The sequence below is a fragment of the Mesorhizobium sp. 113-3-3 genome, from assembly GCF_016756495.1.
GTDB lineage: Bacteria > Pseudomonadota > Alphaproteobacteria > Rhizobiales > Rhizobiaceae > Mesorhizobium.
The window spans coordinates 230,339-286,253 of the sequence record NZ_AP023244.1 but is presented as its reverse complement, the minus strand read 5'-3'; the positions used below and the strand labels follow the sequence as shown (position 1 = coordinate 286,253).

Sequence of the window (55,915 nt, the reverse complement as noted above, 5' to 3'; positions counted from 1 at the left end):
TTGCCCGTCGCCCCCGGCTCATGACGCGAGTTCCCCGGAGGTCACGTCGAGACCAAGGTTGCCCCCCGCCGCATCGACGATCTCCTGGCTATCTGCGAGGTGATCGAGATAGATGTAGGTGCTCTCGATTCTGCTATGCCCCATCAATCTTTGGAGCTTCAGCAGAGGATCACCAATCATTCGACGATAGGCGGAGCCGAGATGCCGCGATCGCTCGCTGACCACCCAGGCGACCTGCTCACGCAGAAGCAGCGTCAGCATGTGGACGGCAAAGCTGTGTCGCAGCATGTGAGGGGTCACGTGCATATCCGTGAAGCCGAGGCGACGGCATCTCTCGCTGGCGCGTCCGAACACGGCCTCCCACGACGCCATCGGCATCGGCTCCCCGTCTTCTGTCAGCCAGAGCGCCAGCGGCACGCCCGTCTCGGCGTCGACAAGGCGCGTCCGCTCCGACGGCGTCAACTGATCGACGCTTATCTTCAAGGCGCGGTCGCCATCGCTCAGGTGAAGGGCACGGTGCTCGCATGCGACAACCGGGATCGGGCTACGCTGGCGGATGCGACCCCTCCGCCGAACTCGCCCAAGCGCGTTGTGCCGTTCGATCCGGACGTAGTCGTGCAACTGCCCGATCAGACGGATCGGCATGCGGATGTCCCGACCGCGCGAGCCCTTTGCGGTCGCAGCCGCCAGTCGGAAGGGCAGCGATCGAGCAGTGGTGTCCAGGTGCACGTTCAGTTCCGGCAGTTCGCTCAGCAGCAAGCTTGAGGCTTCCTGCAACCGCAGGGCGGTCGTGATCAGCAGTTCCGCGAACAGCGCATTGCGCTCTCCATTGCGGCCTCGCCATGTCGGGTCTTCCCTGCCATCCGGAAGCCTGCCGCGCAGCCCGACATCGCGGAATGCCAGATAGCGCGGCATGTCGAGGAAGCGCATGTCGCCATTGCGGGCTCCGCTTTCCTTGGCGCAGTTCACCGCCATGGCGATGACCGCACCTGACGCTGATGCGCGGGACCAGAGCTGCCGATAGGTGAACGGAGCGGCGGCAATGATCTTCTCATCGACTGCCCACCGATAAAGCTTATCGAGCGCCGCGATCATCCGGTTCCAGGATGAGGCCGATATCCGGAACGGCGGTTCGGACATGCGCCGGGCGTCGTGGAATGCGGCGATATCATCGCGATCGGCTGACCAGAGAGACTTGCCATTCCGCCGCTCTTCGAGGAAGCGCATCCAGACGACGACGTCCCGCGCATAGGCGCGAAGGCTGTTCATCGAGCGCACGCCCATGATCGGGCACGATCGGAGGAAACGGTTGAGGTGGTGATCGTAGGCGCCGTCGCTTCCCGGAATGAACGGCATGCCCTCAATGAGGCCGACGTTGTCCGCGGCCGCTATCTCGTCTGAGGACAACTCGTATGTCGTGCCGTGGACCGTCACGGAGCGGTGCACGGCGCAAAGATCGGTAAAGAATACCTGCGGCAAAGGACCTCCCAACGGCGCCGAAGTTTTTGCCGGGGACGGGCTCGAGCCCGCCCCCGGCAAAAACTTCGCACCGGCATCACTCGACGATTCTATCTGTCTGACTGTCAGCGATACTAAGCGCCAACCCTGACGTCTGTAAGACAGGTACACAGAGTCTGGATAACGGGAGAATTTTCGACCACGAACTGGTCGAGGCCGTGCAGAAGATCGCCGGCAACGGGACCGGGGACACACGCTGGAAAACGCCCGGCGTGCTCGATTGGTCGACGGGAATCTACAATCCCAATGTCGACATCTCGAAAGATACGACGACGCTTTATGCATCCGATCGTGATGTCTTTCTCTTTCTGGTCGACGATCTCAATCCGATTGAGGCCGGAAAGCTTCCGAACGGTGAACCTGATCTCTTCTTCCACGGCTTCTACTGTTGGAACTCGGAAGTCGGCGCCAGGACACTTGGAATCGCAGGCTTTTATCTTCGTGCAGTGTGCCAGAATCGCAACCTCTGGGTGCGCCGTGTCGGCGCGATCAATTGAGTGAAGGAGACTTCTCAGGAAACCATCACCACGAGCGCGACATCTTCTTCACCGGCGCGTTCCCGCTCTCCGCTTATGCCGAGGCCGCGTGTGAGACCGGCAGCATCACCACAGCCATCCGTATCCTTTCCAATGCCGCGCAGGCTGGACGCGGGGAGGGGGTCTGATGCGTTTCCGTCCCTGGCCGAAACCCGAACCCTATCGGGACACGTCGCGCAAACGCGCCGCCTTCAAGCGCAAGCAGCGCCTAGAGCGCGAGGCATTGCCGCTCTTCGCCGAGATGATCGCGGCCCGACAGCACAGCGTCGAGGAAGAAATGACCCGCCGGCACGTCTGGTGGGAACAGCGCGAACACGAGCAGCGCGCCCAGCGCGCCGCCCGTTGGCGCGAAGCCCGTGCCCGGCTCGTTGCGCTCTCCGATCCGCTCCGTCGGACGATACGCAACGTCTGGCGGAGTTGCCCCTATCCGGCTGATCCCACCTATCTGCTCGATCTGCTTCATCAGATCGCGGTCGGCGGTGTCGATCCCATCGGCCGCCCTGGGTCTTCGACGGCAAGCGCCCGTCACGCCTGATCCGTCCAGCTTCGACGAAGCCTTCCGCGAGATCGGCCATCGAAAAATCGGCTGCGGCCCGAAGACTACGCCGGCCGACGAGTTCCTGTTCTGCGGCAATCTCGGTTCAGGCATCCTCTTCCTACGCACGCGCATCAGGCTCAACGATCCGCATGAGAGCTACCATACCTCCTCCAGCCACCGGCTTCGCGATTCCCATGTCGGGCGAGCCGGTCGCTGGATCGATCTCGAGGTGTGCGGCGACTGCCCGGATGTCGAACTCGAGCTGATCCGCCGCCTTGCCCAGGAGGCTGACACCCGCCCCGTCATTGTGCGTCGCGTCGCAAAGCTGATTTCTGGCGAGCGGGAGGGCGAGGCACAATGATGAGCCATCCTGAAACCTGCACGGCTTTGTCTCAAATGGAAGCCCGGTTGCGCGAAACGCGCCACAATCTTTACGAGCTCGAACGGTCTCTGCGCGATCGTGCGGAGGCAGAGGCGATCAGCTCGCGTCCGAAAAGGCATCGCTACAATCGCCGCATGTCGAACTGGAGCGGCGCGGACGAGGAAGCGTATCTCCGGATCCTCGACCGGCTCACAGACAACGCAGCCGCAGACCTCGAGCGACTGCGCTGCAAGGTCGAGCGCCAGGACGCAGCTATCGAAGCAATCCGGCGAAAATACCGCGTCGACGCCATGCGACCGATCTTTTCGCCACTGTAGCCGCCCGGTCGCAGTCATCGAACCAAACATCCGACAGCACCGGCCATCCCTTTCGTCCGAGGGGGTGGCTTTCGCCGTGACGGCTTTCAGGCGGACCCCTCCGTCGGCCGTCGCGGAGATCCCCTCATGCTGCAACAACCCGTGACAGACTATTCCGCCGACATCGCCGCCGCTCTGGCAACACCCGGCGGCCACCTCTCCATCGGCCGCGGCGGTTTCACCCTGCATTATCGCAACGGCGCAACGCTCTCCGGCTATAGCTGCCAGGCTATCAAAGCCCAATGCATCGCCGCCGGCCTTCCGGTCATCGACAGCCGGTGTGTGGCGTTCGACATCGTAGTGCAACTGACGCTGCGCGGACCGCTGGTCGCCGTCGGCCGCGATGCGCAGCCAGCCCCGTGGCACGGGCTCTCCTACGCACCGTTGCGCGCGGTCGCCATCCTCTACGCCGCCGCCGGCGCAGAGGTCTGGAACATCCCCGACGTCGAAACGGCGTCTGTGCCGGCCGAACGGAAGGCCGTACCATGAGCGGCCGCACCCTTCTCCAACTTTACACCACCATGGATGAGTTCGAGGCCCTGCATGAGCGGCAGGATCGCACACGCAGTACCAGCAAAACCGTCACTGTCGATCGCCAGGCGCTCATCCATATCCTCATGGACCATGCCCGCATGCTCGAGGCTCTGCGCAAGGCTGGCCGGGTCGATGTCGCCGATCCGCATCGAGGCCGCCGGCCTGCGCCGGCGCGGCGCCGCGAGAGGCAGAGGGGGGAGGGAGGGTTTCCGACGGGTTTGGAGGTTCGGGGAGAGGCCCCGGGCCGCCCGTCATGGAGACCCTGATTATGGCAAAGGCCAATCAGAAGATCGCAATGAACCCTTCGGAGAATATCGCCTACGACAAGCTCGTGCTGTCGCAGGAGAATGTCCGCCGGGTAAAGGACGGCGTGTCCATCGAGCAGCTCGCCGAGGACATCGGCCGGCGAAAGCTCCTGCAGAGCCTGAACGTTCGTCCCGTACTCGACGGGAACGGAGAGGAGACCGGCACCTTCGAAGTGCCGGCCGGCGGCCGCCGCTATCTGGCGCTCGGCATTCTCGTCAAGCAGAAGCGTCTGGCAAAGAACGAGCCGATTCCGTGCATCGTCAATCGCAGCGGAACGACTTCCGCCGAAGAGGACTCGCTTGCCGAGAACGTGCATCGCGAGAACCTGCATCCGCTCGACCAGTTCAGGGCGTTTAGAGCCCTCAGCGACCAAGGCCTCGATGTCGAAGAGATCGCCGCCCGCTTCTTCGTGTCGGCGGCGACCGTTAAGCAGCGGCTGAAACTCGCCTCGGTTTCGCCAAAGCTGCTCGAGCTCTACGAACAGGATGAAATCCGTCTCGAGCAAATCATGGCGTTTTCGATCTCCGACGACCATGCGCGTCAGGAGCAAGTCTGGGAGCGCATCTCCAACAACTCGAGCGTGCAGGAGCCGTACTACATCAGGCGCTTGCTGACGGAGACGACGGTTCGTGCCGACGATCGCCGGGCGGTCTATGTCGGCGCTGAGGCCTATGAAGCTGCGGGCGGCGTTGTCCTGCGCGATCTGTTCGAGCAGGATTCCGGGGGCTGGTTCCAGGATGCAGCTCTTCTTGAGCAGTTGGTCTTCGATAAGCTGAAGCTGGACGCCGAGACCGTTCGCGCCGACGGCTGGAAGTGGGTCGAGGCGGCGATCAGCTTTCCCTATGGCCACACCTCCGGCATGCGGCGCGTCTATGCCGAACAGCCGGAGATGAGCGCCGAGGAGATCGATCGCTACGACGCGGTGAAGGCCGAGTATGATGCGCTCGACGCCAAGTATGCCGAGATGGAGGAGGCCGACCAGGAGATCGAGGACAAGCTCGATCAGCTCGGCGCTGAACTCGACGGCTTCAGCGATCGTCCCCATGTCTATGATCCGACGCAGAAGACTATCGCCGGAGCGTTTGTCACGCTCGGTGCCAACGGCCAGATGCAGATCGAAGCCGGCTTTGTCCGTCCAGAGGACGAACCGCGGGTCGAGACAGACGATGACGACGAGGAGGGCGACGGCGAGGATCGCGACGCGTCACAGTCCGAGGTTGACAGCGGCAATGGCGTTGTTGTCAACGGTCGGTCCGTGAACGGTACTTCCGACGGTGCGGAAGAACCCGAGGATGAAGGCATAAAGCCGCTGCCCGATCGTCTCGTCTTCGATCTCACCGCGCAGAAGACGCTCGCGCTGCGCAACGCGCTCGCCAGCGACGTCGACATCGCCTTCGTCGCAGTTCTCCATGCACTCGTGCTGCAGGTGTTCTTCAGGTTCGCCAAGGACAGCTGCCTCGAGATCAGCATGACAAGCAACAGTTTCGGCCAGGCGCAAGACCTGGCCGAGACCTTGTGGGCGAAGGAAATCGCCGAGCGGCACGAGGCCTGGGACAGGGATATGCCCGACAGCGACAAGCTATGGGATTTCCTGCTCGGTCTCGATGAAGCGAGCCGCAAGGCGCTGTTCGCGCACTGCGCGTCGCTCTCGCTGAACGCAGTCGTCGAGCCCTGGAACAGGCGCCCTGGCGCGCTTGCCCATGCCGATGCAGTCGCGGCCACGCTTCAGTTCGACATGGTCACGGCCGGCTGGGAGCCCACCGTCGACAACTATCTCGGCCGCGTCACCAAGGCCCGGATCGTCCAGGCGGTGCGCGAAGCGCGCGGCGAGGACTCCGCGCAGCTGATCGACCACATGAAGAAGGACTTGATGGCACGTGAGGCTGCCCGTCTTCTCGAAGGGTCGAACTGGCTGCCCGAGCCGCTTCGCCTGGCACCCTCCTCTCAGGTCGTCGATGCACTCGACGATGTGGTCGATGAGCCGGTGGAAGACACACCCGCCGACACTGCATCAGAACTGCCAGCCTTCCTTGCCGATCAGGCGGGGATCAGCGCTAACGATGCCGAGGACGGCGACGGCGATCACCTCCTCGCCGCCGAGTAACCACCCTCATGCCACCACCGAAGGCCCGGCCATCGCGCCGGGCCTTTTCTGTTTCTGGACAAGGAGAAAACATATGTCCGCAAGCAACATTTACGAGAACGCCCCACTCGGGAGCGTCATCAAATATGGTGATCATGCCCCCAAACCGCCCGCCCGTTTCACGAAGAAGCTCGCCGCATGGGAAGGGCGGAATGGCGTTGGCCAGCTGGTCAAGAAGACCCCGCCGCGCGAGCGCGAAACATGGTCGTCGCCCGCCGCCATCACCCTCCATGAGGGTGATTTCTCGAGTGGCTCCGTCATCCTGGTCACGGTGAGGCGCACGTATTCAGTCGATAGCGATCTGATCTTCAAGATCATCGAGCGGCCCGCGATCGGAATGGTGCGGGTGCTGCGTGTCTACGACGACAACATCGAGTTGCTTCACCTGGCCGACAGCCGTGAGGCCGCCGAACTGTGGCTGGCAATGCATCCCTATTCGCACACGGTTCTAGAAGAGGTCACAGCCGACGAGGTCGGCGCCGACGTCGTCGAAGGCCGGATAGCGGCCTGATCGGCGTCGCCTTCACCATCAATCCCTCACAGCCCGGCATCGCACCGCGATCGCCGGGCGCTTTTGTTTAACGGAGATCACGATGTTTCAGTGGACCAAGTCTTGCTCTTATGACGAAGAGCAGAAGAGGCGCTTTCATTCAACCGCGCGCTCGCGTTTGAAGAAGCTTGCCGCCGAATTGCACCTGCCAGCCGGATCGTACGATCTGCGTTCGAACAAGGCAGGCATAGCCGTCGCCGGTGAAATAACCCTGCATCACCGTCGCGTTTATATCCAGGTTGGCCAGTTCGGTCTTTCCTCTGGACACGGAATTCTGATCCGGACCTGCAAGGGTCGGCAGGACTACACCGGTGGCCCCAATCACTTGGCCGATCTCACTCTGCTCGACGACATTCCTGCGCTCGCAGCGCTCGTTCACGCAATCAGCGGCGTGGGAAGTTCTCCGAGATCTGCCGTGCCGCGAGCAGCCTGAATCCTTTTTCGTTTCTGGACGTCTCGCCTTCCGGACCAGACCACCAGGTCATCGCTGAACCGATTGCCGCTCATCGCCTGAGCCGCCGGCTCTGCACCCCCCGCCACTATGAAGAATGCGAACGCCGCTCCAACGGCCCCTTCGCCATGCCCGAAAGGAGCATTCCATGCCTGATCACCCATCCTTCAGAAAGATTTTTGAGAATATCGCAACGCGCGAAGAGATGATTTCGCTGTTTAATCGCGACCATGAAGCACCGCCCGAGGATCGTATCTCGGGCACGGCCTATGCTTGCCAATGGTTCGAGATCGAAGCAAGTGCATATTACTTCATGCTCGACATGCTGCCGCCGCTCTTCCTTAGAGCCGGCATGTTCGGAATGTCGGAGTTCAAGGCCGGTTATATCACCAGCGTCTTCTTCGAAATCACCATTCGCGGCCGGCGGCGATGGTTCACTGGGTTTTGCGACCTGTCCGACCGCCAAAGCCCCGACGCGATGCGGGAAGCCATCATCGCTTACGAGAGTCAGTTGCCCGACAGCATGACGCGCGAAGAGAAGCTTGAGGCAATCTGGGCCGGCACGCATCCCGATTTTCGTGGCATCGCAGGTTCCGCCGACCCAAGCGCCTGGCCAGCCGAGCATCGCGGCAAGCGCACTATCCTCGTCAATGCAGGCGGCCATCGCACCATCCTGAAACTCCTGGAAGATCTGACCGATGAAGAAATCGAAGACAAACTCCGCACGGGAAAGCCGTCCACTGGCGCTTGATACCCGGCTCGCGATCGATCGCTACCGGCACAAGGCTATGACAGTTCGTCGAACGTCGTCGGCTGCAATCGATAACTGCTGACCACTACTAAATTCAACCATTCGCCGCTTTGACCGATTACGGCGAGTCCTCTCAAGCTCAGGAGAAAATCATGTTCACGTTCCCGCTTTCAGCGGTGCGCGCTATCATTGCGCGCGGCGAGCTGGATGCCGCCGCCAACGGCGGCTTCCGCAATCCCCATTTCGGCCTGGCGCCGGGCAAGGATGAAAAACCCGGTCTTTGGCTGGTTGGTCACCAAGGGGTTTATGCAGCTTCGAACGGCAAGCTTCCAGAAGGAGGCGAACCGATGGTCTGCTATGCGGACGAATGCAATCCCGGCAGCAACGCGGACTGGTGGGGATACAAGCGCCGCCATTTTGGCGGCGATAACGGCATCGAATTCCTCGCCGCCGAGGAAATCCTTGCCATCGCGGATACGCGGCCATCGGCAACTCATCTGCGTATCGAGCTCGATGAAAACAGCATCGGCATCACCGTCCTGACACGGTGATGCCAGGGCCATCAGGTCCGGGATTTCCGGTAGTCCGGGAACGGCATTTCACCGTCCGATGATCGCCAGACCTATGGCGTCATTTCCGGCCGCGCTCGGTCCATCTGGGCGAGCGCCCGCTACCTATTTCGAGCTGGCGTCGCCCGGCACGATATACATGGCCACCGGCAAGGTAACGCAGACGATTGGCTGGTCGGGCGCCAGATTGAAGTGCAATCCCTTGACGCTGTTGCATTCCTCGCGAGCCTTGTAAGCAGGGGCCCCAAGGTGGATAGCCGACTTGGCCAATTGGTAGACTGACCGACGCGGCCGACCTGACCAGGCCCTACCGTCAGACCAACCGATTGAGGGTCCCCAAATCTGACGGCGCTGCGGGTGGTAACGTCTTCTTTACCATGATCTGGCATCCCTATCGACGGCGTCTCTCGGCGCCTAATCCGCCCCGCGCGTCATTGCTGACGCGGCCCCGCCTAGTGCCGGCGACCGACGCTTTCATGTAACCCCCAACCTCTAAGAGTATGCGTTGGTCGCCGGTCAGCCGTTCTTTGAATGCTGCTAGACCACAGCAAGCCTTTATGACCGGCCGGGCTGAGACTAGGTTGATCGTACCCGATCTGGCTGTGCGGCCTTAGCCCAGCTGAGGCCTGACGAGCTGTTGGCAAAATTGTCCTGACCTGGGCATCTCTCAACCGATCGACCGGTGCCGCTATAACGCTCTAACCAAGGCGAATGCTCTGGGCCTCGGGACCTTTTTTGCCTTGCCCGTGTTCGAAAAGCACCTTCTGTCCCTCTACCAGTACGGTGAGCCCGGCGCGGGACAACTGGTTGGCGTGAATGAAGACGTCCTTGCCGCCGGTTTCAGGAGCTATGAAGCCAAAGCCTTTGTCAGGATTGTACCACTTCACGGTACCAGCAGTTTCAACCCGCGCCCCCGGAACAACGGATGCTTCGTCGACACCCGCATTTGTCAGCGCGGTCGGGGTAACTTCTCCGATCTCCAACACCTGCGCAACCTGATGCCCCTTTCGCGTTTCTTCCAAGGTGACTTTGAGACGAGCTCCCGCCGCGACATCGCGGCTTCCGATCCCCTCCAACACGCGTAGCGGCAGATAGGCCTCCCTGCCGTCTGAGACTTTGATGAAGCCAAATCCTTTGCCCGCGTTGAACCACTTCACCTGCGCGTCGACAGGCTCTGCAATCGCAGGTGATGGCCGCTGAAAGAAGCTGGGCTCGAAAGCCCGTTCTGGAAGAGCAAGCGGCTCGTCGTCATCTCGATGCCGACGGGGCTTGCGATAGTCTTTGTATCTACTCATGTTGCTCGGCTAGGTAGGGGAACTGCTGTGCTAGCCCTATGAATAAGGTGGTATCCGCCGCTGATCAATGTCGTTTCCGCACCCTACTAGTTCCGACAGCAAAGAAGCTCCGCGAAAGCCGCGGAAAGCGTTTGTGGCAAGAGCCCGCCGGTCAGCCGATGCTCCAATATATCGCCGCTCACCGTGGACAGCGATAACCGGTGCCCCAATCCTGAACTGGCGCATCCGCCTGGATCCACATCATCCGATTGAATTGATCCAAGCGACTATAGACGGCTGCAAACGCGGGATACCTTTTCAAAAGCCGGCCGATAGTTGGGCAGACTGTCTGATGCGAGACGTATCGATGGTCAGGCTCAAAGCCGACCGGCCAGGTCGCTAAGAGCAACAGATGCCACCCTTGGGGGAGAGTGGCCGGGGGTGGCGGCTCGGCTGCAGAGGAAGAGGGAAGCCGGGAAGGGTTGGCCTGGCTGGGTTGAGAGAGCGCCCGGTGCAGGCCGACCCTTTCGCCGCTCTCGACAGGACTTTCCCATGAACGCGATCCCCGCACGAGCCACCGGCATTCCGGCTGGCTCCCTCGATCCGATCGTCTCCGACCGGACCAGCCGCGCCACCCAAATTCTGCAGGCCGCCAACCAGATTCTGCCCTTCCTCGAACGGGGTCAGCCGATCGCCGCGAGCGATCTTCGTCCAATCATGACCCACGCCTTCGACGGCAGCGATGCCCAGGGATGCTGGGTCTGGAAAGACGCCTATGAAGCCTGCGAGGCGGCACAGGTTCTTTTCCTGCGCAAGTTCGGACCAGCAATTCTCGCCCGTTTTCAAACCGATGCGCTCGCCATGCTGGCGAAGGTCGCGCATCTCGTGCCGACCCATACGCGCCGATCGGATGAATCGCAGGCGCTGCAGCAGCTGTCGACACCGATGCCCCTGGCGTATGTCGTGTCTCGCGCCGCCGGCATGATCGCCGGCGACATCGTGCTCGAACCGTCCGCGGGCACAGGCCTTCTCGCTATCTTCGCGGAAATCGCCCAGGCGCGACTGATGCTGAACGACTACGCGCCCGTCCGGCAGGCCTTGCTGTCGCAGCTTTTCCCGAATGCCCGGACCACGCGGCACGATGCTGCCCACATCGACGATTACCTGGATCGATCCGCCAGCCCGACCGTCGTCCTCATGAACCCGCCATTCTCGGTCGGCGCTCACGTCGAGGGCAGGGTTTCAGACGCGGCCTGGCGTCACCTCGCGTCCGCCTTCGCGCGACTGGCGCCCGGCGGACGCCTGGTCGCGATCACCGGTTCGAGCCTAGCTCCCGACAATCCGAAATGGCGCGACGCCTTCGTCCGATTGCAGGAGCGTGGCCGCATCCTGTTCTCCGCGGCGATCGACGGCAGCGTCTATGTACGGCACGGCACCAATGTGGAGACGCGGCTTACCGTCCTGGACAAGATTCCGGCGCAGGATCCCGCCCGCCTGATCGCCTCACATGGCACAGCCCCGGACCTGCAAGCGCTCCTCGATTGGATGACAGTGCTGCCGCCGCGCTCGCCGACGACGTCGCCGGACTCTATCGGCGCGCTCTCCAACGGAATCCTGCGGGCCGTGGCGGCAAAGAGGGCGGCACGCAGGAGCGCTGACACGCTGCGGCCCACACCGATGACGGCAGCGCCAGCACGGCCAGGGGCGTCCCAGCACCGCGCCCTGCCAGCGACCGGCCCCGTGTCGCCGCCATCGCCACCCATCGTCGAGCTCGCCTACGAGATTCGTGAAGCCGCCGACGAAACACGCGGCAATCTGACGGACGGGATCTACGAACCCTATCGGCTTCAGGCGATCAGCATCCCCGGCGCCAAACCCCATCCGGACAAGCTCGTTGAGTCGACCGCAATGGCATCAGTCGCTCCCCCCAGGCCGAGCTACCGCCCGCATCTGCCCGAGCACGTCATCGAGCATGGCATCCTCTCCGACGCGCAGCTCGAAAGCGTGATCTATGCGGGCGAAGCCCACGCTGGCTATCTCGCCGGGTTTTGGACAGTCGACAAATCCTGGGACAATGTTCAGGCGGCCAGCAAGGAAACCGCCGGCGCCGTCCGCTTTCGCCGTGGCTGGTTTCTCGGTGACGGGACAGGCGCCGGCAAGGGACGGCAAGTCGCCGGCATCCTGCTGGACAACTGGCTGAAGGGTCGCCGTCGCCATCTGTGGATTACAAAATCCGAAAAATTGCATTGGGATTCCCAGCGAGATTGGTCGGCGCTTGGTCAGGAGAAACTACTGGTCACGCCGCTGTCGCGTTTCCGGCAGGGCACGCCGATCCGTCTCGCGGAAGGGATCCTGTTCACCACATTCGCGACGCTTCGCTCCGACGAGCGCGAAGGCAAACGCTCGCGCGTTCAGCAGATCGTGGACTGGCTCGGCGAAGATTTCGACGGCGTCATCATCTTCGACGAAGGCCACGCCATGGCCAACGCCGCCGGCGGCAAGACCGAGCGTGGCGATAAACCCGGATCGCAACAGGGCAGGGCTGGCCTGCGGCTTCAACGCGCCTTGCCCCATGCGCGCGTGGTCTATGTCTCGGCGACGGGTGCGACGGACGTCGAGAATCTGGCCTATGCCGAGCGTCTGGGACTGTGGGGCGCCGCCGATTTCCCGTTTCCGACGCGATCGGATTTCGTCGCGGCCATCGAGGACGGCGGCGTCGCAGCCATGGAGGTGCTCGCGCGTGATCTGAAAGCCCTCGGCCTCTATACCTCACGCTCGCTTTCCTATGACGGCGTCGAATACGAGATGGTCGAGCATGAACTGACGGAAGAGCAGGTTAGGATCTATGATTCCTGGGCCGAGGCGTACCAGGTCATCCACACCAACCTCGACGCCGCCATGGAAGCGTCCGGCATCACCGGGCAGTCAGGCACGCTCAATCGCAACGCTAAGTCGGCGGCGCGGTCGGCATTGGAATCCTCCAAGCTGCGTTTCTTCAACCACCTCCTCACCGCGATGAAGACGCCGACGCTGATGCGCACGATCGAGCGCGATCTGGCGGAAGGCCACGCCGCCGTCATTCAGATCGTTTCGACCGGGGAAGCCCTCACCGAGCGTCGCCTTGCCCAGATTCCGACCGAAGAATGGGGCGACATCCAGGTTGATGTGACCCCGAGGGAATTTGTAGCTGACTACCTTATGCATTCGTTCCCGACGCAGCTCTTCGAGGCGTTCTCCGACGAGAGCGGCAATATCAGTTCCCGGCCGGTCTTCGACGAGGACGGCAATCCCGTCATATGCCGCGAGGCCGTCGCCCGTCGTGACGCGCTTTTCGAAAAACTCGGCTCGCTGCCTGCCGTTCCGACCGCGCTCGATCAGATCGTCCAGCATTTCGGGACGGAACAGGTTGCGGAGATCACCGGCCGCTCCCGTCGTATTGTCCGTCGCGATATCGGCGGGCGCATCGAGCGGTTCGCGGTCGAGACCCGGCCCGGCTCGGCGGGCCTCGATGACGTGAGGGCCTTCATGGACGATGAGAAACGTATTCTCGTCTTCAGCGATGCCGGCGGGACAGGACGCAGCTACCACGCCGAGTTGTCGGCGCGGAACACGCGCCTGCGCGTCCACTATCTGCTGGAAGCCGGCTGGCGGGCCGACACCGCAATTCAGGGGCTCGGTCGCACCAACCGCACCAACCAGAAGCAGCCACCGCTGTTTCGGCCGATCGCCACCAACGTCAAGGCCGAGCGGCGCTTCCTGTCGACGATCGCACGCCGCCTCGACACACTCGGCGCGATCACCCGCGGGCAGCGGCAAACGGGCGGACAGGGGCTTTTTCGAAGCGAGGACAACCTGGAATCCCAGTATGCGCGCGATGCGCTACGCCAGTTCTACCTGCTCATCCGCCAGGGCAAGGTCGAGGGCTGCTCGCTCAGCCAGTTCGAAGCCATCACCGGCCTGGCGCTGACCACCGAAGAGGGCGGCCTCAAAGACGAACTACCGCCCATCACGACCTTTCTCAATCGTATGCTTGCGTTGACGATCGCAATGCAAAATCTGCTCTTCGACGCCTTTGAACAACTTCTGGCAGCGCGCATCGATGGCGCGATCGCCGCCGGCATTTACGACAAGGGCCTGGAGACACTTGAAGCCGACAGCATGATGGTCACGGATCGTCAGGTCGTCTACACCCATCCCGGCAGCGGCGCTCAGTCGCATCTCCTGACCATCACACAGCGTACACGCAACAAGCCGATGTCCCTCTCGGACGCACTTGCGATGACCAAGTGCGATCGTCGCGCCACGTTGATGGTCAATGCCAAATCCGGTCGTGCGGCAGTCATGATGCCGACCCGTAGCGTCATGCTGGACGATGGCACGATCGAACCGCGCGTCGCGCTCATCCGGCCAATGGACGAACTGCGCTACGAAGTTCGCCAGCTCGAAGACACCAATTGGGACGAGGCCGACGAAGTGCTGTTCGCCGCATCCTGGCAGGCCGAGGTCGCGAAGGTTCCGCAATTTTCTGACTCGCAGCTGCATATCATCACAGGGCTGCTGCTGCCGATCTGGCGCCTGCTGCCGCAGGACTATTGCCGCGTCTTCCGGCTGCAGACCGACGATGGCGAAAGGATCGTCGGCCGCACGATAGCGCCCGCGCATCTGCCGGCGCTATGCCGCAATCTTGGCCTGGACCAAGTCCAGACGATCAGTCCCGAACAGGTCTGGGCCGCGCTCACCAACGACTCGTCCGTGATCGGCCTTGCCGGCGACATGACGTTACGGCGCGTGAAAGTCATGAACGACTATCGCGTCGAACTCAACGGCTTCACCGACGGCATGTGCGACTGGCTGAAGGCGATCGGGCTGTTTTGCGAGATGATCCAGTGGAAAACTCGGTTCTTCGTGCCGATGACCGGCGAGGCCATCGCGATCCTTTCCCGGCTGATGGAACGCCATCGCCTGGTCGACATCGCCAGCCGCGTCTGACGGAGGGGCGGTTGTTATGCGCGCCTCCGCATCCGAACTCGCGGACCGCCTCGCGCAGAGCGCCGAGGCGGTTTGCCGTCATTATCTCTCCGCCGGCCGACGTGCGGGCAATTACTGGATCGTCGGTGACGTCAGGAACAGCAAAGGCCGCTCCCTCTATGTCCATCTTTCCGGGCCGCGTCGAGGCAGATGGGCAGACGAGGCCACGGCCCAGTTCGGCGATCTCCTCGATCTCGTGCGCGAGACCTGCGGGCTTGTCGACTTCCATGACGTCGCCGACGAGGCGCGGCGCTTCCTGAGCTTGCCGAACCCTGAGCCTTCGCGGTCAACGGCCAGCGATAGAAGGCCGGTTGGCGGCGTGTCGTCAGCGAGCGAACGCGCGCGACGCCTCTTCGCGATGAGCGGTGCGTTCCATGGCAGTCTGGCCGAGGCATATCTGCGCCATCGTGGCATCGTTGCGGCCGCGCGCCACGGCTCGCTCCGCTTCCATCCCTCCTGCTATTATCGGGATCTCACGACGGGCGCGACATCAACATTCCCAGCTATGATCGCAGCCGTCACCGATGCCGCCGGCACGATCACCGGCGTACATCGGACCTGGCTCGATCCATGCGGAGCCGGCAAGGCTCCGGTCGACAATCCAAGGCGATCGCTCGGCGGCCTTCTCGGCAATGCCGTGCGCTTCTCGTTCCCGACGATCGGCCCGGTCCCGATCATGGCGGCGGGCGAAGGCATCGAAACGATCCTGTCCCTCAACGCGGTGATGCCGGCCATGCCGGTGGTCGCAGCCCTCTCGGCCAATCACCTCTCGGCCTTCCGCTTCCCGCCCGGTAGCAGCCGCCTCTATATCGCTGCCGATGCCGATGCGGCCGGCCGGCATGGCATCGATCAGCTGAGCCGCCGCGCGCAGGCTGCTGGTCTGCTGCCGCTCGTGCTTTCGCCGGAGCTCGGCGATTTCAACGAGGATCTGCGCCGTCTCGGACCGGACAGGCTCATGGAGCGGCTTCGCGAACAGCTCGTTCCGGAAGACGCGATGGCCTTCCTCGCGACGTGACTCGGGGCACGGACGCGCAGGCGCAGGCTGTGGCCGTGCGGAAGACCGGCTCCCAGGCTTCTCCATTGCCGGGAAGGGCGCGCCCGCGGGCCTGCCGGGAGGCGACCCCTACCACGCGACATCCGGGCCTTCAGCAGCGCCCGGCAGGTTTCCTCCCCTGGCCGGCCTTTTTTCGCACATCGGCGCACCGGAAAGCCGCTGCCCGGCTTCCCGGCCGACGTGCGGGGCCGGCCATTCCTCGCGGGCCAGGAAACCTGCCTTGGCGCCGCCCAGCGCTACGCTCGGCCGCTTCGCTCCCTTTGCGGCATGATCTGTTCCCAAAAGCGGTTCCCGCTTTTGGGGATCATGCCGGGAGCTCGCGGTTCCGGCCCGCAGAGCGCGTGGGAGGGGATCGCCGTCAGGCCGCGAGAGACGCGGCCCTAACCCGATGGAGAATCCCATGAACCTGACCCTTCCCCTCGACGACAGCTACGAGCCTCCCCACGCGTCCTCGCCGACCGCCCGCTACATCTTCGAGATGCAGCTCTACGGCCATCGCCCCTTCCAGGACGAACCCGATCCGCGGCCGTTGCCCGAGGAGCCGGCTGTCCAGTCTGCGCTCACGGCCATCTTCGACGCCTTCGCCGAAATGCTCGGCGACACACGGCTGGAGCCCGACCTGGAAGACCTGCTCTGGTCGACCGTCAATCTCTTCCACCGCGCCGGCGACCGCATCCAGCGGGACCTGCAGCGCAACGAGGATGCGCAGCGCAGCGGACAGCGCGAACAGGACGGCACCGAGGTCAAGTCGGTCGAGCTGGAGCGCCACGTGGCCGAGGGCATTACGCTTCTTGAGCGCCGCAACGCCTTGGAGTTCATGCGCGACTTCGCGGCCGACCTGTTCGAGGCGCAGACCGGCTCGATCTGGCGACCGCGCACCGGCTCGAAGGTCAACCACGCCAACCTGACCGCCGCCATGATCGACAGCCGCGACTTCCTCTCGGCGCGCCGCCGGGCCGAGACCGAGGTGCTGATCCCGGCTGGCACCAAGATCGCCTTCTCCGGCGGCATGGACTTCAACGATCACGAGCTGATCTGGGATGCGCTCGACCGGGCCCGCGCCAGGTTCCCCGATATGGTGCTCCTGCACGGCGGATCGCCGCGAGGTGCCGAGCGGATCGCGGCGTGCTGGGCCGAAAGCCGCAAGGTGACGCAGATCGCCTTCAAGCCGAACTGGACCCGCCACGCCAAGGCAGCCCCGTTCCGCCGGAACGACGAGATGCTGTCGGTCATGCCGTCCGGCCTGATCGTCTTCCCCGGTTCCGGCATCACCGGCAATCTCGCCGACAAGGCCCGCCGCCTCGGCATCCCGGTCTGGCGCTTCGGAGATGGCGGCGCGTGACAGTGACCCCACGGGTGCTATTGCGAGCAAGCTCCCGGCGATCGAAATGCCGGGAGTTATGTCTCGTTGCCGCGTTTCAGAATGTCGTGCTCGCCTGCTGCGTTTGCATTCGACGACAGATCGGGGAGGGTCCTGCCGCTCGGCGCAGGCTTATGTTCATCATGTTTTTGCAACCCCATTCGGACTCCCGCTTGTCCTCGTTCGGCCCTTCTTGCCCCCTGGAGCGAAACACCGGACAATATCGAGGACTTGGATTCGCCCACGAGCCTGATTTCGACCGTGAAGCTGCAGACAGGGGATTGCATGGGCGTTGTTCTTACGCTCGGGCAAAAGCCCGTGATGCTATCGGCCGATCTGCGCCGAACGAGCCGATGCTGTCGACGCCCGTTCGATCATGGCGGTCAAATCGTCGCCTGTTGATTTAAGCAGTTGTCGGTCCGCTACGCTTTGGCTTTGGCTGATGCAGCCGACGCCTAACATTCGGGCGCAGTGCATTGCGCACATCCTTGTCCACCACAGCCAGGTCGAACCAGTCCCGATCGAAATATCCTCCACACCACCGCTTGGTGTCGGCGTGTTCAGGGTCTGTCTTGTCCGACATGATTTCCAGGAAGCGCTCATAACCGGGGATACCGCCAACATCTTCGGGCGGCCTGGCGCGCGCTCCATCGATGCAGGTCCCGTGCTTGGGCGCGACGTCAAGGGCAACGAGTTCCTCGATCGCGACTGTGTGAGACCAGTTATCACCGAAGTCATAGATGTATTTGAACAGGGCTCCCCGCCCGAAGTCGCGGAGGCGAACCTCTTGACAATCAAAGACGCGGGGGTCGTCTTCAGCGGCATCCTCCGTCAGGAGCTCGACATCGCCATAGCGCAGGCCACCGATGTTGAACTCGTGCAAATGATAGTTCCACCAGTTGAAGGCCGCCTGAATGGCAAGGTGGAGCTGTTCAAGAGTCCAGCCTGACGGCAAAACAAGTCGACGCCAGATTTTCGGCTGGATCTCATCCAGCGAAACGTGAATCAGGACTGCGTTGATGGTCTTAAACATGCCGCATGTGAACAGGACAGGCTGAAATGGGTCAAGCCAGCGCGGGCAGTCGACTACACGAGGACGCCATGCGGAAAATCCGCATGGCGTTTCGACGCGGTCTGGTAAGCGCCGTCACCGTTCCTCAATCTATGCACGTCGCCATCATGGTGTTGCCGGTGGATGCAGGCGCGTATCGAGCGCAAAAAGCTCCTGGAGCTTCAGCGCATAAGCGTCCGCAGCGACACTGGCGACGAAGACGAGATTCCAGCTATGCGAGGAAACAGCACTGGGAATCGCCACGAAGCGATGACGCCGCAGAAGGTCGTCGCCGAACGCTTGCTGCCCGGCACTGGGAATGCCCGGACGCAGCCAGTTGGGGTTGGGAACCGCGCCAGGATCCACGACATGGACATCTGTTGCGTCGGTTATGACGGCAGCCGTCATCACATGCGGGACTATGTCGAGCGTTCTGAAGCCCTTATGGACCGCCACTTCGAGAATCGCGGTCGAGGGATCGATGGAACAATAGACGGCACGCACGCCCTTGCTGTTCCACCGCCCGCCGACCCGATACGCACCCTCACCGCTGTCCCAGGTTGGCGCAAAGCGGGCCTGATCGAGGCGCCAGACGAGAAACTCTGTACCGCCGAGCGCCGCCGGCAGCGGCGTCATGCATAGACGCCGTATTCGAGCCTTTCGAGGTAATCCTCGACAAGCTCGACGCCCGCCGGCGTCGCCAGGAGATCGATCGGCCGCCGCTGGTCCAGACCGATCGCCGCGCGCTCAAGCCACTGCTCCGCCTCGGCCTGCGATCCCAGCACATCCGTTGCCTTGGCCAGGATCTCGGCAAACTTCCACGTCCGCCCACTCTGCTCCTGGCTGAGCGGCTTCGACGGTGTATCCTTGCGCCGCTGATAGGTGCGTACGCTCATGCCCACGGCCTTTTCGAGCGACTCGGCCTTATGAATGAACACCAGACGCCCGACGAGATAATCCAGCGCCGAGGTCGGCAACCCATTCAAAAGCAGCTCATGAGCATCGAGCGCGCTGGTCACGCGTCGCGACAGGACGCGGGCGCCGCCCAACAGGTCCGCCACTTTCTGCAGGTCGCCGACACCTCTGTGTGGGGCTATGTTCTCGGCCGCGATCACCATGGCATTACCTCAATACGTCACTTGTCTCTTTTCAATATGACAGTTGACGCGCGGCTTTTCAAGGATTGATCGCGTGGCACGCGAGTCGCGCGAGGGAGAGGGGGCTGGAGCGGGGCGGGGCTGCTAGAGAGAAAGAGAGACACCATGGCGATGATTTTTATTGGCGGCTCACGCGACATCGTCGAACTGCCCGACGCGATAGTCGGGCGGATCGCCTCGATCATGGCAGCCGAACACGGCGTTCTCGTCGGCGATGCACCCGGCGCCGACACGGAAGTGCAGGCTTTGCTCGGCGGGCATGGCTACGAGCATGTCGGCGTCTTTTGCACCGGGAGTAAACCGCGCAACAATCTCGGGGATTGGGCCGTCTACAACGTTCCGCCGCTGCCCGACACACATGGGTTCGAAGCGGAGGCGCAGAAGGATCGCGAAATGGTCCGACGCGCCGACTACGGTCTGATGATCTGGAACGGGACGAGCCCTGGCACCGTCCTCAACGTGCTGCGGCTTGCAATGGCCGAAAAGCCCTGCGTCACCTACGATGTCGCCAATGGGTTGATGGCGACCACCCGCAACGTCGTCGACTGGCGAACCATGCTGTCACGCGCCGACCCGGACATCCGGGATGTCCTTGCAGCGTGCATGACGCCGGATGAGCGGCGCGCGATGACGCCGGGATGAGCCTGCAGTTCCCACGCAATTGGCTGGGTGCACTAACCGCATGCGGTACCGCATGCGGTTAGTGACACCGCCCGTCGGATCGCAGCCAATGACGGCACGTTCCAATGGCCGGTCGGCGACAATGTCCGTACGCCTGTTTGGCAGCCGATTGCGGCAGGGGCTACCGGCCGCTTGCTGTGTCGGCACCTCCGCTCATTTGCGGGTCGCCCCCGAGGAGTTCGACATCATCGTCTCCTCTATCGGCGGCCCGCGCGACAGAGCGAAAGCTCGCGCAGGCGAACGCCACACTCGGCGAAGTGGCCTCATCGCCGGACCGCTGCGACCTGCAAAACCATAGCTATGATCGACGGGTGTCGTCGGCTTGCGGAGGCTGCGCAAGCCCACGCGCTTCCTCGCTGGATGGGGCAGCTACCGGAACGGCGGTGCAGGGGCGACGATTGGGAGCGGCCAAACCATCCCAGCGATCGCCGGCGGGAGCTGCTGGGGCGCGATCGGAGCGGCCAGCGGTAATCGCCCCGGCTTCGGCTGCAACGCGAACCAATCCCTTTTCATGTCGCCTTTGTAGAGGACCGCCTGCTTACCGCGGTCAACCCCTTGCGGGGTACTCTCGGCGCAAATTCAGGAAAATTCGATTTCTGTTCTTTGGTTTGCGGGCAGGCGAAGGGCCTGCCCGCGTTCTTTCGAAAATAGAATTTTCCAGAATTTGCGCCGAGATGACCGCAGCAGGACGGCCCTCTCCTTCGACGCCATCGGGAATGGTTTCCGATGCAACCGAAAAGGAGACATCACCATGGCTACCACGATCGCTAACCTCACCACCAAGTCCGACGGCTCAATGGAAGGCGTCTTCGCCACGCTCCGGATCAACGCTCCGATCGCCCTCGTGCCGAACTCCAAGGCCAGCGAGGACGCGCCCGACTACCGCATCCTCAACAAGCGCACCGGCTTCGAGATCGGCGCGGGCTGGTATCGCCGCTCGCAGCGGTCTGGCGAAGAGTACCTCTCCGTCAAGCTCGAGGCGCCCGAGATCGGCGTGATCTTCGGCAACGTCGCCCCAGCCCCCGGCGGCGAGGAGAACAAGAAGGTCATCCTCTGGAACAACCCCCAGTGAGGTATCGGAAGCCGGCCCCCCAAGGGGCCGGCTTCGCCACCGGCGAAAGGAGGATGCGATGAGCCGCTACACCATCACTGTCACTGGCACCGTCACCGGACAGGTTCGCTCGGATCCAGACGCTGTCATCGGTTACGACCCACCGCTTCGGACCTACTTCCTGCAGGCGTTCCCGCACGAAGAAACCGACGAGCCCGCGCTCTGGCTCGGCACCCGCGACCGCGCGTTCGAAGCGCTTGAGGATCTTCGCCATGCAGCCATTGCGCTCGGCTACACCTTCATGCCGCTGCCGACCGAACTCAGCATAAAGCTGATCGAGGACCGAGCAGTCGACATCGGTCGACCAGAGCGTGACGGCACCTCGGCGGAGCCCTGAAGCGCCTCAGTCGATCCGAATAGGCGAACGCGCAAAAAAGACCGGCGATGGCATTGTCCGTCGCCGGTCTTTTTTTGCGCATAGCGAGCGTTGAATCGCCGCAACCGACTGGAAACCCCACGCCTAGCTGCGCAAGTCTGGTGAACTACCGATCGACCACGAGCGCTTGGCCTGAGGCTTTCCCAAACCTTTCTTCCGCCCGAACGGGTGTCGACTTCTCCGTTGATCCCTCGCCGCCGGCGGACATGGGGTGCATTTCATCGACCAAGTGGACCAACGCGCTGACCGTGCTGGGCGGCAGAGTCCAGATCAGCTTGGCGAGTTTTATCTGGTCCTCCGCTTCCTCGGGCCTCTTGCCAAAGAGATGGGGCGCCGCGGCATAGACCAGTTCCATCGGATAAAAGCCGAGGATTTCGCTCAGGTGCACCAGTCGCGTCACATGCAGCTTCGAGATCGCTTTCTCGTAGCGCCCGAACACTTGGGTGGACAAGCCCAGCAAGCGCGCGAGTTCCTCTCTTGTAAGACCCACATCACGCCGCGCCTTGAGGAGGAAGGCCGAAATCCGCTCGTCCATTTCGCCAAGCTGGTCTATTCCCGCGAATCCGGAACGACGAAAGATCGGCTTGTCGATCTCAGGATCCGACGTTTCCACCAGGCCGGCCTTTTCCTCATACGGAACAGTGTTCTTGACCACAGGTCGCTGCCTCATACTACCTATCAGGCCAAAAGCCGCTTCTTGCGTCGATCCGGTTCGCGTCGGAGCATGCGGTTTGGCGATGACGGCCGGGGTCCTTTTCCTTCCGCCACATCCGGGACGATTCCCGTTTCATGTCGCCTTTGTAACGACCGCCTGCTTACCGCGGTCAACCCCTAAAGGGGTACTCTCGGCAAAAATTCTTGGAAAGTTCTAATCGAAGACAACGTCGCTGCCGGAACGGCAGCCCGAGAGAGCCTTGACGAATTTCTGAGATTGGCTGAACCGCGAACTTTGTCAGCCGGTGACCGCGCCTCTCTGCGCCTTGGCGGGGCATGAAAGTCAGGCCGCCTGTGCTGTGTCCGCCGACATGCTGAACCATACTGACAACCAGAAAGATCAAAGCTAGAACAGCGGCGATGGTGGCACAACGAAACAACCGATCATGCCTGAACATGGCGAGAACATTTTTAGCCTAGCGCATTGGCGTGGATTGCCCAGGCAAAGTCGCCGCCTCGCTATCGAGGGCAACGGTGGCGGCGATCGTCCTAAGCGCGACGGAATCCACGACGCTGCTGAAACGCCTCGACCAATCCAAGCACTTTCGATGGGGTTCTGGACTTTTCGTGTATTTTGGGCGCATTCTTGCGCCGGGGACAAGGGGCTTGGATAAATCCCGCTATAATGATCGGTCGAGCCCGTGGCGCAAGCGGACTGGCGCAGGACCCTCGCTCGTACGGCGCTGGGCCAGCGTGCCGATGCGGCTGGTCTTCGTCACCATCGCTGCGGCTTTCGCTCTGGTGACGCAGTTTGTCATGCATAACAGCGGATCGCTGCCGGAAATCAATCTGCAGAACTTAATCAAGCCGAGACCGGTAGCAATTGCTGGGGTCGCATCTGTGATCGATGGCGACACGATCGAGATCCATGGCCAGCGCATTCGCTTCAATGGTGTCGATGCACCGGAGTCAGCACAGCTGTGCAACGACGCAAACGGCTTCCAGTATCAATGTGGCGCCAAGTCTGCCGCCGCCCTCGATGCCTTTCTCGCCGCCTCCCGGCCGACCCAGTGCGTGTTTGTGTCATGGGATCGGTACGGCCGCTATGTAGGCAATTGTAGCCGGGCCGATGGGGTCAGCGTCGCCGCCTGGATGGTCGAGAACGGCCAAGCTCTTGATTGGCCAAAATACAGCCATGGTGCCTACGCCATGCTACAGGAGAAGGCCAAGGCGGCAAGGGTTGGCATCTGGGCAGGAACGTTTGAAGCGCCTTGGGATTGGCGTGCCGAGCATCGCGCTGACAATGAACAGCCATCGGCGATCGCTCCCTTGCTCGCTGCGTCGCCCAGTGCCTGCAACATCAAGGGCAACATCAATGCTCGCGGTGAGCACATCTATCACGTGCCCGGCCAAGAATATTACGATCGCACCGTGATAACGACCGGCAAGGGAGAGCGGTGGTTCTGCAACGAGGAAGAGGCGGTGGCCGCCGGTTGGCGGAAAGCAAAGCGTTAAACCACAGGGGCAGCCGTTGTCCTATTTTCTACTGCGCTGGCGGCGGGCCTGGGGAACGTTGACTGCAAATCAGCGGCGGCTCGAAAGTGCGACCTGTGGCAGTGTCAAGATGACTGATTTACGGTTGGCGACATCTCGCCCGCGCCGGGCCGATGGCATAGTGGTCAAGGCGAAACGGCTACGCGGTGCAGGACATCGAATGGCCGCGCATCAATTGCTCTAACACCTCGCCGAGACGTTGCAGAAGCGTCAAGGGCATGTCGGTCGGGGTGCGTGGGCATGACCACTACATGAAGGCGGGCATCGAGCGACAACAGCTCCAAAATCATCGTCGACGCCGTCGAATTCCTCGCTTGACCCAATCGCGACAGCTTCAACCAGACCGAGAACCCGGACGACTTTCGTTCCAAGGGCGGCTCCCGTCACCCCAGCGGCTGCCCTGTCACCCAGACGGGATCGCTTCTGCGCGTCGGGTAGGCTGATCGCGGCTGATAGCCGCGCACCCGCTTGGCGCGCAGCAGCTTGAGGAAAAGCTCGACGGCTTCGCCCTCGGTATCGAAGGAGTGTTGTACCGTGCGGCCGGTGGTTCCGATCCGGCCCCAACGGCGGACCAGGCAGGTCTGGCCTAACAGAGTCTCCTCGATCGACAGCGCATAGAAGCGCGCCATGTTCCGATCCGCGTCGCGGCGTTCGATATGGAGGCGATAGAGCTGCGCGATCATAGGGGAGAGAATCGCGCAGCCGGACGCGCGCGTCCAACGAATGGTTTGAATCAGCGGACGCGGATCGATTCACTCTCGTGATGGATGGAACCGAGCGTCAGTCGTCCAGCAGCGTCTTTGATGGCTTTCCCGGAGAGATGTATCGTATCCTCGGTGGGCCCGAGTCATGCGTGGTCGGTCGTAACGAAAATCGACGCTGATCGGCGCGTCTGGCTACTTCGGCTGCCGGGCAAGGAATTCCGTTATCAGGCCCTGCACCACCTCCTGCATGGTTGTCCTATTGCGCGCGCAATGGACCTGCAGCTCGATCATCTGCGAGACCGGAATGCGCGTGTGCAACCGGGCTATCTCACCGTCTGCCTTTGGCCTCTCGAGCTTCGCTTTCGCCGCTCTGGCAGACTGGGCTCTCGTCTGCTGCTCCAGCCTGTCCGTTTCGCTGATGCTGGATTCCACTATGGCAGCCATGTTGCGCGAGAACGGATCATCCGAACGGGCACGCGGTTTTAAGGCGGGCAGCGGCGGCTGGTTTGCAGTCCGATCGGTTTTCTCGTTCATGGCGTGTTGGCTCCGTTCAGTTTGCGGATGATCTCGGCAGTCAGGGCATTCGTCTGGTCGCGAGCGTCCTGCACGGCCTTGTTCACAGGCTGGACTTCGTAGAGCGTCCCGGCCGTTGCGATTGAGGCGAAGGTCGGCCGTTGCGACAAGAAGGTCTCAAGCACGCTGGCGTTGGCCTGCCGCAGCAGCTGGATTGCTGTGCGGAAGGCCATCGTGTTGTGCTCGATCCCGGAAACCATGTTGAGCATTACCGCGTAGGGAATTTCGCGGTGGCGCCCTCCAAGTGAGCGGATGTGCCGGATCAGACCGAGGCATTGCTTGACATCGAAGACATGCGCTTTCGTCGGAATCAGCACGAAGTCGGCGTTGGCGACGGCCGGGCCGAGTGCGGCCACGGCAGTGCCCTGCACATCCACCAGCAGCAGGTCCTCGGCGTCGGATTGCGCCAGGCGATCGATCAGTTCGTCGGTTGAGCCGATAGGGATGACGTCGATGTTTGAAAGAGCGTACCCGGCGCGGCGACTGTTTTTGCTCCACTCTACCGCGGACAGTTGCGGATCGGTGTCGAGCACCGTCACCCGATGACCGGCGGCGGCGAATTCGCCAGCGAGCAGGATGGTGGTCATGGTCTTGCCGACCCCGCCTTTGGGAGAGGCCACTGTGATTTGCACCGCGCGTTGCTCCGGCATTGTTTTTCCCAATGTTCGCGTTCGACTTTGGCGTCAAGACACATAGGCGATTTGGCGCCAAAGTGACTTTCTTGCATTATGCCTATGCACCGATGCGACAAAGTGGGAAGGCACATAAGTGCCTATGTGATAATATGAATTTGCGCATCGGTGCAATATTCCGGGATGCATTATTGGTTCCGGACTTTGAGGTCATCGAGTCAGTATAATGTTGCATGCTGAATTGACAAGATACGCAATTTGGGTCCAAATTGGCTGAGCAGGTCGTCGCTTCGCTTCGACCTGGATCGTCTTCGACGTGAGGCCCATCCGCCATAGCGAGGAATTTTGGACACCAGCGCCACCCACAAGGACACCCGAAAGCGCTCCCGGATCGATATCGGGCCGGAGGCGGGCGCGCTCCTGGATGAGGCCTGCAAGGTGTTCCAGCTTGACCGAGCGGAGACGTTGCGGCGCATTATCCGGGCCAGCCTGGATGTCGGTCCCGCTCTGTCAGCTGAGAATTCACGCACCGTCGCGGCGTTGGCCTCGCAAGTCCGGATGGTCGGCCGAAACCTCAGCCAGCTTCTCCATGCGATTCATTCCGGCCACGCTGCCCCCATGGAGGCGGCGTTGCCGATATGGGAAGCACTGGATGAGAGGGTGAAAGCTGTCGACGCCGAATTGACGGCGATGACGATCGCCCATGGCCTGAAACTTCGGAAGACGGCGCATCTGCTGGAGGGTGAGGGCGCGTGAACCTCGACCAGTCGTCCATACAGGCCATAGCCGATCGGATTCGCGCGAGCGCAGCTTTTGAAGACGAGAACCGCAAGCGCCGGCATCGGGCCATGTTGTCCTTTGCTGGAAATGACGATGATTGGTTGCTTACGGTTCGCGGCCGGAAGGGGGAGGGCGGTTTCGGCAGAAGCCAGTCACCGGAACCGGCCGTGCCGCGCTCGTCTCCTCGGGAGCTGGAGCCGCCGCGCGGTAAAGCCGGGCGACTAAACCTCGCACCGCCAACGAAGCGGCGGAAGCTCGCCGGCGGACCTCGGCCGAGGGCGGCTGCCGACAGGCTGGCGGCCGGGTATCAGCCGGCGGTTCTGAAGGTGATTTCCTACGGGCATGGCGTCACAAGGGCAGCCGCCATCGGTCAATACATCCAGAAGGAGGGCGTCGCGCTCGAAACGCATGATGCGCGCATCCTGGCAACGCAGGGGGCCGTTGCCGAGGAAATGAAACAGTGGGGCAAGGGTTTCGACAAGCGGCGGGAAAGCGAGGATGTGGCGACGTTCCGGCTTTCGCTGGCAGGGGAGGAGAGCGCCGAGCGCCTCTCACAGGCAGTTCAGGCCGGTTTCGCCGGCCACGGTTTTGCCTATCGTATCGACACACTGCAGGATGGATCGAGCGTCGCGCGTGTCGTCGCGACCATGGCCGGATACAGCGTCGTGCGGGGTGAGAACGGGGACGACAAGGTGAAGCATCGGTTTCACCTTTCCGATCGACGCCAGCAGGATCACCAGTTCTCGGCCCCCACCCGGGCCATGATCGCCTCGCGGATCTCCGAGGCGCTTGGGGTCGAGGAGGATGCCGTTTCGGTGAAGCCAATTGGGGAACCCAGCCACGGCAAAGCCGGTGTCGTGTTTCAGCTCTCGCGCCTTACCCATGACGGAGCGGCGATCGGCGCCGACGGCGCCACGATCGCTTCTGAGGAGGCGGTTCGGCAGACCGCGCAGTCCTGGGACAAGACCCTGAATTCCTACAAGCCTCGCGACACCATGCACATGATCCTGTCGGCCAAGGCGGGCGAGGACAGGCAAGCTCTGGTGAGGTCCGCACGTGGGTTCCTGCATGAGCAGTTCCCCAATCACAAATTCGCCTTCGGCATGCATGCCGACATGGCCGAGGAGGGCGGCCATATTCATGTCCATGCCATCGTCGCCGTGAAGGGTGAGGACGGTGAGCGCTTGCGACCAGGCCCGGCCCAGCTTCGCGAATGGCGCGCGCTCTATGCCCAGCACGCCCAAGCGCAGGGCATGAAAATCGTCGCGACTTCCGCGGCCTATCGGGCGTCATCACAAAGCTATGGTCCGCGCGACAAGGCGATAGTGGCCACGGCCGAGAAGCCGCGGCCTGGCAGGGAGGCGCGGGACCGCGCCTACGCCCTTGCAAACCCGCACGTCATCGAGAAAGCCCGCCAGCGGATCGCTTACGCAAAGGCCAACCCGATAAAGATTCCGATTTCGGCGCGCCAGCTGCAGGCCACCCAGACAGGCCTTCAGGAATGGCGCTCGGTCGCCGCATCTCAGCCGGATAACACGATAGCGAGTCACTTCAATGATCGGATGACGCAAGCCGTCCGATCCGGTACTGTTGTGGTCGCTATCCGAGATGGAAAGGGTGTTCAAATGAGTTCAGATGCCACCGCGGACCAGATGCGGGAAAACCTAAAAGAGATCAACGAGACCGTTAACAAGACAGCGGCCATGATGAACGGCCAGACGAAAGCGGAGTTCTTACGGCGCGCAGCGCCCACCATGGAGCTGCTTGCGATCCGGACGGATCTCAAATCCCTGCAGGAAGGCGGTGTCACGCATGTCAGTGAAGACCAAGCCCATCGGATTGCCGGCGCGCGCGCCGAAGCTTTGATCCATCGCGCCCAGGAGATCGAGGCCGCTGAGCGGCTTGAGGCCGACCGCGCTCGCGAGATCCGCAACCGCGCCATCGAGCAGGAGATCCGCGACGAACGAGCTGGATCGGCTGATCCGACCTCGCTTGAGCAGGTTGCACAAGACCGCGAAATGGTGCGCAACGCCGAAAGCATCGCTGCTAAGGAAGCCCGCGAGGCACAAGCCGCAAGCGAAGCCGCGCGTTCATTGGCGCAGAATCCCAACGAGCGGCTTGATCCCGAGATCGTCAAAGGCGAACGGCTCGAAGAACTGCAGCGCCTGCAGTCGAGGAGCATCAACACCGCTTCGGTCGAAGGCGAAGAGCCGGATTCACAGAAGCCGCAAAAGCAGTAGTTGCCTCGTCATGCAGCACTGCGTGGACTCGTTGTTCCCTAAGCCGGGCTCTGGCTGGGGCTCCGTCCGGCACTCGCTCGCGACAAAACGCAAAATGCGCTCCGAGGAAAGACGAGGGATTTGACACTTCGTGATTATGCAGCCTCTTTTACCCGGATTTCTATATCCAGGTGTGCGGAGGCGGCGATGTTGACAAGTGCGTCAAGCGAGAATTTGGCGAGCTTACCGCGCAGCAGATCATTGGTGCGAGGACGCGTCAGGCCGAGCCGCTTGGCGGCTTCCTCCTGAGGAATGTCCCAACGCTGGACTGCCTTACGGATTTCGTAGAGCAGCGCCGAGCGCGCTTTAAGGTTTGCTGCCTCCTGTTCGGTGTCCGCCAGGGCATCCCAGACGTTCTCATAGATTTCTACGTTCATCGTTCTGCCTTCCATCGTTTTAGCCGTTGAGCCGCTAGATCGAGGTCTTTCCTGGATGTGGCCTGTATCTTCTTCTGGAACGCATGAAGCACCAAAACGCGGTCCTCTAGTGTTGCCAGATAGATGACGCGAAACGCTCCCGATGCCTCCCGAACCCTGATTTCCCTGACGCCGGCCCCTACGATCTGCATCGGTTTCCAGTCGTCGGGATCGTCGCCGCGCTGGACAAGTTCGAGCTGCCAGCCGGCCTCTATCCGTGCATCGTCAGGAAACGCTCGAACATCCGCTCTGCTGCTTCCAAGCCATTCAATCACCTTCATCGCGCGCAGTGTATCGGTATTGATACAGGTTGGCTAGAGTGAAAATCGTTCGCCAGGACCAGCAATCAGCTCACGTCCCCACCAAGAACCGGATTAGCCGATCCTGCGTGATCCTCGCCAACGGGCTCACACATAGCACCGAGGGCTCAAAGAAACCGTTCGATGCGCCCGTTATATCGGGTAGGGAACCCTTCGTTTTGTTCTCACACTCGACATCGGCACCGAACGCACGAATCGCTCTTACTATTCAACTGAATTTCACGTCCGGCGATCGCCGTGACGTCTAATTTGATCCTGCAACGCCTCAATAGCGGCTGACGGCGCTCCGTCGACATCTTCGCTATCCACTGACGGCGACAGTGAACGAGCGTCGGCCTCCACCTCCTGATCGAGCGATGCGAGCAACGCGGCGATAGACATGGGCTTGTTGCCCGGCCGGACTTGGAATTGCAAGACACTGGCCTTGCCCACAGACGCACTCGGGTCGGACGTGTTTGATGCCGCCGGCGCCGATCGCCGGCCCAGGGTGGGAAGCGGCCGCGGCGCATCATCGGCCGTCTGATCGGTCCGCTTCGATTTCAACTCCGTAGCCTCAGCGGCGTCCTCACGCTTGGCTTCAGCCTCACCACCCGCTCGACGGCCTGGGCTTGGCAGCGCCCGCGGTGCGTCCGAGCTGTCGCTATTCACTTTCGGCTTTGACTCGACGGGATCAAACCCTTCAGCCGCCGCACCAGTCGCCGGCGGCGCCGCACCGGCATAGGCTGTATCGCCCGAAACCGGCGCTTCGACGGTATCGGGGTCCAGCAACTCGAAAGGCGCCGCTGGCGCGGTGTTAGCCGCCGCTTGGACGTCCGCCATGGAGCGCAGCGGAAGATCCTGCCAGCGGGGGAGAGGCGGCACTTTCAGGCGCCGGTGGCGATATTGCTGGTAGGTCGCCTTATAGGGCGCGTCCTTATAGTAGGTGATCTTGCGCACCCTGAAACCAGGTGCGCTCGGGACCAGAACCACGGCCTGCTTAGCCGGCATTTGCCGAAGCTCCGCCGCCGTCCGGAACGGCCTTTCCTGGTAACTTAAACTCTTGTCTCGAGCCCCGAATATACCTTGACCGGCCCTAATTATCGGTGTGGGCACCTCGATCGTGGTCGGTCCCAGCATTATAGAGACATATTCCGATGTCTCGACGTCGTTCATGCGGATGAAAAGCTTCACCTGGCATGCGGACACCGTGGTCTGGCGCGTCGCTTTTCCATAGACCTCGTCGAGCTGGGCGAGGTCCTGCAGGACAAGAACCATGCGGAAGCCATAGCCCGCGTTGATCGCCAGCTTGGAAACGATAGACTCCATTTTGCCGAGTTGGCGAAACTCGTCGATCATCACCAGAACCTGATAGGGCTCGTCCGGACCCGGCAAGGAGGCCATCAGCACATCATGGATTTGCTGGACCAAGATTTTGACGATGGGCCGGAACACGTCGAGCTGCGCCACCGAGCAGCCGATGAAGAGAGCCGTCGGGTCCTTGCGAAGCTTCGAGATATCGAAATCCGTCGACGCCGTAGCGGCCGCAACGAGGTCATTGGTCCAGGGATTGAGAGCCGCCGTCAGGTTGAAGTAGGCCGAGTTTCGCGTTTCCTTTTCCAGCGCAATGAACTGGTTGAGCCCCTGCACGACCCACGAAGGCAGATATTTTTCCTCATCATTGCGGATATTCGTCAGCACCCTCAGAAAGTCCACGCCGGTCGAAAGAAGCATCACGACGGCGCGCAAGTGACGCTGCCCCTCATAGCGCGGTGACGTCAGCACATAGCCGATCATGGCCGAAAGCAGCTGCCGGCCGGCGCGCGCCCAGATCTCGGAACTTCCTGTCGCCCCCGGGATGATGAAGGAGGAGACCACCGCGCAGTCCGTCGGCATGCGCGCATCGCGCCGGATGAAATCCAGCGGATTGTAGCGATGCGAATCCCGCTCGCCGGGAGAAAAGAAAAAGACCTTGTCGCCGAGAGCCTGCCGGTGTGCACCGAACGCCTCGAAGTTCTCCCGCTTCGGATCGAACCACACCGAGGATCCTCGCCACATATAACCGTTCGGAATCACAAAGCTGACGCCCTTGCCGGATCGGGTCGGCCCGACCACCAGGACGTGCGCGGGATCATCCGAGCGGATCGTCGCCCCACCCATCTTGCCGAGGATCAAGCCTTGCTTTGCCAGCAGGTTTTTCTTTTCGGCGTCCATGATCGTGCCGAACCGCGCATCGCCGTAGTGCTTTGGCTTGCGGTTGATCAGGCTTGCAAAGATCAGGCCGACGCCGATCGCCACGACAGCCGCGGCCGCGATCACGCCGCGGATGATCGTCTCGCCCTGCGTGGGATGATAGGCCAGGCGCTGGCTGAAATGCTGCCAGGCAACGATCAGGCCGCTTAGGCTGCGTTGCGCGTTCTGATACTTTAGAAGCCCCCAGCGCGAGGCGCCTTCGGAAGGGAGAGCGGGATTCCACCGCCATGTCGCCACCAGCTCGTAGGCCAGGCTCCAAAGGGCGAACAAGGCGAGTAGGGCGATGAGGCCGAGGAAAAGCCTATATGCGAATACGCGAGACATTCTGGGGAACCTTTCTGGCGGCTCTCCATTCGGTCATGCGGTTGAACCAGATCGCCGAAGTACCGCGCCAGCCGCCCCGACGCGTCTGTTGGATCACAATCGGCAGGACAGACCGCACGTAATCGATGATCTCCGCCTTGCTCAGCCCGAGCCCAGCCTGCATGACCATCAAGGCTAACTGCTCGAACGCACCGGTCGGGCTGTCCGCATGGATCGTCGTGATCGATCCCGGATGGCCCGTGTTGACGGCGCGCAAGAACGAATAGGCTTCCGCTCCCCGGATCTCGCCCAGGAAGATTCGATCCGGCCGCAACCGCATGGCCGCCTGCAGCAGCGTTTCAACGGTCACGTGCGCCAGGCCCTGGTCGCCCTTTGACACGACGAGGGGCAGATAGTTGGGCTGGCGTGGTTTGACTTCTCTCGTATCCTCAATGGTGAGGATCCGCTCATCCGAAGGTACCTCGTGCAAAATCGCGTTCAGAAAGGTCGTTTTGCCCGACGATGTGCCTCCTGAAAGCAACATCGAATACCGTTCCCGCACGGCCAAGCCGATGAAATCCTCAATCTTGCCAGCGTCGAGATATTCGCAAAGGGCGCTGTCGGTCTCGCTCAATTCGCCGGGATCCCGGACGGAGATCGTATCGAACGCCCCCCGTTTCCGGTAATCCTCAAGGCGCATATCTTTCACGACCTGCTTGCGGATCGCGAAGGCGCCCCCTGTCGGGGTCGCCGGCGCAAGCACGCCCTGAAAACGTTCGCCGCCGGGGAGGGCGGCCGAAAGCAATGGATTTTCCTCGCTGACCGATTGCGACGATGACGCCGCTATACGTTCCATGAGGTATGTGATCGCGGAGCGGTCGAGCTCGGGCACGTCGAAGGGCTCCATATGCGTGGAGCCGACGATTTCGACCCACACCCGTCCAGGCCCGTTCGCACAGATTTCGACCACGTGCTCGTCATCGAGCCAGCGCCGCACGGGCTCCAGCGCCCTATTTAGAAAGACGGTTCTTTGCTGCCCGCTCACGTCGTATCTCCGTCAACGCCTCGCGTACCGGGTCCGGATAGAACTCGGAAAAATCGAGGTCGCGACGGACGAACACCATGATCCGCGACCCCTGATCGACATGGATTGTGGGCGCGATATTAATCGAATTGCGAAGCGCCTCTTCAGCAATGCGGTTGAGGCTTTGCGAGACCTGTTGCGCGCCGATCTGGCGCGCGTTCTGCATGTACTGATTGGGTTGCGTCTGGATTGTCACCGTCTGTCCGGTCTGCGGATCAGTATAGGTCTGATTGGTGTTCGACCCGTTCTGATCGTTGCCAAGGTTGGCGATGAACTGCGTCGCGCCACCCACGACACTTAAAAGGATCGCCGAGCCGAACCGCTCGAAATAATGGTTGTCGACCTCGCCCGGCATGCCGCTGCGACCGAGCTCGTCGGTGCCGGTCGAACCGAGCTGCACCGACATGCCGTCCGATCGAAGCAGGCGTGTCCACACAATGAACACCCGCGTTTGGCCGGTTGCGAGGCCACTGCGATATTCACCGATAAGGCGGGAGCCACCGGGGATCAAAACCCTGCGACCGTCGAACGACCACACATCCTCCGACACGACGGCCCGAACCATACCGGCAAGATCGCTCTGGATCGCGGTCTCGAGTACGCCCTTGATCATCGTCCCTTGGGCGACCAGAGCGTCCGTGCGCGGGTTCATCGTGGCCTTCGATGTATCCGCTCCGCTCTGGCTCGCCCTTGCCAAAAAACGCCGATTGGGGTCCTCCTCGCCCTCGCCTGCGTTTCCGGCCGCCGCTGCATCCGTACCATTGCCGCCCAATGCTGACGCACTGCCAGGCGCATCGCCGCTATCGACGACGAGCTGCTTGGCGCGCAAGCGCTCCCATTTGCGGCGCTCCTCTTCTTCCTGCCTGCGCCGTTCTTCCTCAGCCAGACGACGGGCCTCGGAATTGTCCTGAACCTGCGGTGGAGCTGCAGGCGGTTGCAAGGCTGGCGGAGGGGGAGGGGGAGCCTCGATCGTCGACGGCGGCTGCGCCGGCGCGGCCGGCGCCTCCTCGGGAGCTGTCGGGATTTTCAGGGTCCCGTTATCAAGCTGGGGACGCGGCGTATCGAGCCCAGGTGCAGGAAACTGTGTGGTGTGAAACTCCTCGCCATCCGACGCCGTCAACAGCGGCTTGTCTGGCGCACGCGTCGCCGCATAGATCATCCAGCCGGCGAAGACCACCGCGCCCAGCGGCACCGCGATCTTGAAGAATGTGCTCGTCCCGAATTTTGGCGCGGCGACCGCCGTGCCTTCCTCAGCGAGCATTCTGTACTCATTGGGAGATGGCATCGGGTGCCCTCACTTTCTGAACAATCCCACCGCCGACACGCTGTGGCTCGTAAGGTTCAAGCCCGGTCGGTTCGTTCACGTTGTTCAGTCTCAGATTGAAGACGCAGGTTGCGTCGTGTCCGTTGCGCAAGGTCCATTGGTAATTGACCTTGTCGACGACGATGTACGCGCCCTCGCGGCGATAATTCACAAGGGTCTCATTGCGCTCGCTATCGACGACATAGATCGCCGGCACTTCCCTTGCTGGATCGAAGCGGAACCAGGTCTTCACGCCGTCGTCGTAGATCACGAGCGGCTTATTCGCGGACGACCCCTTATAGGCATAGGACGAGTTGGCGTTTTCGGCCTTGAAGCCTTGCCGGTTCGGTTGTGCCGCCCGAGCCCGGGCTTCGTCCATCAGCGCCGCGTCCGAAGCCTCTTCGGGATAGCGGAACTTGATCGCATAGACTTGTTGCGCAACCGGCCGAAACTCGCCCTTCAGGAAGAACACATAGCTGCGCTTGTTCGTCAGGACGTTGAGATTCCCGCCTGCATTCTTCTCGATTGGCTTCACAAAAAGCACGTTGCCCTTCTTGTTGGGCTCGATGCTCCAGGCCGGGACGTCGCCGGCGCCGAGGGTTTCGATTTTCTCGTCATCGCCGAATTCGATCATGGTCGAGGCGCCATAGCTGGCCGGCACCGACACCACATCGTCCTTCTGATACCAGACGAAGCGAATGCGACTGTCACGAGATCCCGCCCGAGGGGTCTGTTCGGCAAGGGTTGGCTGAACCGCGCAAACGGCGAGCCCGATTGCCGTCAGGATGCCGGCGACCTTCATTGCGGGCTCTCCGGGGTGGGTGCCGGCGCCGTCTCCTGATCGCGCCGATATTCGAGCACCTGGAAGCCGAGCGGATTTTGAAAGCGGATCTCGTTTTTGGCTGGCGCGCCGGTGTAGCGGAACCGGATCAACGACACCCAATGCCGCTGCACTGTGTTGGCCTGGCTCTTTTCCTCCGTCATGAACCGGACCAGGGCGGTCCTTTGGTTGGGAAAAGTCACGGACTTCACGGTCACAGCCACGACGGTGTTTCGCCCGTACAGCACCACGGGGTTCGTCACCTTGTTCGCCGGGCTGAAAAGCTCGACGAGCTCCCTCGAGGCATCGCCGGTGCTCAGCAATTGCGCGAGATCGAAGTTGTCCTTCAGCGCCTTCGGATCGTAGGTCTCGCGAGCTTTCACATAACGGACGATATCGAACATCCCCATCGACTCGTCCTGCTGCAAAGGCCCGTCAGCCAGCGGCCGCTTCACCTCGACAAACCCCGTGGATTTGTCGACCACCACCATGTAGGGCTCATAAGTCTTGAGCGGCAGCGCAAGGATCAGCGCTCCCACCGCTGCAACGGCAATGACCGAGGCGACAGTTGCCACACACCACGCCAGAGATCGCGACCAGCGATTGCGCCGCGCGATATCTTTTTCCCAGATTGCCGCATCCACGTAGTACGGCAATGGAGACTCGGTTTCCTTCGCCGGTCGCCCAGCGCTTTCCTTCACATCGCTCATTGGTGCCCAAACCTATGCGGGATCCGTCAGCTTCCGGGAAAGCCGTGCATATTCCGCTGAATTCTCGTACCTTCTTTGTGCGAGGCTCACGCGCGCCCGCTCGCGACCCGCCAAGCGTTCCTGCCTCGTGCTCCAGCCCATGCGTCCCATCAGCGTCCGCTGACCGGCTTGGCCCATCGATCCGAAAGCGCCGCCGTAGAACCGCCCAAACGAAGGCGTTCCAATACCAATTCCGCCCGCGAGCGAGGCGGCAACGTTGGTGATTTGCGACAGCAGCAGCACGCCAACAAGGCAGATCAGGATGAGCGGCGCGGCTTCGGTCAATGTCGTTGTCGCAGCGCCATTCGACCGGTTGACCGCGTCGAAATAGGTCTGGGTGATCGAGATGAAGAATGCGCAGAAAGCGTAGACCAGAATCTGCACACACATGTACTGAACGATCGCGGTTATCCAGCCAGCAAAGAACCGGGTCGTGTAGCCGAACAGCATGAGAATGATGAACACAGGGGCGAGCGCCAGCAAAAGCCAAAGAAAGATCTTCGACAGGATGATGAGGAAGATCGCATAACCGATGAGCAGCGCGCCGACGACAAGTATGATCGCCGCCAGTACGTAGCCGCCGAAGTTCAACACCCCAAGGCTCTTGATAAAGGCAGACGTGGAATTGGCGAGCGAATCCCAGATGTTTTGCAGGGCCGTCTGCACGGAGTTGACGGAGTTCAGCCCGGCTGATGTCCCGGTCACATTGGCCGAAACGCTCGTGAGCAGGCTGTTCCCGATCGCCGAAGGTGTCTCATTCGCGAACGAATAGGCATATGTTTGAAAGTCCCCCCAACTCGTCGCCAGAGCGTAGATGACGAAGGCGCGGAACAGGCGCCAGACCATCTCCTTTCCCGATCCCGTAGAGGTTCCCTGCCAGATGCTGATGGCCCAGAATATCACGTACAGCGTCAGCATCAGGCCGGCGACACCCACCTGTCCCCCGCCGGTCAGGGCCGACGCCAGGTTCTGGTAGGCTTGCGATACATAGTTATTGCCGAACTTGTCGACCTGTTGCAGAAGCGTCGTGATATTGAAGTTCATTTTTTCGCCATCCCAGCTGAAAACAGAGATGGATCGCTCTTGAGTGCCCGCATCGGACCGCACTCAAATGGCCTCGCCGGTTCTGTTTTTGGTTCGGGCGCCGCGAACGCCAGTGGCTGCATTGGTCCTTCGTCGCGCGAGCATGGAGCCTTGAGTGGCTTGTGGCTGCACCCCAAGGCTGCAACAGCGCCAACGATGGCGGCCGCTGATAGAAGAAAGCGCACCGTCATTGGCCGGACTTGTATTCGAGCCCCCGCGAGGCCTGGGTGATCAGGTTCATACGATCGATGTTTTCCTGATTGGCGGCAGCCGTCGCGGTGTTCACCGCGCCGATCAGCTCGTTCACGGTGAGACCGGTTTGCACCATGATCTGGCTGTTCTGATCGATAGAGCCCTTGATGTCCTGCGCCGTTCCGATCCGCTGAGCGCCCGACTGAAAAGCGCTGGAACGGGTCTTCACCCCATTTTGCGAGGAGTCGACCAGCCCGGTAACAGTGGCCGCGACGTTCACCAGGGCGCTGTAGTTCTTATCCATCTGCGTCGTCTGGCCATTGATCAGACCCGAAATGGTTTTCACCAGCTGCAAGCCGTTGATCATGTTCGAAACGATGCCCTGCGATCCATTGCCGAGGCCGGCGAACGACAACGAGCCGCCCGAGATCACGCTACCAAGCGAAGGCGCGCTCCCCATGGAGAAGCCGCCATTGCCCAAGGCCATCTGCGCGAGCTGGCCCGCCTGGCTCGACCGGTCGCCCGTGACGGCCTGGAGCGTCTGTTGCGTATAGTTCATGATGTTGCGGTCGGTGCTGAGGATCTCGCTCGTGGCCGATGCAATCTGCCGAGCCTGTTCCAGATTGGCCTCGTCGATCGTAGGCACCTGCGCAAAGGCGATGCCGCCAAGGCCAAGCAAGAGTGCCGCTGTTAACGGAATTCCACGCATAGCGCTTTTCTCCTATTGAGCCTGATATTGCTTGACGGCCGACATAAGTTCGTCGGTCGTCATGGTGACGGGGGCGCTGTTCGCGTCCCTTTGGATTTGCGAAAGCATGGGCGAGACGTTTTCAACCGTGTCGGTCGTGCGCGGCGCCGTGCATGCGCTGTCCGTCGACGAGCAGCACGGGTTGCCGGCCGTGCCGCCGCCGCTCGTAGCCCCGGGGCAGCTCGTCGCGCCACCCGAGCCAGACGGCGGGGGCGGGGGAGTGGGCACCACCAGGCCTGAGGATCCCCGACTTGTCAGTGTGGCAGTGCCGATGTTTCGCACATTGAAAGCTTGGGCGAAGAACCCGGTTGCCTGGATCACCTCGTTGAAGGTCAGCCCGCCTTGGGCGCGAATCCCGCTGTTGCGGTCGAAGGCTTCCATGACCGTTTTGTCGGTCCCGATATCCTGCCCCATGGTCTCGAAGGACTGCCTATTGGGGGCCACCGTTGACATGCTGCCGTTCATGCCGCCGAGAACCTGGCCGGTGCTGTCGAGCAGGCTTCGTTCACCGGCATTGCCGCCGATAGCGCCCGATCCCGACCCGGTCGAGGCGAACGCCGAAGAGCCCTTGATGTCCGGATTGGCCTGTTCCAAGGACGCCCGGCCACTCGCCGGATCGACCGAAGCCTTCGGGCTCTTCACGTCCTGCGCCTTTTTGGGTGTCGTTACCGAGCAATTGACACCCTGCGTGGCGGACTTCGTATCCTCCTGGATGAGCTTGATCTGAACCTTGTCGGCCTTGTCCTCGCTCCGCTGTGACAAGATCGGGCCGTCAGAAACCGGCACGGCCGCTATGGCCGTCGATCCCGCGAAAATCGTCACAAGGGCGACCGTCGCGCCCATGATGGTCTTCATTCCGGGTCCCTCGCAAGAAAGATTGGTAACCAAACGTCCGGATCGTCGCCCACGCGCGCGCGCAGCGCGTCGAGCTCCTGAACTGTCTCAATTCGACCGGAGAGGATCTTGATCGCGTCAGGCATCGCGCCCAGATTGAGGCGCGCAATGACGCTGTCCTGATCATGCTTGATCAGGAATTTGCGGGCTTCCGGCGGGGTTTCGCGGATCCATTTAATCTCACGCTCCGACAGCCCGAACGCCCTGTGCGATTCCTCGTCGGCCTTCGGGTTGGGGAAAAAGATATTGGTCGGGGTCTGTTCGATCAGCGTGTTGGCGATCGATGACTTCACAATATCCGCCGCGGACTGCGTGCCGAAGCCAATGATGCCATTCAACTTACGAATGGTTTTCAGTTTGTCCTTGATGAAGTAGCTGAAAATATCATTATCGAGGAGCTTCCAGCCTTCATCGAGGAAGATCATGACCGGTTGCCCGTCGAGCAGCTCCTCGATGCGATGGAAGATATAGAGCAAGGCCGCCGTACTGGTCGTTGCGTCGCTCAACACGCTCGTCATGTCGAAGCCGAAAATGGACGACATCGAAAACGAGTCTTCCGCGTTGTTGAACAACCAACCGCGCTGATCCGGCCTCATCCATGGCTGAAGGCGCGAATAGAGGTCGTCATCGCCGGCGCGCATCGCACCGCGCAACAGCTCCGCGAACTCCTCCATGGTTCGACCTTCGGGCGGCGCGCTCGCCACCTGGGCGATCGCGTTGCGAATGACTTGCTCCTCGCGCGTCGAGTGGGCATATCCGTCGGATCGACGCAGGATGAAGCTGAAAAGTTGGAAGAGGAATTCCCGGTTGCGCGGCGTATCGGGCAGGCGCAACGGATTGAAGCCGGAAGGCTCACCGGCCTTCAGAACCTCATAGCGGCCGCCAAGCGACCGCACGAAGATATCCAGGCCCCTATCCTTGTCGATCATCACCAGCTTGGGGCGCGGCGTGATGCGTTGCGCCTGCGCGGCAAGAAAGCCGAGCAGCACCGTCTTGCCCGAGCCCGAGGGACCGTTCAGGGTGAAGTTGCCGAGGTCTCGAACATGGAAGTTGAAGAAGTAGGCCGTTTGCGACGTCGTCTCGAGAACGCTTATCGGCATTCCCCAATGAACCCCGCCAGTCCGGCCGCTGGGATAATTATGGAAGGCCGAGAAGCCCGCCATATTCTTCGATGAGATCATGGACTTGCGCGCCACATAGGCGAAATTGCCGGGCAGGGTGGCCCAGAACGCAGGTTCACAATTCAGGTCCTCGCGAACCCACAGGGCGGACACCTCCGTCAGCGCCGTGCCGACGTCGGTCACGCAGCGTGCCACGTCGTCCATGGTTTTCCCGAGGCACAGCACCGTCAGGTGATGCAAGCCGTAGAGCGCTTCCGAGGACAGAAGCTCATCGCGCGCTTCACCGAGCTGATCACCCACGATCGAGCCGGCTTCATCCGACATGTCGATCTTGCGCCCAACCCGCTCCATCTGGGTGAGCGCCTGGGGCTTGTCGATGATGGCGAAGGATTGCGTCACGATTAATTCGTGCGGCACCTTCAGCATTGGATTGAGCATCCCCGGTCCCGTAATGGAGGGGTACTCGCCTACCGAAATGATGGCGCCATACCGCGTTTCGCCAGGGAACGCCCCGCGAATTTCCAGTGCATTGGGGCCGAAGAACAGCCGCTTCGTCGCCAACGCCTCCGCCAGCTTCATGCGCGGCAGTGCCATCGGCCGCGGAAACCCGCCATTGACAAGCTGCACCAGGAATTCCAGCGGCTCGGAATGCCAAACGTCATTGCGCTTGACGACGGTGAGAACCCGCGCGCCATACGCCTGCAGGCTCTCTCGGACGGCTTTCATCACGTCCGTGAGTTCGATCAGCGCCCGCTCCTCGCTCGAAGAGCGACCGTCCGCCGCCCTGCGTCCCAAAAGCTTGCGGATCACAAGATCCGCTGTCCCGACGGTTCCCTGCAGCTCGCGCCGCACGATCGTCAGGTAGATGTCGTTCACAAACATGCGCTGGGTGCGCAAGGCCGCCGTATAGCGCTGATCCAGCTCTTGGCAGAACTTATTTTCGAAGCTCGATTCGATCGCCGGCTTCACCTCGCGGCGCACGATGTGCGAGTAGATCGCATAGCGCGAATTCGCCAACCCCCGAATGAGATCGTTGCGACCGAGCAGGCGCGAATTGATCTCCGCGATATCGATCGTCTCGAAGCACAGCCCGCTCATGTGAACGAAGGACATCAACATGCCGTCCTGCGTCTTGATCACCTCGTCGGACACATGCCGCGAATAGGGTATGTGGGCCGAAACCGGGTTCTCCCGACGGGACACGGCCCCGAAACTCAGTTCATCACGAAGAGCCCGTGCGATCGCCACGGTCACACCCGATAACTGCGCGCGCCCCAGAAGCTGGCGCTCCGGGGCGGCATCTTTCGTGAACGGATGAACATGATCTCGATGAACATGGGATCGCGCATGATCGCGATCCTGGCAACCGCATAGAGCGGCAAGCAGATAGAGAGCATGACCAGATTATGGGTTGCAAGGAACACGACAGCGGTCAGCACGCCGATGAACCCCGCGAGCTCGTAGGGGATGCCGAGCACCGTCGGCGCTCGCGTCAAGCCCTTGACGAGCGGAGTGATCAGCAATTTGAGCTCACCAGGATCGTTCCGCCCGTCTGCCATCCCGATCACCTGCCGACCGCGGATTGAAAGAATTCGACGATCTGGGCCGAGCCGAAGACCAGCACGATGCCCAAAACCCAGCTTCCGGCCACAAACCATGACAAGCGTGCCGCCCAGGCCATGAAGCCCATGAAAATGCAGAACAGAACCGCCAAAGCCGTCGCGATTGGACCGGTTAAGGTCTGCACCAACGTCTGCAGCGTGCTTTGCACCGGCTGGAGATTTCCGCCCCCGGCCATCGCCTGCGTTGCCAAGAGCATGAACGGCATCGCCGCACCAGCGCTGCGTGTCGCAATCATCTTCCACAAGGTCATCAAAGCTTCTCCTCAGTCAAAGTTTTGCACCATCCCGCCCTGCCAGACCGGCGCCGTCGCTTCGCCAGACTTCGTGGTGCCGCCATTGCGGGAGTTGGTGCGGGATGTCGGATCATTTTGTTGATCCGCCGCGCCGGCCGCAGCCGGTTGAACGCCGGCCAGGTCAAGGCTCACCGCCCCTGCGGGCATCACTGCCTCAGACCCGACCGATGGCCATTGGTAGAAATCGTTGATGACGTTGGCGACGTAGCCAACCGTCTCGGAGTAGGGCGGCACGCCCTTGTATTTGAGAACCGCGACCTCGCCGGCGTTGTAGGCGGCGAGCATGTATATCGGGTTCGGAAACCTGCGATGCAGATCGCGCAGAAAGCCGATCCCACCTTTCACATTATCCGCGGGATCGCAGATATCGACCCCGTAGCTTGCTGCCGTGGACGGAAGAAGCTGCATCAGGCCATAGGCCCCTTTGGGCGATAGCGCGCCGGAATTGAAGCGGCTTTCGGCCCGGGCAACCGCGAGAACAAGCAGCGGGGCAAAGCCTTGCTGGCGCGCGACCGTTTCGACGATCCGCTGTCCTTCTTCCTTCGAAAGGGCCGCAACTCCGGGGCAGGGGCTGTCAGCCTTGGCCGACGTCACAGTAGCGGCCGCGCTGTCAGCGCCTTCCGCCGTACCGATCCGTTGCACGTCTTGGCTCTCAACCTGATAGGCCGGCATCACCCGGCCATTGGCGTCGACAGCAGCATTAACGATGCGCGTGGCAGGTGCCGTTACTCGGTTCTGGGATCTTGGCGAAGCTTCCTGCGCAAACGCCACTTGGCACACCGACAGGGCCGCACCCGCCACCAGAATCGTTTTGCGGAATGGAGTCACCAAAATAATCCTGGCCGTTGCCGATTTCGCGATATCGAATTAATACAATGATTCGATAAACTGCAATCGCGAAATTGAGGCTGGCACAATGAAAATGAGCAGGGTTCTTCCCGTTGTGGTGGTTTTGCCGACCTTGGCGGCTCTGTCCTCGGCGCCGGCCCAAGCTGACGACTTTGGCTGCAAGGTTTTGCTGTGCATCCTCAACCCGCAGGGTTGGGCGAGCGTCGGGGAATGTGTGCCCCCGGTCGAGCGCGCTTTCCGGATGGTGGCGCATGGGGAGCCCTGGCCTCAGTGCCCCGAGGCCGGCAGTTCCGGTCGTATCGGATATGAGGAATTCAAACCTTGCCCGGACGGCACGATCGCCGTCTCGCCCGATGCGGAATCGAGCGGGAGCGACAACAGCTCTCGCTCACAAACTGTCTACAAGCCCGACAGCAACGGCGCTTTCTGTGCTGCGCGGAATGCGACGAACTCCTCTTGGGGCACGAACCCGAGAGGTTCGGGTTACGGAACGCGTCCAACATCGGCCGTGACGCCGCGCGAGCAGAGGACGGAGCCAAACTATCTCGATCTCACGACGACCGACGGCAAACAGCGTTTCTGGTTCAATCTGAGCAGGTATCAATAATGAAACCTGGCTTCGCCGCCGCCGGCATTCTCGCGGCCTTCCTCGGGAGTGTTCCGGCACTGGCCGAGGACAAACCCAATCCGTGGTTTCCGATCCCCGCCACGGCATCTTTCAGCACCGGCGACACCTGGACCTATGCCGGCGAGACCCACCGTCTCTATGGTGTTCAAGCCTGCTTGCGAGGCACTTATTTCACAAATAGGGAAGGGGGGCATGTCGATTGCGGGGAGGCAAGCCTTGCAATGCTCGTCTCTCTCATCCGGGATCTCAAACCTCAATGCTACACGGCCGCCTGGCAGGCCGCGACCAAAACGCGCTTCGTCGTTTGCGTCGCACAGCCTACGTCAGGATCCGCGGCCGGTTCTCGCATCGACCTCGGCACGGCGCTGATCTCGACCGGCTGGGCGTTCGCGGCCGTCACTCCGAACGGCGCTCCGGTCCATGCTCCCTATATCGTCGCGCAGGAGGTCGCTAAAAAGCAGCACCTTGGCCTGTGGCAGTTTGCCGACGTGCCCGATCCGAATGCCATCATCCTCCGCGATATCCGAAACGCATCTAACCAGGCTGGTCAGTCTTCGAATCCGCCTGCAAATCGATAACCGGTCCCCGGCGCGTTGGATCATACTGTACATCCTCAGAGGCCATCGCCGGACCACGAACGCGACGGCCAGCGCAATCGCCGAAATCAAGCCAAGGACAATAGCCGCGATCAGCCCCGGCTCTCGCTAAAACGATAGACTGTCCCACTGGTTCAAAAGCCGGGCGCCGGACAGCACCAAAATCAGGACTGTTGCGATGACAATGCCCGTTCCCGGATCCATGTCGAATTTCTTCAGCATTACTTTCAAGCGTGCGAAGTCCCCTCACCGGATGACCCCTGCCGCCCCTTGCCTTGTCTCAGTGCAAAGGCCAGCTTCAGCCGCGCGGCCTCCGTGCAGGATCCTCAATGATCGCTTGACCCAGGGGTCTGTGCGCGTGATTGAGTGGTTCCTGGCGCGGTTGGGACTGTTAGAGTTCGAAGCGGCCAAGGCGCCGATCGTTGAGGCGATACTGCCAGATGAGGTTCGGATCCTTGGGGTTGACGCCGGATGTCGACCAAGCGGAGCGATCGGGCTTTGCAGCGTCATGTAAAGGAAGATCGTCATCACAGCGCGACAGCTGTAAAGAGGAGGGAAGACGATAGCGTCCTAGTTTGTGCGTCAGAAACGCGATGACGCTGACGGTGGCGAGGCACAGGATCAAGAAAGCCGTGGAAAAGCTGAGCATGCGAAGGCCGGCTTCCTGATCGGGCAGGGCGAAGAAAGCGAGCACTCCGCCAGCGAAAATTGCGAACGCGAACCTCATTAGCATGACAAAGAGCCTTCTGTTGCGATGTCGATCATTATAATATCACAGATCGACAATCATTATAATGATCAACGGAGGTAGGATGGGCTCCTCGTGGATCAAGCGTTTTTCGATGAATGAGGCACGGTGCCGCTTTTGACGATATCGGCTCGGCGTATTGCCCGGCGCCGTTTCCAACTCGAACAGGGATAGAGATTGGATTTTCGCCGACTCCGCGGGACAAGGCCTAGCGACCCGTTTGAGCGTATCGGCAGTGCGAAGCGCGAATTTGCACGTCGCCACCTACATGTTTATGTTGCGGGAGGTCATGCAGGCTCTTGAGACACCGACGTTGCGGCGTCGAGGTTTCCCTTATTCGAAATGGTATGGGGTAACGATTGCAGGGCCTGCTTCGCAGGGGCAGAGATCAGGGTTGTCACTCCCGATGAGGTGTTATACGACAAATTCATAACTCGGATGAACCAGGCCATCCAACTGGATCATTTAATTATTCATTTTTAGCAGGGGCATGAAGATCGAAATGCTATCGTGCCCTGGAATGATTTAGCGGCGGCCAAAGCCATACGCCCTCAATGTGGGGGAGGTAAGGGGACGATGCCGCGACACTTTAATAGGGCAATGTGTCATCGTTTCGAACTACCAGGTTAACCACTAGACATTTTACAAGAAATAGCGGTCATATTCCGACCGATAAGCGGGAGTGCAACTGTGCCGATATTTAAAAACAAGACAGAAGACAGCGATGGTTGGCTTTCGATCCTGCTCGCGCTGCGACTTCGCCAAATCGAAAACGAGTACCCGGACTATGCCAGTTTCGCCGACGCTACGGGGCTATCGCGGGGCACGCTCTACCAGTTGCGGGCGGGGAAGGGGAACCCGACATTCGTCACCCTGGAGCGGCTGGCACGGCACCTGAAAGTGCCGGTGTGGACGCTCATTGGTCGGACTGGTGACGATGACGGTGTGAAGCGGGACATCGAAACGTTCGGCTTCAACTTCAACGAGATTGCACGGCATATTGAGGCCACGCGTGCTGTGAAGCGCTCGATGACGGAGTTCAGCGGTGTACCTACTTTGAAAGAGGCAGCCAGCCCCGCTGGGGCAACCTCCGAGAAGAAGCGGCTGCCTCCGGCCAAAAAGGGACGCAGCAAAAGCCAGTAGCATACGAGAAAAGTAGAAGATGCTAAACAACGGGCGTAGATTTATTTGCTACGATAGGTAGCAAATCTATTTTATATTTCTTTGACAGGCATCAGAAAATCCGCCAGCGTCGATGCAATGGCATCATTTTTTGCTGAAGGGATCACGATGCAAGCGAATCTCTGGCAAGTCGCAGGAGACAATGCGCTCTATAGGGAAGCGGCAGCGTTCGTCGATTGCCACCCGAAACCATGGGTGGAAGAGGTTTCGGAATTTCTGCGGAAGAAAGGCAAGCCCGAGACGATCACGTTGGTGATTGGACAGTTCATCGTGGCGGCCCTGTTCGAAGGACGACACGCGGATCTGCTGTACTGGTCGCTGGTTGCGGCCGAAGTGAATTGCGTTGCGATGGAGCAATGGCCTGATGATGTGCGCCAGGAACTGGCGAGTCATCTGAAACGGGGATTCGGCAAGCTCTCGTCGCGAAATCTCTCCCATTGAAGGCTGCGCCCCGACGGCGTGGCCTCAGATAAGGGAGACGGGGTCACACCTGACCAGAGGCAACGTTGATGTCGCTGCCGGCGGGACCGGGAGCGGATGAAGCGAGTTTTGTGTCACCACCGTTAGGCGTCGGAAAGTCGCCTGGTCCCATTTGGCAGACCGCTTGCGCGCCGCATCCCTGAGGAATGGATTGGCCGGCCGAATTGAGGCCGGCATAGCGGCGGTTTACGTCGTTCGTCCAGTTACGGCGCTGGCTTTCAGTGCTGCCGTTGTAACGATCGGCGAGGCAGCGAATACCTGACGTGCCGCCGCATGATTTGACAGCATCGCGAAGCGTCATTACGCCGCCTTCAATGTTTTCGGACAAGATGCCCCGATCCATTCCGTAGGCGCGACCGGTCGCCCCCGTAAGCTGCATCGGTCCAAGAACGCCACTGAAGGAGCCGGCACATGCTGACATCGCGCCTTCGTGAGCGGACACGGCAAGAGCGAGCTTAGGATCAACGCCATACCTGGTGGCGGCGTCTACAATCATATTTGCGATGTTCGGGTTGCGCTCCATCATCTCTTGCGTGGACGGATAGCTCGGCAGACCCGCTCCCTTCTTGCAAAGGGAAAGCAAGGGCGTCTTGTCATTGAGGTCGCAAGAATTTGCATCCTGGTCAAAGGAATTCGCTTGCGCAACACGCGCTTGTCCGACGACCAGGAGCGCGGAGAGGAGTATCGACAGGGGACGCAGCATCTTACTTCCCCGGACAGAAATTATAGATGGTGCCATTGATGGAGAGCGCGTCGCTGGATGGGCGCGTAATCTTCATCGGCGTGATGACCGGGGAGTTGCTGCCACGCTCTGTACATGAGGCTTGGAACGCATCGTCTCCATGACGGGTGCCTGCTATCTTGCAGGTGCTTGCGCCGACGGTGATTGCGTCGCCGTCGAACTCGGCAAGTTCGAGAGCGCCGACGCCTTGATCGAGATCGGCACATGTGTATTTAGACTCTACATATGATCCCTGCGGAGCCTTGAGCGGATCAAGCGCTTGCGCGATTGCCGGCGAGATCAAGACGGCTAAAGTCGTGAAGACTGTCGGGCTGGACATGCTAAACCACCTGAACACCATCCTGCCGTGGCCGCCGCCAGAAACCGCGGTCAAGGCCGCGCATCGCGCACCGTCAGGGAAGCGTTGATCCGCGGGCGATGGCCGGTGGCAGGCTGGTGTACTGAATAAGGTCAGGTTTTCTATGTCGATCATGGTTGCGCTCCTTCCGAATATCGAGGTTGCCGGAAACACATCGGGCATCGCGGCTTACCCTAGGGTTGTGGGACAGGGACCCGGAATTGGCATTCCGGGGCGATTTCACCTTGGAATACGACGCCAGCGCGAATGGTTTTGGCCTGAACATCATATGCACCCATCGCACCATTCCGAGCGAGGTCGGGGCGGACGTTGTTCGGTTGCGCGCCATATTCGATGAAACAGCCGGGGCCAGCGTCAGCGACTGTGGATCGGCCATTCTGATAGATCGCCAGACGCATGGGGCATCGTTTCAGCGTGGCCTTGCCGACGGGATCCTTGCGGATCGGCGAGCAGCCGGTAAGCGTGTGCAGGACCGAGAGTACGACGGTTTTCGTCGGGCTGCGCACCACGATGTGACTCTCGGAAGCCGGCGCGTTGGCGACCGCAAACCGCGTATCGCCTTTGGCCGCGTAGGCTTCGTTGTTCTCCTTCAGCCGGTCGGCCCACAGCGAGGCGTAGGGCACAGCTTCCGAGTTCGGGAGTTCGAGATCGGCGTAGGCGACGGCCCGCCAGGCGTTCGGATCATGCGTGAGCGACTGAGCCGAAGCGTGGGGCGCCAAGGTAAGGGTAGCCGCGACTGCGACAAATGTCAGGCGTTCGTGCATTCCTTGCCTCGCTTTTATACCCTATGATTAAATCAATAGATTGGTGATTGTCGAGCGTGATATTTGGATGGAACAAGAAGCTCGCCTATCGGGGTTGGATGAATTGCGAGGTCTGGCGATCGGGCTGGTGGTGTTGTCGCATGTCGGACCGGTCTTCGCAGAAGGCGGGACGGCCGCCGCTCTGCTGTTTGCGCCGGCGTGGAGCGTCGGGGTCGACTTGTTCTTCGTGATTTCCGGCCTGGTGGTGGAACGCTCATTACGAAGCTTGCGGCACGAGCGCGGAGCGCTCGAAGCGACCTCGGCCTTCTATGTCAGGCGTGCCATGCGGATCGTGCCGCTGGCCTGGTTCGTCGGCACCATCCTCTCGATCGGGTTGCTCCTCCCGGGAAGCGGCATTGAGCCTGAAGACGCGAAGGCGGCCTTCGCGTTCATCTCGAATGTGCATTGGGCGCCCTGTTTCGGGGGCGCCGCAGGATGCGGGAACGCCTTTGCGTTCGCGCCATTCTGGTCGGTTGCCGGCGAGGTGCAATTCTATCTGCTGGCTCCGCTCCTGGTGTTGATGCTACCGCGGCGTGCGCTTGTCGCGCTGGCCGGGCTCGTCCTCGTGGTCGGGGCGTTCACGCTCCGACCATGGGGCGGGACGCTTTGGACGTTTCGCATCGATGCAATCGCGGTCGGTTTGGCGATCGGCGCAATCATGGGGACAACCGCATGGCCCCGTCTGGCGGAACACCTGCGGGTGATCGGCAACATGGAAGCGGCGTTCTGGATGTCGATCGCGGCCTTCATGTTGGCGATATTGCCGCCGGCGACGCATGGCGTGGCGACTGCCGTGCTGGCGTTGATGTGCGGGTGGATCGTGGCAAGGGCGACCTTGCGGGGCGGTTCCGTGGCCTGGCCTGGGCGGATGCTGCGTCGCTTGGGAGGCATCTCCTATGCCCTCTATCTGATCCATCTGCCGGTGCTGGCGCTGTTCAAGTGGTCCCTTGGCCAACTCCTGGGCGCCCCGGCGACCGCAACGCTCTCGATCGCAAGCGCGATCGGGCTGTCTCATATGCTGACAGCGGTGATGGGAAATCCGCTCCGCCAGCTCGGCCGCCAATGGTCAAATCGAACAGTACGGGAGGTGTCGCCGTGACGGAAGAAAATCGTCGATGGTCGCTCGGTGGTGAAGATGTCGATCAGATTCCGCGAGGAGTGAGAGCGCTGGCCGAGCAGCTATTGACGGAGAACGACGGCAATGCCGTGGCAGCGCTCGTCGAGGCATGCTGCGTCATTGGAGCCATGCGGCCGGCGATATCGAGGGGGATGGTACGCAATGCATCCTCATCAGGGGTCGATATAGCGCAAGTGCTGGATGTGTTCGTGCGAAGCGAGCACCAACCAGAAGAGCAGGACCGGCAATGCTGAATTGCGTGTAGCTGCTTGAATTTTATCGGTCGACAGCGAGAGAGACGTGGTAGTAAATCGGCAAGCTGCGTGACGACACATCCGTAGCGTCGCAGAAGCCAGTCGCGAAAGCCTTGGTTTTGCGACAGGGATCGTTCCGCTGTATGTTCGGCTCGACTCATTGGAGTGTGACGGCGCCGCTTAATAGCGGTCGCCGAACCAACCCTTGCTCTTTGGGGGCGAGGGTTCCTAATAAGCCCACGGCACGGACTTGTAGGACGGTCTTGGGTCTTGGACGCGCCAAGCCTTCCGCCAGTAGTAGAAATTGAGGGGTACTCGGGCCAGCACGCGGCCATCGTCCGACAGGAGGTCGCAAGCGCAGGCGACGACGGGACCGTTGTAATATTGCACGCGGCCGGAATAGCCGTTGAGCGCTCCTGGCCGGCAGGCAAAGACGCGGACGCCTGCAGCAATCATGTCCGGGGCTTCTGCAGGGACGGAGATCGTCTCTATGCCTACCTTCGTGAGCGACCGCACAGGCACGGAGCTCCAACGCGAGCGGCGCAAAGCGTTGTTCGCCTGGGCTTCTGTTGGGTAACCGGTGAGCCGGGTCACGATCGGCGGGAAGCGGCCCCAGTCGGGGGCATACTCCTGCCTGCTGCGGCTGACCCAACCCGGCTTCCAATAGGGGTCTGTGACCGCAACGGGGCTGGCGAAGACAGAATGTGAAGCATCCGGCGAACGCCCGGCGCAGCCGGCGAGCAACGCCGCGGATGCGACGACGGGAAGCATATGGCAAAAGGAACGCATGTCGTGCTCCGGGGTCATGGATTTGGCGAGGATTTCCGGTACAGCCAAGGCATCTGGAAGGTGCTGGCCCAAATACCGCGATAGGATTCGCGAGCCTCACGCTCGAGCTGGGCGTAGATGGGGATGCGACGATCGGGATCGTCGGGGAGGGTGATGGCTATGCCGGCTTTCAGCATTTCGCCTGCGACGTCGGCCATTTCGCCGGTTGCGCAACGCGCGACGATGACAGCTGCGTCTTTCCGGACCGGCAAGCAGACAACCCATTTATTCAAGGTGGCGTTCACGAGCCATGCCACGGCGACAACGCCACATGGCCATGTCTGCTTTCCAAGCCTCGCGGTCTGGCCCAGGTCGCAGGCGTCAACGCCGTAGAGCCGGTACTTTTGGTTGGTTTCGACATCCTGGAACGTCGTGGGCGACAGGACCACGACGCGCATCGGATTGCTCGCTTCGTGGTCGCCCGGGGTATAGACGTCGAGCGCCGTGGCGGTGTCCAACGTGGGGACCTGCGCTGGGGCGACTGGCGGCATTGTCAGGGCGAGGCCGCAAGATGTCGCCGCGATCGCAAGGGCAGCGCCAATGGTTTCACGCGCCGGCTTCACTGATCGGGTCTCGGGCTGGCGTGAGCGAACAGATCGATGTCTTCGGCGATCACGTCCGTGGTGGAGTGGATGACGCCGTCCTTCTGATGCATGCTTTCCGACACGCGCGCCTGGACGAGCACCTTGTCGCCTTTGTGAATCTGGCGCGGCACGAAATCGGCCATCTTTCCCTCGAAGAAGGTGGCCGTCATCCAATCGCTGACTGATTTTCTTTGGCCCTCCTCGTCGAGCCATGACCGGTTGGTGGCGACACTGAGCTTGACTGTGTTGCCGACCTGGCGCGTTTCCCGACCGACATTTCCAGGAAGCAAAAGTTGGCCGCTGGTTCCCATGACTGACTTCTCTCTAGATTCATTGGATCAGTAAACTATCTCACAAATCGCTGTGCAAGTGTCTCAGGCTCAAAATCCGGACGGTGGGGAGGCGGTCTAGCCCGGGTCCGGCGCCGGATGCGCCGGGGTCGGATTCACGGTGTCGAGCTGGGCGCGGGCGGTCAGCCTAGGCTGTTGCAGCGGCATCCGACTGGACGAACTCAGCGGCTTCGTGGGGGGCCTTGCCTGATGTCGCTGCGAGCCTTTCGAAGCCGCTGTTCGAGTGCGAAATAGCGAGCCGTAATCGAGTTCAGCTTTGTGAAAAACTGCCTGCTCTGCGCAGGGTTGCCCGACGCAGGCGGAGGGAAGAAAGCAAAAAGAGCTTCCCGATCAGCGTCTAATTGTTCCAGCTCCGAGCAGAGACGGCAAATTTCGTGGTCGTCCGTTGCGGAACGCTGATGTGATGCACGGCGGTTGGCACGTGTGGAGTTAGTCTGCCGAGCCACATCGTTTGACGAAAGTACAATCGTATCCAAGGCGTTTCCTCCACGCCGGGTTGTGGTCATCCAATCTGGAATAATGCGGGTTGCAACCTATGTATACTGGCGGTTTCGCCTGTCACTTTTGACACGTCGTGAGACGCTGGAATTTCGCGTGGAACAACCTAATTAGATGACCGCCGGAATGGCTTGGATAGCGGCACGTCGATGACAAGGAGGTATGGCTGGAGATGGCGCAATCTGTGTCTGATTTTCATGGCATAACTGAGCGAATTAGGGCAGTTGCCTCTCCTACGGACGCAACGGAGCTTTTGAACACAATTGTCAAAGCCTACGGCTTAGAGACGGCCGCCTTCCTTACCGTCAGGCCGGTTTACGAGGAGCCGAGTCAGCCATTCTATGTGACCACATATTCGCCTGACTGGGTGAAACGCTACATCGACAAGAGGTTTTTCGACATCGATCCTGTGCTTCTCCATGGGCTGCGTGCTGTGACATTGGTCGATTGGAAGGAGATCGACCTATCAGACAAGTCCGTACGCACGTTCTTCGGTGAAGCGAGGGAACATGGGGTCGGAAAGCATGGCGTCACGATCCCGGTTAGGGGTGCTGACGGCGAACGCGGCATTCTGAGCGTAACGAGCAACGAGGACGCAGCAGGGTGGCAGGCGTTTCTCAAATCCCAGCTTCGGGACTTCCAGCCTCTCGCCGGCGAATTTCACAATGCTATCAGTCGAATCCAAGGAAGGCCCCTCCATCAGACGGCCTGCTCTGATAGAGAGATCGAATGTCTGAAGTGGTACGCGAGGGGAGAGAAGGTCAAGAGGACCGCGGAGATATTGTCTCTGTCCCCTCGCACAGTTCGATTTCATCTTGATCTGGCACGGGCCAAGCTGGGCGCCAAAAGCTTGACGCATGCAGTTGCGATCGCGACAGAGCGCGGACTCTTCTTCCAAAAACTGTTCTGATCGGTAGCCAAGCGTTTCGCGAGAAGGGCTCGCCGGCAATAGGCTCCGGAAAGGCGACGCGACGCTCCGAGGGTAGAACGGTGGTCAACCAAGTGGCTATTCGCAAACCATACGGTACCGCTTGCCGGACGCGCTGACGTTCTTGCAGACAAGCGGCTTGTGCGGCCCGGAAGAGGAGAGCGGAGGACTAGCGACCCGCGACATGCGTCTCCTTGATGTCTTGTGAGTTGCCGTACGGCGCGGTTCGAACCTTTCCGGCTCCTGTGGCGCTACCGGAAACACGCTGGCTTCGATTTGTGGCTGTTGCAGGCGAGGCGGCTCTTTGTCAAAGAATCGCCTAGCATCCAGCGGTCTTGGAATAATCACCGTACCATCATCGCTGCGTGCGCAGCCGCTGCCCAACAGCAAAGCCAGCCCCAGGAAAAAAGGCAGTATCCGTTCAAACATAAGTACACCCCTGCCGGGCATATACCCCGGCTTGCGGGTCGCCGACAATCGGCGGAATGGCGCAGGCACGTTGAGGCAAGAACCATGGCCACAATGAACCCTAGGCGGGCCGGCCGCATGCACCAGTGGCGGGCAGTGATGCCGAAACATTTCAGAAGGCGCCGCCACGCAGATCTAGGAGACCTGTGCGCGGGAGCCATTTTGCGGTCGTCCACGAGCCGCCACCCGGACGCGGCGCGGGCGGTGCGAGGTGGCCAGCATCGTCCCGCATATCGATCCGGAGAAGAAGCTGGGGCGCGCTTGCCGCGCGGGCGTCCCACCGCGCGCGCGCGTGGATGACACCAACGTGCTTTGGGGGGGCAAGCTGCCACACCCGCCCACGAGCCGATCGGCCCTCTCGATGATTTGGCGCACCCTCGATGTCGACAAGTCATGTTCCTGCGCCAGGTCAGCGAAGCGCTTGCCCTTCAGAAAGCCTTCGACCAAGGCGACGTTCCTATCGACGGTCGGGGTAAACCCCCAACAGGCCCGCAGTTTTTCCAGCATCATCCCGTTCGTTCATCCGGTTGTTCGCGCCCCTGCAAACCCTTAACCGGCAAAATCGGCGCTTGGAACCCCCACCAGACTTACATCATGGCCCGGTGCGTATGTTGCTGGGAAACAATCAGCGAACTTCTGTTCTGACCTTGGCACCGATGCCGCCGACGGTGGCCGCGTGAAAACACGCAACGCAGGGTGCGGGCGATCGCCATGATCGTTGACCGCCGACCTCGCGAATGTCGGTTTCGACCGAACACCGGTAGATCTCGGCAACGTTGAGTAATTCCGTTTGAAGATGGTTCACTTCGTCGTCGAGGCTCGATCCGTCAGGACCGGTGTCGTAGGCAATGGTCGCCGAGCGGCATCATGGCGTAACCGCGTGTCAGCATGACCTCGATCTGTTCGCGCGCAGGCTTTCTGTTCTCTATCGTCAGTGCAGGCTCTGAGAGCGGCTTCGTGGGATCAAGTCTCTGCGATCTTGTGGCCATTCATTGAGGAAATCGATAGCTTCCGCAAGACTTGCAATATCTTGCACGACGCAGGCTGCGCGCTTCACGAAAAGTGGGCGGCTGAAAACCTCGGCGTTCATTTGGAAAGCAGCAAAGTGATCGCGCGATCTCCAAACACTGGCCTCGGCCCTCAACGTCGCTGCGACCGGCCGCTCCCTCCCTACCGAGCCCAGCTTCGGCGCCGCTCGACCTTACGTGATCACCTCGATCTTATATGCTTCATCATAGGCTACTCCCAGTGCTTGCACTAGCCTTGCAGCCTGCAGCTTACCTGAGCAAGGCGGCCGTTAGGATACGGGACAACCAGACTATCGCCTCCAAAGTGCCGGTCCTGCGACTCAACTACTGACCTCCGGAACTCCTGACCTCCTGACCCGCGGCAATGCCAGGAATGTCGCCTATCCGGACAGGTTTTCCGATTAAATAGCCTTGAGCTTCATCACATCTGACTCGACGCAGATAGTCGAGTTGTTCGGGAGTTTCTACGCCTTCGGCCGTTACCTCAATTCGAAGCTCGTGCGCCAGTTCAATCAGCGATCTTACAATCGCGGCGCAGTCCGCATCGGTGAGCATATCCTGGACAAAAGATCGGTCGATCTTGAGCCGCGAAAGAGGCAATTTACGAAGATACGTGAGGGATGAAAAGCCAGTGCCAAAATCGTCAAGGGCAACTGTGATGGATAGAAAACTCAACGATTGTAACAATGAAATAGCGTCTTCAAAATCGGAAATCAGCACCGATTCCGTGATCTCGACCTCCAGTCTTCGGGGCTCCAAACCGGCTTCAGCCAAGGCCATTACAATTCCATCCAGCAAGGCCTTGTCCTTAAGCTGCACTGCCGACAAATTGACGGAGACCCGCAAGTCGCACGGCCATTGTGCCGCGGCCAAGCAAGCCGTCTTAGCGGCCCAATGTCCGATGCCGTGAATCAATCCCGTTTCTTCAGCGATAGGAATGAACTCCGACGGAGGAATCGCGCCAAGGGTCGGATGCTGCCAGCGCAGAAGCGCTTCAAAACCTCGGATGCGATCGCTCCCGAGGTCGAGAAAGGGTTGAAATGCGAGCCAAAGCTGGTCGTTTACGAGCGCAGATGCCAGATCGCGTTCAAGGACATGGCGCCTTGCAGCAGCCTCATCGTCATTTGCGCTGAAAAACTGGAGGGAGCCCGCCCCCAGCGTCTTGGCCCTGTGTAGCGCGGTGTCGACGCACCGCAGGAGTTGGTTGGCATCCAAACCGTCAGTGGGGGCCAAAGCGATGCCGAGAGAGGCCCTGCAATATATTTCGCGTCCTTCGATCAAGAAAGGGGCGCGCATGGCATCTATGATCTGTTTGGCCAAGGACCTGATTTGATCTGGCCTGATATCGCGGGCAGCGATTATTGCAAATTCGCCGCCCTCCAACCTGGCAATGTC

59 protein-coding genes and 1 pseudogene (2 of these 60 cut by a window edge) are annotated in these 55,915 nt (G+C 61.1%); 28 read left to right on the top strand and 32 right to left on the bottom strand.

Annotated elements, in window-relative coordinates:
- Together JG746_RS35510 and JG746_RS35505 are read right to left on the bottom strand one after the other, a co-directional pair.
- On the bottom strand, window positions 1-22 hold the start of the coding sequence (locus JG746_RS35510; RefSeq protein WP_244731018.1) for a hypothetical protein. The gene continues 1,532 nt to the left of window position 1, outside the view; the window shows 22 of its 1,554 coding nt (coding positions 1-22); the start codon lies at window positions 20-22; the stop codon falls past the left edge of the window.
- Entirely contained in the window at window positions 19-1,479 is a 1,461-nt protein-coding gene (locus tag JG746_RS35505) for a tyrosine-type recombinase/integrase (protein ID WP_199202169.1), read from the bottom strand. The genes JG746_RS35510 and JG746_RS35505 overlap by 4 nt, the downstream gene beginning before the upstream one ends.
- Before the next feature lie 158 nt (window positions 1,480-1,637).
- On the opposite strand from JG746_RS35505, the pseudogene JG746_RS35500 reads away from it, so the two are divergent.
- The 12 genes and pseudogenes from JG746_RS35500 to JG746_RS35450 all read left to right on the top strand — a co-directional run.
- Window positions 1,638-1,988 (top strand): annotated as a pseudogene (locus JG746_RS35500) (DUF932 domain-containing protein); the annotation flags it as partial.
- Window positions 1,989-2,011: 23 nt separating this feature from the next.
- Window positions 2,012-2,182: a DUF2958 domain-containing protein gene (locus tag JG746_RS37475; RefSeq protein WP_342216572.1), complete on the top strand. Its 171-nt coding sequence runs from the start codon at window positions 2,012-2,014 to the stop codon at window positions 2,180-2,182.
- Complete coding sequence (locus tag JG746_RS37470; RefSeq protein WP_244731017.1) at window positions 2,182-2,589, top strand: hypothetical protein; 408 nt, start codon at window positions 2,182-2,184, stop codon at window positions 2,587-2,589. The genes JG746_RS37475 and JG746_RS37470 overlap by 1 nt, the downstream gene beginning before the upstream one ends.
- Complete coding sequence (locus JG746_RS37465) at window positions 2,534-2,953, top strand: hypothetical protein (protein WP_244731016.1); 420 nt, start codon at window positions 2,534-2,536, stop codon at window positions 2,951-2,953. Before JG746_RS37470 ends, JG746_RS37465 begins: the two co-directional genes overlap by 56 nt.
- Window positions 2,953-3,291: a hypothetical protein gene (locus JG746_RS35485; RefSeq protein WP_244731015.1), complete on the top strand. Its 339-nt coding sequence runs from the start codon at window positions 2,953-2,955 to the stop codon at window positions 3,289-3,291. The genes JG746_RS37465 and JG746_RS35485 overlap by 1 nt, the downstream gene beginning before the upstream one ends.
- 126 nt (window positions 3,292-3,417) lie before the next feature.
- Window positions 3,418-3,819, top strand: a complete 402-nt coding sequence (locus tag JG746_RS35480) for a hypothetical protein (RefSeq protein WP_199202167.1) — start codon at window positions 3,418-3,420, stop codon at window positions 3,817-3,819.
- A complete protein-coding gene (locus tag JG746_RS35475) occupies window positions 3,816-4,130 on the top strand; it encodes a hypothetical protein (protein ID WP_199202166.1) in 315 nt (104 codons plus the stop codon). The genes JG746_RS35480 and JG746_RS35475 overlap by 4 nt, the downstream gene beginning before the upstream one ends.
- A 2-nt stretch (window positions 4,131-4,132) precedes the next feature.
- Window positions 4,133-6,274 carry a ParB/RepB/Spo0J family partition protein gene (locus JG746_RS35470; RefSeq protein ID WP_199202357.1) on the top strand — a complete coding sequence of 714 codons (2,142 nt, stop codon included), beginning with the start codon at window positions 4,133-4,135 and terminating at the stop codon, window positions 6,272-6,274.
- Between the two features lie 73 nt (window positions 6,275-6,347).
- Entirely contained in the window at window positions 6,348-6,824 is a 477-nt protein-coding gene (locus JG746_RS35465) for a hypothetical protein (protein WP_199202165.1), read from the top strand.
- An 82-nt stretch (window positions 6,825-6,906) separates the two neighbouring features.
- Window positions 6,907-7,296, top strand: coding sequence for a hypothetical protein (locus JG746_RS35460; protein WP_202359573.1), 390 nt, complete (start codon window positions 6,907-6,909; stop codon window positions 7,294-7,296).
- 166 nt (window positions 7,297-7,462) lie between these two features.
- Window positions 7,463-8,065 (top strand): DUF1419 domain-containing protein, encoded by a 603-nt coding sequence (locus tag JG746_RS35455; RefSeq protein WP_199202162.1) that lies wholly within the window; start codon window positions 7,463-7,465, stop codon window positions 8,063-8,065.
- Window positions 8,066-8,217: 152 nt separating this feature from the next.
- A complete protein-coding gene (locus tag JG746_RS35450; RefSeq protein ID WP_199202161.1) occupies window positions 8,218-8,616 on the top strand; it encodes a DUF3085 domain-containing protein in 399 nt (132 codons plus the stop codon).
- Window positions 8,617-9,332: 716 nt separating this feature from the next.
- Here the strand turns inward: JG746_RS35450 and JG746_RS37735 are convergent.
- Entirely contained in the window at window positions 9,333-9,929 is a 597-nt protein-coding gene (locus tag JG746_RS37735) for a cold-shock protein (protein WP_199202160.1), read from the bottom strand.
- A gap of 531 nt (window positions 9,930-10,460) precedes the next feature.
- Here JG746_RS37735 and JG746_RS35440 point away from each other — a divergent pair.
- From JG746_RS35440 to JG746_RS35430, 3 genes are all read left to right on the top strand, one after another.
- Window positions 10,461-14,897: a strawberry notch family protein gene (locus JG746_RS35440; protein ID WP_199202159.1), complete on the top strand. Its 4,437-nt coding sequence runs from the start codon at window positions 10,461-10,463 to the stop codon at window positions 14,895-14,897.
- A 16-nt stretch (window positions 14,898-14,913) separates the two neighbouring features.
- Window positions 14,914-15,951 carry a DUF7146 domain-containing protein gene (locus tag JG746_RS35435; protein ID WP_199202158.1) on the top strand — a complete coding sequence of 346 codons (1,038 nt, stop codon included), beginning with the start codon at window positions 14,914-14,916 and terminating at the stop codon, window positions 15,949-15,951.
- Between the two features lie 439 nt (window positions 15,952-16,390).
- Window positions 16,391-17,332: a DUF2493 domain-containing protein gene (locus JG746_RS35430; RefSeq protein WP_199202156.1), complete on the top strand. Its 942-nt coding sequence runs from the start codon at window positions 16,391-16,393 to the stop codon at window positions 17,330-17,332.
- A gap of 421 nt (window positions 17,333-17,753) precedes the next feature.
- Here JG746_RS35430 and JG746_RS35425 read toward each other — a convergent pair whose 3' ends face one another.
- The 3 genes from JG746_RS35425 to parS form a co-directional block, all read right to left on the bottom strand.
- Window positions 17,754-18,383, bottom strand: a complete 630-nt coding sequence (locus tag JG746_RS35425; protein WP_199202155.1) for a plasmid pRiA4b ORF-3 family protein — start codon at window positions 18,381-18,383, stop codon at window positions 17,754-17,756.
- Between the two features lie 144 nt (window positions 18,384-18,527).
- Window positions 18,528-19,037, bottom strand: a complete 510-nt coding sequence (locus JG746_RS35420; RefSeq protein ID WP_199202154.1) for an RES family NAD+ phosphorylase — start codon at window positions 19,035-19,037, stop codon at window positions 18,528-18,530.
- Complete coding sequence (parS, locus tag JG746_RS35415) at window positions 19,034-19,519, bottom strand: type II RES/Xre toxin-antitoxin system antitoxin (protein WP_199202153.1); 486 nt, start codon at window positions 19,517-19,519, stop codon at window positions 19,034-19,036. Before parS ends, JG746_RS35420 begins: the two co-directional genes overlap by 4 nt.
- Window positions 19,520-19,663: 144 nt before the next feature.
- On the opposite strand from parS, the gene JG746_RS35410 reads away from it, so the two are divergent.
- The 3 genes from JG746_RS35410 (at window position 19,664) to JG746_RS35400 (ending at window position 21,687) form a co-directional block, all read left to right on the top strand.
- Entirely contained in the window at window positions 19,664-20,200 is a 537-nt protein-coding gene (locus JG746_RS35410) for a hypothetical protein (protein ID WP_199202152.1), read from the top strand.
- A gap of 790 nt (window positions 20,201-20,990) precedes the next feature.
- On the top strand, window positions 20,991-21,311 hold the full coding sequence (locus JG746_RS35405; protein ID WP_199202150.1) for a DUF736 domain-containing protein: 321 nt from the start codon (window positions 20,991-20,993) through the stop codon (window positions 21,309-21,311).
- 58 nt (window positions 21,312-21,369) lie between these two features.
- The gene (locus JG746_RS35400) at window positions 21,370-21,687 is read left to right on the top strand and encodes a hypothetical protein (RefSeq protein WP_199202149.1); all 318 of its coding nucleotides are present in this window, start codon (window positions 21,370-21,372) and stop codon (window positions 21,685-21,687) included.
- Between the two features lie 145 nt (window positions 21,688-21,832).
- On the opposite strand, the gene JG746_RS35395 is transcribed toward JG746_RS35400, so the two are convergent.
- On the bottom strand, window positions 21,833-22,381 hold the full coding sequence (locus JG746_RS35395; RefSeq protein ID WP_244731014.1) for a helix-turn-helix domain-containing protein: 549 nt from the start codon (window positions 22,379-22,381) through the stop codon (window positions 21,833-21,835).
- Between the two features lie 533 nt (window positions 22,382-22,914).
- Here JG746_RS35395 and JG746_RS35390 point away from each other — a divergent pair.
- Complete coding sequence (locus JG746_RS35390; protein WP_244731013.1) at window positions 22,915-23,895, top strand: thermonuclease family protein; 981 nt, start codon at window positions 22,915-22,917, stop codon at window positions 23,893-23,895.
- 422 nt (window positions 23,896-24,317) lie between these two features.
- On the opposite strand, the gene JG746_RS35380 is transcribed toward JG746_RS35390, so the two are convergent.
- From JG746_RS35380 to JG746_RS35370, 3 genes are all read right to left on the bottom strand, one after another.
- Window positions 24,318-24,617, bottom strand: a complete 300-nt coding sequence (locus JG746_RS35380) for a WGR domain-containing protein (protein ID WP_199202147.1) — start codon at window positions 24,615-24,617, stop codon at window positions 24,318-24,320.
- 213 nt (window positions 24,618-24,830) lie between these two features.
- Complete coding sequence (locus tag JG746_RS35375) at window positions 24,831-25,172, bottom strand: hypothetical protein (RefSeq protein ID WP_199202146.1); 342 nt, start codon at window positions 25,170-25,172, stop codon at window positions 24,831-24,833.
- Window positions 25,169-25,861 (bottom strand): ParA family protein, encoded by a 693-nt coding sequence (locus JG746_RS35370; RefSeq protein WP_199202145.1) that lies wholly within the window; start codon window positions 25,859-25,861, stop codon window positions 25,169-25,171. Before JG746_RS35370 ends, JG746_RS35375 begins: the two co-directional genes overlap by 4 nt.
- Window positions 25,862-26,188: 327 nt before the next feature.
- On the opposite strand from JG746_RS35370, the gene JG746_RS35365 reads away from it, so the two are divergent.
- Both JG746_RS35365 and JG746_RS35360 read left to right on the top strand, forming a co-directional pair.
- Window positions 26,189-26,599 carry a hypothetical protein gene (locus JG746_RS35365; RefSeq protein ID WP_244731012.1) on the top strand — a complete coding sequence of 137 codons (411 nt, stop codon included), beginning with the start codon at window positions 26,189-26,191 and terminating at the stop codon, window positions 26,597-26,599.
- Complete coding sequence (locus JG746_RS35360; protein ID WP_199202144.1) at window positions 26,596-28,863, top strand: relaxase/mobilization nuclease domain-containing protein; 2,268 nt, start codon at window positions 26,596-26,598, stop codon at window positions 28,861-28,863. Before JG746_RS35365 ends, JG746_RS35360 begins: the two co-directional genes overlap by 4 nt.
- 134 nt (window positions 28,864-28,997) lie before the next feature.
- Here the strand turns inward: JG746_RS35360 and JG746_RS35355 are convergent, their stop codons facing one another.
- From JG746_RS35355 to JG746_RS35290, 14 genes are all read right to left on the bottom strand, one after another.
- On the bottom strand, window positions 28,998-29,279 hold the full coding sequence (locus JG746_RS35355) for a helix-turn-helix domain-containing protein (RefSeq protein WP_123170493.1): 282 nt from the start codon (window positions 29,277-29,279) through the stop codon (window positions 28,998-29,000).
- A complete protein-coding gene (locus JG746_RS35350) occupies window positions 29,276-29,599 on the bottom strand; it encodes a type II toxin-antitoxin system RelE/ParE family toxin (RefSeq protein WP_199202143.1) in 324 nt (107 codons plus the stop codon). The genes JG746_RS35355 and JG746_RS35350 overlap by 4 nt, the downstream gene beginning before the upstream one ends.
- Window positions 29,600-29,857: 258 nt before the next feature.
- Complete coding sequence (locus JG746_RS35345; protein ID WP_199202142.1) at window positions 29,858-32,191, bottom strand: type IV secretory system conjugative DNA transfer family protein; 2,334 nt, start codon at window positions 32,189-32,191, stop codon at window positions 29,858-29,860.
- Window positions 32,169-33,215: a P-type DNA transfer ATPase VirB11 gene (gene virB11, locus JG746_RS35340; protein WP_199202141.1), complete on the bottom strand. Its 1,047-nt coding sequence runs from the start codon at window positions 33,213-33,215 to the stop codon at window positions 32,169-32,171. The genes JG746_RS35345 and virB11 overlap by 23 nt, the downstream gene beginning before the upstream one ends.
- The gene (gene virB10, locus JG746_RS35335; protein ID WP_244731011.1) at window positions 33,181-34,515 is read right to left on the bottom strand and encodes a type IV secretion system protein VirB10; all 1,335 of its coding nucleotides are present in this window, start codon (window positions 34,513-34,515) and stop codon (window positions 33,181-33,183) included. Before virB10 ends, virB11 begins: the two co-directional genes overlap by 35 nt.
- A gap of 7 nt (window positions 34,516-34,522) precedes the next feature.
- Entirely contained in the window at window positions 34,523-35,359 is an 837-nt protein-coding gene (gene virB9 / locus JG746_RS35330) for a P-type conjugative transfer protein VirB9 (RefSeq protein WP_199202139.1), read from the bottom strand.
- Entirely contained in the window at window positions 35,356-36,087 is a 732-nt protein-coding gene (locus tag JG746_RS35325; protein ID WP_199202138.1) for a virB8 family protein, read from the bottom strand. The genes virB9 and JG746_RS35325 overlap by 4 nt, the downstream gene beginning before the upstream one ends.
- Window positions 36,088-36,099: 12 nt before the next feature.
- Window positions 36,100-37,170, bottom strand: coding sequence for a type IV secretion system protein (locus JG746_RS35320; protein ID WP_199202137.1), 1,071 nt, complete (start codon window positions 37,168-37,170; stop codon window positions 36,100-36,102).
- Between the two features lie 226 nt (window positions 37,171-37,396).
- Entirely contained in the window at window positions 37,397-38,110 is a 714-nt protein-coding gene (locus tag JG746_RS35315) for a type IV secretion system protein (protein WP_199202136.1), read from the bottom strand.
- 12 nt (window positions 38,111-38,122) lie between these two features.
- On the bottom strand, window positions 38,123-39,004 hold the full coding sequence (locus JG746_RS35310; protein WP_199202135.1) for a hypothetical protein: 882 nt from the start codon (window positions 39,002-39,004) through the stop codon (window positions 38,123-38,125).
- Window positions 39,001-41,412, bottom strand: coding sequence for a VirB4 family type IV secretion system protein (locus JG746_RS35305; RefSeq protein ID WP_199202134.1), 2,412 nt, complete (start codon window positions 41,410-41,412; stop codon window positions 39,001-39,003). The genes JG746_RS35310 and JG746_RS35305 overlap by 4 nt, the downstream gene beginning before the upstream one ends.
- Window positions 41,413-41,414: 2 nt before the next feature.
- A complete protein-coding gene (locus JG746_RS35300; RefSeq protein ID WP_199202133.1) occupies window positions 41,415-41,723 on the bottom strand; it encodes a type IV secretion system protein VirB3 in 309 nt (102 codons plus the stop codon).
- A gap of 5 nt (window positions 41,724-41,728) precedes the next feature.
- On the bottom strand, window positions 41,729-42,037 hold the full coding sequence (locus JG746_RS35295; RefSeq protein ID WP_199202132.1) for a TrbC/VirB2 family protein: 309 nt from the start codon (window positions 42,035-42,037) through the stop codon (window positions 41,729-41,731).
- A gap of 12 nt (window positions 42,038-42,049) precedes the next feature.
- Window positions 42,050-42,907 carry a lytic transglycosylase domain-containing protein gene (locus JG746_RS35290; RefSeq protein ID WP_199202131.1) on the bottom strand — a complete coding sequence of 286 codons (858 nt, stop codon included), beginning with the start codon at window positions 42,905-42,907 and terminating at the stop codon, window positions 42,050-42,052.
- A gap of 88 nt (window positions 42,908-42,995) precedes the next feature.
- Here JG746_RS35290 and JG746_RS35285 point away from each other — a divergent pair, with 88 nt between their 5' ends.
- Both JG746_RS35285 and JG746_RS35280 read left to right on the top strand, forming a co-directional pair.
- Window positions 42,996-43,535 carry a hypothetical protein gene (locus JG746_RS35285; protein WP_199202130.1) on the top strand — a complete coding sequence of 180 codons (540 nt, stop codon included), beginning with the start codon at window positions 42,996-42,998 and terminating at the stop codon, window positions 43,533-43,535.
- The gene (locus tag JG746_RS35280; protein WP_199202129.1) at window positions 43,535-44,134 is read left to right on the top strand and encodes a thermonuclease family protein; all 600 of its coding nucleotides are present in this window, start codon (window positions 43,535-43,537) and stop codon (window positions 44,132-44,134) included. The genes JG746_RS35285 and JG746_RS35280 overlap by 1 nt, the downstream gene beginning before the upstream one ends.
- Before the next feature lie 409 nt (window positions 44,135-44,543).
- On the opposite strand, the gene JG746_RS35275 is transcribed toward JG746_RS35280, so the two are convergent.
- Entirely contained in the window at window positions 44,544-44,801 is a 258-nt protein-coding gene (locus tag JG746_RS35275; RefSeq protein WP_244731009.1) for a hypothetical protein, read from the bottom strand.
- Window positions 44,802-45,590: 789 nt separating this feature from the next.
- On the opposite strand from JG746_RS35275, the gene JG746_RS35270 reads away from it, so the two are divergent.
- Both JG746_RS35270 and JG746_RS35265 read left to right on the top strand, forming a co-directional pair.
- Complete coding sequence (locus JG746_RS35270) at window positions 45,591-46,043, top strand: helix-turn-helix domain-containing protein (protein WP_199202127.1); 453 nt, start codon at window positions 45,591-45,593, stop codon at window positions 46,041-46,043.
- A gap of 117 nt (window positions 46,044-46,160) precedes the next feature.
- Window positions 46,161-46,523 (top strand): hypothetical protein, encoded by a 363-nt coding sequence (locus JG746_RS35265; protein ID WP_244731007.1) that lies wholly within the window; start codon window positions 46,161-46,163, stop codon window positions 46,521-46,523.
- Window positions 46,524-46,566: 43 nt separating this feature from the next.
- Here the strand turns inward: JG746_RS35265 and JG746_RS35260 are convergent, their stop codons facing one another.
- Genes JG746_RS35260 through JG746_RS35250 form a run of 3 tightly spaced genes read right to left on the bottom strand, consistent with a single transcriptional unit; the run spans window position 46,567 to window position 48,426 of the window.
- Window positions 46,567-47,265 (bottom strand): transglycosylase SLT domain-containing protein, encoded by a 699-nt coding sequence (locus tag JG746_RS35260; protein WP_199202126.1) that lies wholly within the window; start codon window positions 47,263-47,265, stop codon window positions 46,567-46,569.
- Window position 47,266: 1 nt separating this feature from the next.
- Complete coding sequence (locus JG746_RS35255) at window positions 47,267-47,776, bottom strand: hypothetical protein (protein ID WP_202359572.1); 510 nt, start codon at window positions 47,774-47,776, stop codon at window positions 47,267-47,269.
- 59 nt (window positions 47,777-47,835) lie between these two features.
- On the bottom strand, window positions 47,836-48,426 hold the full coding sequence (locus tag JG746_RS35250; RefSeq protein WP_199202124.1) for a hypothetical protein: 591 nt from the start codon (window positions 48,424-48,426) through the stop codon (window positions 47,836-47,838).
- A 67-nt stretch (window positions 48,427-48,493) separates the two neighbouring features.
- Between JG746_RS35250 and JG746_RS35245 the strand changes: the two genes are divergently transcribed.
- Together JG746_RS35245 and JG746_RS35240 are read left to right on the top strand one after the other, a co-directional pair.
- Entirely contained in the window at window positions 48,494-49,564 is a 1,071-nt protein-coding gene (locus JG746_RS35245) for an acyltransferase family protein (RefSeq protein ID WP_199202123.1), read from the top strand.
- The gene (locus JG746_RS35240; protein ID WP_199202122.1) at window positions 49,561-49,836 is read left to right on the top strand and encodes a hypothetical protein; all 276 of its coding nucleotides are present in this window, start codon (window positions 49,561-49,563) and stop codon (window positions 49,834-49,836) included. Before JG746_RS35245 ends, JG746_RS35240 begins: the two co-directional genes overlap by 4 nt.
- A gap of 228 nt (window positions 49,837-50,064) precedes the next feature.
- Here the strand turns inward: JG746_RS35240 and JG746_RS37450 are convergent, their stop codons facing one another.
- From JG746_RS37450 to JG746_RS35225, 3 genes are all read right to left on the bottom strand, one after another.
- Window positions 50,065-50,292, bottom strand: coding sequence for a hypothetical protein (locus tag JG746_RS37450; RefSeq protein WP_244731005.1), 228 nt, complete (start codon window positions 50,290-50,292; stop codon window positions 50,065-50,067).
- Between the two features lie 347 nt (window positions 50,293-50,639).
- A complete protein-coding gene (locus JG746_RS35230) occupies window positions 50,640-51,122 on the bottom strand; it encodes a thermonuclease family protein (protein ID WP_244731003.1) in 483 nt (160 codons plus the stop codon).
- Window positions 51,123-51,223: 101 nt separating this feature from the next.
- Window positions 51,224-51,559, bottom strand: a complete 336-nt coding sequence (locus tag JG746_RS35225; RefSeq protein ID WP_199202119.1) for a single-stranded DNA-binding protein — start codon at window positions 51,557-51,559, stop codon at window positions 51,224-51,226.
- 709 nt (window positions 51,560-52,268) lie between these two features.
- On the opposite strand from JG746_RS35225, the gene JG746_RS35220 reads away from it, so the two are divergent.
- Window positions 52,269-53,006 (top strand): helix-turn-helix transcriptional regulator, encoded by a 738-nt coding sequence (locus JG746_RS35220; RefSeq protein ID WP_199202118.1) that lies wholly within the window; start codon window positions 52,269-52,271, stop codon window positions 53,004-53,006.
- A gap of 1,838 nt (window positions 53,007-54,844) precedes the next feature.
- Here the strand turns inward: JG746_RS35220 and JG746_RS35210 are convergent.
- Window positions 54,845-55,915: the 3' portion of a putative bifunctional diguanylate cyclase/phosphodiesterase gene (locus JG746_RS35210; RefSeq protein WP_199202116.1), read on the bottom strand. Its footprint extends 891 nt past the window's final position; only the last 1,071 of its 1,962 coding nucleotides appear in the window; its start codon lies off the right edge, out of view; the stop codon is at window positions 54,845-54,847.

Excerpts from the sequence above, each read along its gene's own strand:
- JG746_RS35285 (WP_199202130.1), top strand. The coding sequence starts at position 42,996 with ATGAAAATGAGCAGGGTTCTTCCCGTTGTGGTGGTTTTGCCGACCTTG.
- JG746_RS35350 (WP_199202143.1), bottom strand. The coding sequence starts at position 29,599 with ATGAAGGTGATTGAATGGCTTGGAAGCAGCAGAGCGGATGTTCGAGCG.
- JG746_RS35220 (WP_199202118.1), top strand. The coding sequence starts at position 52,269 with ATGGCGCAATCTGTGTCTGATTTTCATGGCATAACTGAGCGAATTAGG.
- JG746_RS35265 (WP_244731007.1), top strand. The coding sequence starts at position 46,161 with ATGGCATCATTTTTTGCTGAAGGGATCACGATGCAAGCGAATCTCTGG.
- JG746_RS35355 (WP_123170493.1), bottom strand. The coding sequence starts at position 29,279 with ATGAACGTAGAAATCTATGAGAACGTCTGGGATGCCCTGGCGGACACC.
- JG746_RS35470 (WP_199202357.1), top strand. The coding sequence starts at position 4,133 with ATGGCAAAGGCCAATCAGAAGATCGCAATGAACCCTTCGGAGAATATC.
- JG746_RS35440 (WP_199202159.1), top strand. The coding sequence starts at position 10,461 with ATGAACGCGATCCCCGCACGAGCCACCGGCATTCCGGCTGGCTCCCTC.
- JG746_RS35275 (WP_244731009.1), bottom strand. The coding sequence starts at position 44,801 with ATGCTCAGCTTTTCCACGGCTTTCTTGATCCTGTGCCTCGCCACCGTC.
- JG746_RS35450 (WP_199202161.1), top strand. The coding sequence starts at position 8,218 with ATGTTCACGTTCCCGCTTTCAGCGGTGCGCGCTATCATTGCGCGCGGC.
- JG746_RS35375 (WP_199202146.1), bottom strand. The coding sequence starts at position 25,172 with ATGAACGAGAAAACCGATCGGACTGCAAACCAGCCGCCGCTGCCCGCC.
- JG746_RS35325 (WP_199202138.1), bottom strand. The coding sequence starts at position 36,087 with ATGAGCGATGTGAAGGAAAGCGCTGGGCGACCGGCGAAGGAAACCGAG.
- JG746_RS35300 (WP_199202133.1), bottom strand. The coding sequence starts at position 41,723 with ATGGCAGACGGGCGGAACGATCCTGGTGAGCTCAAATTGCTGATCACT.
- JG746_RS35250 (WP_199202124.1), bottom strand. The coding sequence starts at position 48,426 with ATGCACGAACGCCTGACATTTGTCGCAGTCGCGGCTACCCTTACCTTG.
- JG746_RS35405 (WP_199202150.1), top strand. The coding sequence starts at position 20,991 with ATGGCTACCACGATCGCTAACCTCACCACCAAGTCCGACGGCTCAATG.
- JG746_RS35310 (WP_199202135.1), bottom strand. The coding sequence starts at position 39,004 with ATGAAGACCATCATGGGCGCGACGGTCGCCCTTGTGACGATTTTCGCG.
- JG746_RS35435 (WP_199202158.1), top strand. The coding sequence starts at position 14,914 with ATGCGCGCCTCCGCATCCGAACTCGCGGACCGCCTCGCGCAGAGCGCC.
- JG746_RS35485 (WP_244731015.1), top strand. The coding sequence starts at position 2,953 with ATGAGCCATCCTGAAACCTGCACGGCTTTGTCTCAAATGGAAGCCCGG.
- JG746_RS35380 (WP_199202147.1), bottom strand. The coding sequence starts at position 24,617 with ATGATCGCGCAGCTCTATCGCCTCCATATCGAACGCCGCGACGCGGAT.
- JG746_RS35280 (WP_199202129.1), top strand. The coding sequence starts at position 43,535 with ATGAAACCTGGCTTCGCCGCCGCCGGCATTCTCGCGGCCTTCCTCGGG.
- JG746_RS37470 (WP_244731017.1), top strand. The coding sequence starts at position 2,182 with ATGCGTTTCCGTCCCTGGCCGAAACCCGAACCCTATCGGGACACGTCG.
- JG746_RS35225 (WP_199202119.1), bottom strand. The coding sequence starts at position 51,559 with ATGGGAACCAGCGGCCAACTTTTGCTTCCTGGAAATGTCGGTCGGGAA.
- JG746_RS35475 (WP_199202166.1), top strand. The coding sequence starts at position 3,816 with ATGAGCGGCCGCACCCTTCTCCAACTTTACACCACCATGGATGAGTTC.
- JG746_RS35420 (WP_199202154.1), bottom strand. The coding sequence starts at position 19,037 with ATGACGCCGCTGCCGGCGGCGCTCGGCGGTACAGAGTTTCTCGTCTGG.
- JG746_RS35460 (WP_202359573.1), top strand. The coding sequence starts at position 6,907 with ATGTTTCAGTGGACCAAGTCTTGCTCTTATGACGAAGAGCAGAAGAGG.
- JG746_RS35465 (WP_199202165.1), top strand. The coding sequence starts at position 6,348 with ATGTCCGCAAGCAACATTTACGAGAACGCCCCACTCGGGAGCGTCATC.
- JG746_RS35370 (WP_199202145.1), bottom strand. The coding sequence starts at position 25,861 with ATGCCGGAGCAACGCGCGGTGCAAATCACAGTGGCCTCTCCCAAAGGC.
- JG746_RS35255 (WP_202359572.1), bottom strand. The coding sequence starts at position 47,776 with ATGATCGACATAGAAAACCTGACCTTATTCAGTACACCAGCCTGCCAC.
- JG746_RS35455 (WP_199202162.1), top strand. The coding sequence starts at position 7,463 with ATGCCTGATCACCCATCCTTCAGAAAGATTTTTGAGAATATCGCAACG.
- JG746_RS35345 (WP_199202142.1), bottom strand. The coding sequence starts at position 32,191 with ATGTCTCGCGTATTCGCATATAGGCTTTTCCTCGGCCTCATCGCCCTA.
- JG746_RS35320 (WP_199202137.1), bottom strand. The coding sequence starts at position 37,170 with ATGAACTTCAATATCACGACGCTTCTGCAACAGGTCGACAAGTTCGGC.
- JG746_RS35315 (WP_199202136.1), bottom strand. The coding sequence starts at position 38,110 with ATGCGTGGAATTCCGTTAACAGCGGCACTCTTGCTTGGCCTTGGCGGC.
- JG746_RS35480 (WP_199202167.1), top strand. The coding sequence starts at position 3,418 with ATGCTGCAACAACCCGTGACAGACTATTCCGCCGACATCGCCGCCGCT.
- JG746_RS35400 (WP_199202149.1), top strand. The coding sequence starts at position 21,370 with ATGAGCCGCTACACCATCACTGTCACTGGCACCGTCACCGGACAGGTT.
- JG746_RS35260 (WP_199202126.1), bottom strand. The coding sequence starts at position 47,265 with ATGCTGCGTCCCCTGTCGATACTCCTCTCCGCGCTCCTGGTCGTCGGA.
- JG746_RS37735 (WP_199202160.1), bottom strand. The coding sequence starts at position 9,929 with ATGAGTAGATACAAAGACTATCGCAAGCCCCGTCGGCATCGAGATGAC.
- JG746_RS35410 (WP_199202152.1), top strand. The coding sequence starts at position 19,664 with ATGGCGATGATTTTTATTGGCGGCTCACGCGACATCGTCGAACTGCCC.
- JG746_RS35245 (WP_199202123.1), top strand. The coding sequence starts at position 48,494 with ATGGAACAAGAAGCTCGCCTATCGGGGTTGGATGAATTGCGAGGTCTG.
- virB10 (WP_244731011.1), bottom strand. The coding sequence starts at position 34,515 with ATGCTCGCTGAGGAAGGCACGGCGGTCGCCGCGCCAAAATTCGGGACG.
- JG746_RS37450 (WP_244731005.1), bottom strand. The coding sequence starts at position 50,292 with ATGATTGCTGCAGGCGTCCGCGTCTTTGCCTGCCGGCCAGGAGCGCTC.
- virB9 (WP_199202139.1), bottom strand. The coding sequence starts at position 35,359 with ATGAAGGTCGCCGGCATCCTGACGGCAATCGGGCTCGCCGTTTGCGCG.
- parS (WP_199202153.1), bottom strand. The coding sequence starts at position 19,519 with ATGGTGATCGCGGCCGAGAACATAGCCCCACACAGAGGTGTCGGCGAC.
- JG746_RS35430 (WP_199202156.1), top strand. The coding sequence starts at position 16,391 with ATGAACCTGACCCTTCCCCTCGACGACAGCTACGAGCCTCCCCACGCG.
- JG746_RS35295 (WP_199202132.1), bottom strand. The coding sequence starts at position 42,037 with ATGACCTTGTGGAAGATGATTGCGACACGCAGCGCTGGTGCGGCGATG.
- JG746_RS35425 (WP_199202155.1), bottom strand. The coding sequence starts at position 18,383 with ATGTTTAAGACCATCAACGCAGTCCTGATTCACGTTTCGCTGGATGAG.